48 protein-coding genes and 1 riboswitch (1 of these 49 running past the window's edge) are annotated in these 57,671 nt (G+C 37.6%); of the genes, 34 read left to right on the top strand and 14 right to left on the bottom strand.

The window, feature by feature from the left end:
- The 5 genes in view from BUB12_RS07895 to BUB12_RS07880 are tightly spaced (at most 60 nt apart) and all read left to right on the top strand, a layout consistent with a single transcriptional unit that may run on beyond the window.
- Positions 1 to 553, top strand: partial view of a protein kinase domain-containing protein gene (locus tag BUB12_RS07895; protein WP_072889794.1) — the end only. 707 nt of this gene lie to the left of the window's left edge; 553 of the gene's 1,260 nt are visible here — the last part of the coding sequence; its start codon lies off the left edge, out of view; it ends in the stop codon at positions 551 to 553.
- A complete protein-coding gene (locus BUB12_RS07890; RefSeq protein WP_072889792.1) occupies positions 546 to 1,361 on the top strand; it encodes a serine/threonine-protein kinase in 816 nt (271 codons plus the stop codon). Before BUB12_RS07895 ends, BUB12_RS07890 begins: the two co-directional genes overlap by 8 nt.
- Position 1,362: 1 nt before the next feature.
- A complete protein-coding gene (locus tag BUB12_RS17650; protein ID WP_159431558.1) occupies positions 1,363 to 1,500 on the top strand; it encodes a hypothetical protein in 138 nt (45 codons plus the stop codon).
- On the top strand, positions 1,497 to 4,613 hold the full coding sequence (locus BUB12_RS07885) for a DEAD/DEAH box helicase (RefSeq protein ID WP_072889790.1): 3,117 nt from the start codon (positions 1,497 to 1,499) through the stop codon (positions 4,611 to 4,613). Before BUB12_RS17650 ends, BUB12_RS07885 begins: the two co-directional genes overlap by 4 nt.
- A 60-nt stretch (positions 4,614 to 4,673) precedes the next feature.
- Positions 4,674 to 5,930, top strand: coding sequence for a hypothetical protein (locus BUB12_RS07880; RefSeq protein ID WP_072889788.1), 1,257 nt, complete (start codon positions 4,674 to 4,676; stop codon positions 5,928 to 5,930).
- A 150-nt stretch (positions 5,931 to 6,080) separates the two neighbouring features.
- Here the strand turns inward: BUB12_RS07880 and argH are convergent, their stop codons facing one another.
- A complete protein-coding gene (argH, locus tag BUB12_RS07875) occupies positions 6,081 to 7,481 on the bottom strand; it encodes an argininosuccinate lyase (RefSeq protein ID WP_072889786.1) in 1,401 nt (466 codons plus the stop codon).
- Between the two features lie 293 nt (positions 7,482 to 7,774).
- Between argH and BUB12_RS07870 the strand changes: the two genes are divergently transcribed.
- From BUB12_RS07870 to BUB12_RS17645, 17 genes are all read left to right on the top strand, one after another.
- The gene (locus BUB12_RS07870) at positions 7,775 to 8,941 is read left to right on the top strand and encodes an ROK family transcriptional regulator (protein WP_072889784.1); all 1,167 of its coding nucleotides are present in this window, start codon (positions 7,775 to 7,777) and stop codon (positions 8,939 to 8,941) included.
- Positions 8,942 to 8,995: 54 nt separating this feature from the next.
- On the top strand, positions 8,996 to 10,288 hold the full coding sequence (locus BUB12_RS07865; protein WP_072889783.1) for an extracellular solute-binding protein: 1,293 nt from the start codon (positions 8,996 to 8,998) through the stop codon (positions 10,286 to 10,288).
- A 64-nt stretch (positions 10,289 to 10,352) separates the two neighbouring features.
- The gene (locus tag BUB12_RS07860; RefSeq protein ID WP_084063271.1) at positions 10,353 to 11,312 is read left to right on the top strand and encodes a carbohydrate ABC transporter permease; all 960 of its coding nucleotides are present in this window, start codon (positions 10,353 to 10,355) and stop codon (positions 11,310 to 11,312) included.
- Positions 11,313 to 11,324: 12 nt separating this feature from the next.
- The gene (locus BUB12_RS07855; protein ID WP_072889781.1) at positions 11,325 to 12,134 is read left to right on the top strand and encodes a carbohydrate ABC transporter permease; all 810 of its coding nucleotides are present in this window, start codon (positions 11,325 to 11,327) and stop codon (positions 12,132 to 12,134) included.
- Between the two features lie 123 nt (positions 12,135 to 12,257).
- Positions 12,258 to 12,342: riboswitch (cyclic di-GMP riboswitch) on the top strand.
- Between the two features lie 383 nt (positions 12,343 to 12,725).
- Positions 12,726 to 14,321: a helix-turn-helix domain-containing protein gene (locus BUB12_RS07850; RefSeq protein WP_072889779.1), complete on the top strand. Its 1,596-nt coding sequence runs from the start codon at positions 12,726 to 12,728 to the stop codon at positions 14,319 to 14,321.
- Between the two features lie 94 nt (positions 14,322 to 14,415).
- Complete coding sequence (locus tag BUB12_RS07845) at positions 14,416 to 15,867, top strand: aldehyde dehydrogenase family protein (protein ID WP_072889777.1); 1,452 nt, start codon at positions 14,416 to 14,418, stop codon at positions 15,865 to 15,867.
- Between the two features lie 15 nt (positions 15,868 to 15,882).
- Positions 15,883 to 16,767, top strand: a complete 885-nt coding sequence (locus tag BUB12_RS07840) for an NAD(P)-dependent oxidoreductase (RefSeq protein ID WP_072889775.1) — start codon at positions 15,883 to 15,885, stop codon at positions 16,765 to 16,767.
- A gap of 52 nt (positions 16,768 to 16,819) precedes the next feature.
- On the top strand, positions 16,820 to 17,629 hold the full coding sequence (locus tag BUB12_RS07835) for a DUF3100 domain-containing protein (RefSeq protein WP_072889773.1): 810 nt from the start codon (positions 16,820 to 16,822) through the stop codon (positions 17,627 to 17,629).
- 15 nt (positions 17,630 to 17,644) lie between these two features.
- Positions 17,645 to 18,097, top strand: coding sequence for a hypothetical protein (locus BUB12_RS07830; RefSeq protein ID WP_072889771.1), 453 nt, complete (start codon positions 17,645 to 17,647; stop codon positions 18,095 to 18,097).
- Positions 18,098 to 18,461: 364 nt separating this feature from the next.
- Positions 18,462 to 19,769, top strand: a complete 1,308-nt coding sequence (locus BUB12_RS07825; RefSeq protein WP_072889770.1) for a TRAP transporter large permease — start codon at positions 18,462 to 18,464, stop codon at positions 19,767 to 19,769.
- 69 nt (positions 19,770 to 19,838) lie between these two features.
- Complete coding sequence (gene dctP, locus BUB12_RS07820; RefSeq protein WP_072889768.1) at positions 19,839 to 20,921, top strand: TRAP transporter substrate-binding protein DctP; 1,083 nt, start codon at positions 19,839 to 19,841, stop codon at positions 20,919 to 20,921.
- A gap of 26 nt (positions 20,922 to 20,947) precedes the next feature.
- Complete coding sequence (locus tag BUB12_RS07815; RefSeq protein ID WP_072889766.1) at positions 20,948 to 21,478, top strand: TRAP transporter small permease subunit; 531 nt, start codon at positions 20,948 to 20,950, stop codon at positions 21,476 to 21,478.
- Positions 21,479 to 22,340: 862 nt separating this feature from the next.
- Entirely contained in the window at positions 22,341 to 22,730 is a 390-nt protein-coding gene (locus tag BUB12_RS07810) for a HEPN domain-containing protein (protein ID WP_072889765.1), read from the top strand.
- A complete protein-coding gene (locus BUB12_RS07805) occupies positions 22,709 to 23,107 on the top strand; it encodes a hypothetical protein (protein WP_072889763.1) in 399 nt (132 codons plus the stop codon). The genes BUB12_RS07810 and BUB12_RS07805 overlap by 22 nt, the downstream gene beginning before the upstream one ends.
- A 494-nt stretch (positions 23,108 to 23,601) precedes the next feature.
- Positions 23,602 to 24,294 carry an ABC transporter ATP-binding protein gene (locus tag BUB12_RS07795; protein ID WP_072889759.1) on the top strand — a complete coding sequence of 231 codons (693 nt, stop codon included), beginning with the start codon at positions 23,602 to 23,604 and terminating at the stop codon, positions 24,292 to 24,294.
- Positions 24,291 to 27,557: an ABC transporter permease gene (locus BUB12_RS07790; RefSeq protein ID WP_072889757.1), complete on the top strand. Its 3,267-nt coding sequence runs from the start codon at positions 24,291 to 24,293 to the stop codon at positions 27,555 to 27,557. The genes BUB12_RS07795 and BUB12_RS07790 overlap by 4 nt, the downstream gene beginning before the upstream one ends.
- 183 nt (positions 27,558 to 27,740) lie before the next feature.
- Positions 27,741 to 27,896 carry a hypothetical protein gene (locus tag BUB12_RS17645; RefSeq protein ID WP_159431557.1) on the top strand — a complete coding sequence of 52 codons (156 nt, stop codon included), beginning with the start codon at positions 27,741 to 27,743 and terminating at the stop codon, positions 27,894 to 27,896.
- A 166-nt stretch (positions 27,897 to 28,062) separates the two neighbouring features.
- Here BUB12_RS17645 and BUB12_RS07785 read toward each other — a convergent pair whose 3' ends face one another.
- Positions 28,063 to 30,291, bottom strand: coding sequence for a cell wall-binding repeat-containing protein (locus tag BUB12_RS07785; RefSeq protein WP_072889755.1), 2,229 nt, complete (start codon positions 30,289 to 30,291; stop codon positions 28,063 to 28,065).
- Between the two features lie 16 nt (positions 30,292 to 30,307).
- Complete coding sequence (locus tag BUB12_RS07780) at positions 30,308 to 31,126, bottom strand: hypothetical protein (protein ID WP_072889753.1); 819 nt, start codon at positions 31,124 to 31,126, stop codon at positions 30,308 to 30,310.
- A gap of 183 nt (positions 31,127 to 31,309) precedes the next feature.
- Between BUB12_RS07780 and BUB12_RS07775 the strand changes: the two genes are divergently transcribed.
- The 9 genes from BUB12_RS07775 to BUB12_RS07740 all read left to right on the top strand — a co-directional run bounded on the left by BUB12_RS07775 (position 31,310) and on the right by BUB12_RS07740 (position 43,657).
- A complete protein-coding gene (locus BUB12_RS07775) occupies positions 31,310 to 32,059 on the top strand; it encodes a PIG-L deacetylase family protein (protein WP_072889751.1) in 750 nt (249 codons plus the stop codon).
- A 77-nt stretch (positions 32,060 to 32,136) separates the two neighbouring features.
- A complete protein-coding gene (locus BUB12_RS07770) occupies positions 32,137 to 33,252 on the top strand; it encodes an acyltransferase family protein (protein ID WP_072889749.1) in 1,116 nt (371 codons plus the stop codon).
- Positions 33,253 to 33,492: 240 nt separating this feature from the next.
- The gene (locus tag BUB12_RS07765; RefSeq protein WP_072889747.1) at positions 33,493 to 33,984 is read left to right on the top strand and encodes a hypothetical protein; all 492 of its coding nucleotides are present in this window, start codon (positions 33,493 to 33,495) and stop codon (positions 33,982 to 33,984) included.
- Positions 33,985 to 34,122: 138 nt separating this feature from the next.
- Positions 34,123 to 34,281 (top strand): hypothetical protein, encoded by a 159-nt coding sequence (locus tag BUB12_RS18000; RefSeq protein WP_234982613.1) that lies wholly within the window; start codon positions 34,123 to 34,125, stop codon positions 34,279 to 34,281.
- A gap of 21 nt (positions 34,282 to 34,302) precedes the next feature.
- Positions 34,303 to 37,653, top strand: a complete 3,351-nt coding sequence (locus BUB12_RS07760) for a tubulin-like doman-containing protein (RefSeq protein ID WP_072889745.1) — start codon at positions 34,303 to 34,305, stop codon at positions 37,651 to 37,653.
- A gap of 15 nt (positions 37,654 to 37,668) precedes the next feature.
- On the top strand, positions 37,669 to 38,163 hold the full coding sequence (locus BUB12_RS07755) for a hypothetical protein (RefSeq protein WP_072889743.1): 495 nt from the start codon (positions 37,669 to 37,671) through the stop codon (positions 38,161 to 38,163).
- 56 nt (positions 38,164 to 38,219) lie between these two features.
- Positions 38,220 to 39,815, top strand: a complete 1,596-nt coding sequence (locus tag BUB12_RS07750) for a hypothetical protein (protein WP_143155611.1) — start codon at positions 38,220 to 38,222, stop codon at positions 39,813 to 39,815.
- Positions 39,812 to 41,320 (top strand): hypothetical protein, encoded by a 1,509-nt coding sequence (locus tag BUB12_RS07745; RefSeq protein WP_072889740.1) that lies wholly within the window; start codon positions 39,812 to 39,814, stop codon positions 41,318 to 41,320. Before BUB12_RS07750 ends, BUB12_RS07745 begins: the two co-directional genes overlap by 4 nt.
- Positions 41,321 to 41,356: 36 nt before the next feature.
- Positions 41,357 to 43,657 carry a hypothetical protein gene (locus BUB12_RS07740; protein ID WP_072889738.1) on the top strand — a complete coding sequence of 767 codons (2,301 nt, stop codon included), beginning with the start codon at positions 41,357 to 41,359 and terminating at the stop codon, positions 43,655 to 43,657.
- Positions 43,658 to 44,001: 344 nt separating this feature from the next.
- On the opposite strand, the gene BUB12_RS07735 is transcribed toward BUB12_RS07740, so the two are convergent.
- From BUB12_RS07735 to BUB12_RS07700, 7 genes are all read right to left on the bottom strand, one after another.
- Positions 44,002 to 44,319, bottom strand: a complete 318-nt coding sequence (locus tag BUB12_RS07735; protein WP_072889736.1) for a DUF1904 family protein — start codon at positions 44,317 to 44,319, stop codon at positions 44,002 to 44,004.
- Positions 44,320 to 44,517: 198 nt separating this feature from the next.
- Entirely contained in the window at positions 44,518 to 45,384 is an 867-nt protein-coding gene (locus tag BUB12_RS07730) for an alpha/beta hydrolase (protein ID WP_072889734.1), read from the bottom strand.
- Between the two features lie 651 nt (positions 45,385 to 46,035).
- Complete coding sequence (locus BUB12_RS07720) at positions 46,036 to 47,586, bottom strand: polyamine aminopropyltransferase (protein ID WP_072889730.1); 1,551 nt, start codon at positions 47,584 to 47,586, stop codon at positions 46,036 to 46,038.
- A 132-nt stretch (positions 47,587 to 47,718) separates the two neighbouring features.
- The gene (locus BUB12_RS07715; protein ID WP_072889728.1) at positions 47,719 to 48,114 is read right to left on the bottom strand and encodes a DUF350 domain-containing protein; all 396 of its coding nucleotides are present in this window, start codon (positions 48,112 to 48,114) and stop codon (positions 47,719 to 47,721) included.
- A 12-nt stretch (positions 48,115 to 48,126) separates the two neighbouring features.
- Positions 48,127 to 48,726, bottom strand: a complete 600-nt coding sequence (locus BUB12_RS07710; RefSeq protein WP_084063270.1) for a DUF4247 domain-containing protein — start codon at positions 48,724 to 48,726, stop codon at positions 48,127 to 48,129.
- Between the two features lie 64 nt (positions 48,727 to 48,790).
- On the bottom strand, positions 48,791 to 49,459 hold the full coding sequence (locus BUB12_RS07705) for a PspA/IM30 family protein (protein WP_072889727.1): 669 nt from the start codon (positions 49,457 to 49,459) through the stop codon (positions 48,791 to 48,793).
- Between the two features lie 75 nt (positions 49,460 to 49,534).
- Entirely contained in the window at positions 49,535 to 50,047 is a 513-nt protein-coding gene (locus BUB12_RS07700) for a DUF4178 domain-containing protein (protein ID WP_072889725.1), read from the bottom strand.
- 237 nt (positions 50,048 to 50,284) lie between these two features.
- Here BUB12_RS07700 and speD point away from each other — a divergent pair, with 237 nt between their 5' ends.
- Both speD and BUB12_RS07690 read left to right on the top strand, forming a co-directional pair.
- On the top strand, positions 50,285 to 50,683 hold the full coding sequence (gene speD, locus BUB12_RS07695; protein WP_072889724.1) for an adenosylmethionine decarboxylase: 399 nt from the start codon (positions 50,285 to 50,287) through the stop codon (positions 50,681 to 50,683).
- Positions 50,684 to 50,767: 84 nt separating this feature from the next.
- On the top strand, positions 50,768 to 51,766 hold the full coding sequence (locus BUB12_RS07690; protein ID WP_072889722.1) for a DUF3895 domain-containing protein: 999 nt from the start codon (positions 50,768 to 50,770) through the stop codon (positions 51,764 to 51,766).
- A gap of 391 nt (positions 51,767 to 52,157) precedes the next feature.
- Here the strand turns inward: BUB12_RS07690 and BUB12_RS07680 are convergent, their stop codons facing one another.
- The 3 genes from BUB12_RS07680 to BUB12_RS07670 all read right to left on the bottom strand — a co-directional run bounded on the left by BUB12_RS07680 (position 52,158) and on the right by BUB12_RS07670 (position 55,336).
- The gene (locus BUB12_RS07680) at positions 52,158 to 53,342 is read right to left on the bottom strand and encodes a zinc metalloprotease (protein ID WP_072889719.1); all 1,185 of its coding nucleotides are present in this window, start codon (positions 53,340 to 53,342) and stop codon (positions 52,158 to 52,160) included.
- A gap of 162 nt (positions 53,343 to 53,504) precedes the next feature.
- Positions 53,505 to 54,656 carry an HD-GYP domain-containing protein gene (locus tag BUB12_RS07675; RefSeq protein WP_072889717.1) on the bottom strand — a complete coding sequence of 384 codons (1,152 nt, stop codon included), beginning with the start codon at positions 54,654 to 54,656 and terminating at the stop codon, positions 53,505 to 53,507.
- The gene (locus tag BUB12_RS07670; RefSeq protein ID WP_072889715.1) at positions 54,653 to 55,336 is read right to left on the bottom strand and encodes a GGDEF domain-containing protein; all 684 of its coding nucleotides are present in this window, start codon (positions 55,334 to 55,336) and stop codon (positions 54,653 to 54,655) included. Before BUB12_RS07670 ends, BUB12_RS07675 begins: the two co-directional genes overlap by 4 nt.
- A gap of 280 nt (positions 55,337 to 55,616) precedes the next feature.
- Here BUB12_RS07670 and adhP point away from each other — a divergent pair, with 280 nt between their 5' ends.
- The gene (adhP, locus tag BUB12_RS07665; protein WP_072889713.1) at positions 55,617 to 56,639 is read left to right on the top strand and encodes an alcohol dehydrogenase AdhP; all 1,023 of its coding nucleotides are present in this window, start codon (positions 55,617 to 55,619) and stop codon (positions 56,637 to 56,639) included.
- 38 nt (positions 56,640 to 56,677) lie between these two features.
- Here adhP and BUB12_RS07660 read toward each other — a convergent pair whose 3' ends face one another.
- On the bottom strand, positions 56,678 to 57,067 hold the full coding sequence (locus BUB12_RS07660) for a hypothetical protein (protein ID WP_072889711.1): 390 nt from the start codon (positions 57,065 to 57,067) through the stop codon (positions 56,678 to 56,680).
- Positions 57,068 to 57,671 lie beyond the last annotated feature (604 nt).

The raw sequence follows: 57,671 nt of genomic DNA, 5'->3' as shown, positions 1-57,671 counted from the left end.
ATGTTATGAATTGAGTGATTCAGATACTAATCTAGTGGATATTACGCTAAAAGATTTAACAATCGAAGAAAGGCTAGATATTGTTTATCAAATAGCTAGAGGTTTGTACGGGATTCATACAAATTATGAACCTGTCTACCACAGAGCGCTGACTCCTTCTAGCATCTATATTAAAAAATTAAGAAGTGGAAAACGCACCATAAGAATTGGCAATTTTGAATATGCCAAATTAGAAGACGTCAATGGAGTAACGATGGTATCCAAAGTATTTCGCCGTCACCATGATCCATTCCGTGCACCTGAACTGGAATATGGAATTGAGATTAATGATTGGGCAAAAGTAGATGTCTATTCATTTGGGATGATTATTCTATTTATCTTTAATATTAAAGGTGAAAATGCCTTTCACCATGTTAAGAAACTAAAAAAATTCCAACTATCCAATGACTTTGTTGATCTAGTAGACCGAATGGTAGACGAGTATTCAAACGCACGTCCAGATATGAAAGAAATTAAGCATCTTATTGGCAATGAGGTGATGACTCATGCGTAATCTATCCTATGAAGCAAAGCATTCCTATCGAATTATGAAAACAATCTATGAAACGGATGATGGAACTTCTGCATTTTATGAAGCATTTGATGACATCGAAAAAAGAAAAGTAGGGATTAAAGCTGTTGCCGTAGCACCAAAAGATTTACAAAAGGCAAAGAGTGAGGCACTAACTTTACATCGCTTTGCAACGATGTCCACGAGTATCCCAGCTCTGTACCATACGTATTATGATCAAAAACAGGAACGCTTTTATTTAATCATGCAGTTAATTGAACAAGGGCGTACGTTAGAACATATGCTACAGGGGACAATTCCAATACATCAATCGTTACAAATTTTAATCGATTTATGTGATGCTCTAATTCCGTTGCATCAGAAAAAATATCAACACCGTGATTTAAAACCAGCAAATATCATGGTCCAAAATCGTAATGTGTACTTGATTGACTTTAATTTAACAAGTAGCAAGCCATTTAAAGGTGAGGGAACAACATTTTATCGTTCCCCAGAACAGGATATCAATTCAAAAGGGGTTGGTCAGGATAAAACCGACATCTTTTCGATAGGTGTCATTTTTTATCAGATGGTAACCGGACACCTTCCAGTACGAGGACAAGAATATGTACCTGATCGAAGTGGGAAAAAATGGCGATTCTTTACGAAGCCTATTGAAAAAAATAAACGAGTGCCACAAGAAATTAGTGACTTAATCGAAAAATGCATGCAAATCAATCCAAATGATAGACCTGTTAACGCCAATGAACTAAAGCGGTTATTAATTCAGCTGAAAAGGAGAGTTAGGTAGGATGGACAAGCAAAAAATTAAATGGGATGAGTTCGATAGTGAATGGTTAAAGAAAGTGGATGAACAAGGGACGCATAAAGAACTTGTGACGAAGCTATCTGAACCTACTCCTTTTAGTGAAGGGGAGGCAGAAGATTGAGTTTAATCAAAAAGGAAAACCCAATTTATGTTTATGATGAAGAAGAGTCTTTTCAATTTAACAGTGCCATTCCGTTTATTTGCACAAACTCTTTCTTCTCCAAGTGTACCGATTTAGGGATCGAATCCGAGCAGTTTTTAAATCAACTTGTGAAGCAGAGAGTATTTTTGATTACATATGCACCGAACAATCGGAATTATTTTCATATCCTAACAGAGCAAGCGATTCTAGTCTGTGTCATTTCGGAGGATAATAATTTTACCATAACAGGTCTACAAGAAAAGACAGTTGGGAAACAAAATTATTTTATTAAAGCAGGTTTAAAAATCCGTGCCGAGCAAGGTAGTGTGCTATGGTCTGGTTCCAGTCGTGTGTGGAAGGATCAAGTGTCACCAAATGAGGCATCCAGTCATTTTAAAACGGTAAAAAGAGCATTCTTGCAAAAGTTAGATATCGTACAGGAACAAAATGGCATTCGTATTGACGAGGAAGAAGAATTCACCCCAATAAGTGATGAGTTTGAGGAATTGCTAGCTATGGCTGAAGCCTATGCAGTAGCTGAAGATGAGGTACAAAAGGCTCAAGCACAAACAGGACCACAAATTAGCTATTATGATTTTCAGGCAGCAGATGGTTATGAGCGTGTAGAAAAAGTTGCTTATGACTTTTTCGTAGCTGATATTGATCAAAATATGTATAAGAAAGGGTCCCGTGTCGTCATTCAGTTAGATGAGGGCCAAGAAATAACTGGGGTCATTACTGAATTACAGCTTGAGAAAGAGCCTCTCCAGATCACGGTATTATTTGATGAGCTATTCCAAGTGAATCAGATGCTGCCAGCTGGAGTTATTTCACTTGAATACAATTCCGTTCAGTTAGAAGTTCGAACGAATGTGATTGAGGACTTGAGAAACGGAAGTAGTCCAGCTAAATATTTAGATGATGTCATTGGTGAAGAAGATTTTGCAGGTTTTGAGAAAAAAGATTTAGCCCCACTTACGGAACGGTTATTAAACTCTAATCGCCCACCTAATGACAGTCAATTGGATGCAATAAAACGTGGGATTGAGACAGAAGATGCCTTGTTAGTCTTGGGTCCACCTGGCACTGGGAAAACCACGGTTATCCTGGAGTGGGTGAAACATTTTGTATTAGAAGAAGGAAAACGAGTATTGATTTCTAGTCAAAATAACAGGGCAGTGGATAATGTCCTGGAAAGATTGGCTGAGGAAAAGGACATTGACACCATTCGTGTTGGTAGTGAGGAGAAAATTCAATCCAATGTCCAACATTTGATGTATGAACAGCGAGCCTATGAATTACAACAAACCATTAATGAAGCCAATGATCATTATGCGTCAGAAACGGAGAGTGTGAAGCAAAAGGTCAAAGGATTTTTAGATCATCTAACGTCCCTTGAACCAGTAGCAGAGTCACTACAGCAAACACACCACCATTTGACGAAACAATATGAAAACCTCTACCAGACGTATGTAAAACCATTAGCTGGTTTAATGGAAAAAGATAAGCTAGAAAAACAGAAGATTACAACCCTTATCGAGAAGTATAAAGAGGCTAAAAAACAAGTAGTAGCTTTTAATGATTCACCGTGGTGGAAAAAATCCTACACATTCCCGTTGTGGTTGAATGCTAAACGGGTGATTAAAACGTTCCAATCGAAGCATGGAGAGTTAATCAATCGAAACAAACATACGGTGCAGGAATATAATCAACTTCAAGCAATTTCAGAAGATTTCCGAGAAGAAATGATTGCACCACATAAGCAAAAATGGATTGTCATGAGCAATAAATGGAAAGAAGCATTAGCTTCTATGGGAGAGTTAGCAACTGTTGACTTACAAGGAGAACCTGTTTATTTTTCCTTGCATGAGGTAAAACAGGAATCAGCTCAAAATGACATCCTACAAGTGAAGCAAGCGTGTGAGGCTTTTTATCAACAATTAGATGTAATTGATGGGGCGCTGAGTCGTTGGCGTGGATTTTTGGAAGAAAAGAAAAATTATGCACTATCAAAAGTATTGCTGGAGTCAGTTGATTTAGTCGGGGCAACATGCATCGGGATTAATAGTCAACAACGTTTTCAAGACTTGGATTTTGATGTCACGATTATTGATGAAGCTGGACAAATTCAGATTCAAAATGCAATTGTTCCAATTAGTCGTTCGAAAAAGGTCATCATGCTAGGAGATCACCTGCAAATTCCTCCAATTGCTGACCAAGACGTGATGGCACGTTGTGAAGAAGGGGCAGTTGAAACAGAGTTATTGAAGAAGAGTTTCTTTGAGTATTTATATAATAGATTCCCGGAAAAAAATAAAATCTTATTGGATACCCAATATCGAATGCCAGCTGAAATTGCTGAACTGTTATCGGAATGGTTTTATGATGGGGAATATCAATCGTTTAAAGGTAAAAAAGGGATGGAAACGCCATTTCCGAACTTGTTTAATAAACCATTTGCCATTATGGATACGGGGAAAGAACGAGCACGCGGGGAAACGAAGCAGCCTGGTGAGGGATATTTTAATCGACTTGAGGCAAAGGTTGTCGTTGATCTAATTGGAAAAATAGTTAGAGAGGCTAATCCAGCAGATCTACAGCAAGAAAATAAAGTATCGATACAGGATGTTGGAGTCATTACACCATATAAGCTACAGGTGAAACAGATTCGTGAAGAGCTATTAGCCGCTTATCCTCATTTAACGAAGGAACAGGTAACTGCCCTTGTTGCATCCCTTGATAGTTTTCAAGGTCAAGAGAGAAAGGTAATCATCTATAGCTGCACTAGAAGTAATCGTAAAAAACCACATCAAGAGCGAATCGGATTTTTAAAAGAATTGCGTCGCCTAAATGTGGCCCTATCCCGCTGTCAGGAGCAGTTAGTATTTGTGGGCGATATTCCGTTTCTGTCCACATGTGAGTATGTGATGACAGACGAATATGGAGAAACTCTTGTAGATGAGGAAGGAAACCCGATGCAGGGAACGAGCGAAAAAGAATTCTCCGACTTTATCAAGCTAATGGTTGAGTACGTGGAGAGAGGAAAAGCTGACATGGTGCCTGTCACTTCCCGGGTTTTGTCGAATGCCTAGTAGTACAGTATTTTTCCACCTACCTATCCGTAGACATTAATGAGTGAGGAGGCCGAAAGTATGGCAGATAAAAAACAGGGGAAACGATCCCCTTTTCACTATAATCAATTCATGATTGATGATTTTTATAAGATGTATCCTGAATTTTATCGGGCTGGTCGTTTGGAATTTTGTTCGTGTGTCTATTATCCGATTGCAGATTTGGAACTGGAGTTATTGGAATCAAGTAGCGAAGAATTTGAAACTATCGAGCACGCGATTTTAGAACTAATATATGGTGGAATTAAGACTCAAGGGCAGATAAGTAAAATGATGGGATTACCTGAGAAGTATGTTAAGAAAATCATTGATGTACTTGAAAGCTATGGCCATTTATTGGACATGCAGCTAACCGACCTAGGAGAAAAATCTGTTCTTGAAGGGGTAAAATATACGAGGTATTCAACCCGTCAAAAGGTTCAAGCAGATCCTTTATTTGGTGCATTACTAACGAAAGAGCTTGTCCAACCCAAGGGGATGCTTTCTAGTTCTAATGATACGCGTGGAAGTGTTCCATTGATTCAGCCAGACCCTTATGTGGAACAGCAGTTACTAGATAATTTACGTAAAGATATCACGCCTTATCGAAAAGGTAAGAAGAAGGTTTTCCATGTTAATGTGATCCAAATCGAAGAAGTTATTTCTAAAAAAATGAAGTATGCTTACGGATTTTTACTGCAATTTGAATTTTTAGATGAGCCGATTGTCGTACTGCGTGGGAAAAAAGAAGAGCGAACCGAACGAGTACAGGATGCTTTTTACTGGAAACCAATGGCCATCACGAAAGAAACCGAACGATTTTTAGGGTTGGGAGAACATGACATGGTGGTTGCTTCCGATGAACGTTTTTCACCGTTTGTTCAAATAAAGAACGATATTATGAAACAACTAGCATTTTTCCGAGAGAAGAAGTATGATTTTCCAATAAAAGTAGAGTCAATGCTACAAAATGATTGGGGAATCGATCCGAATCAAGTGAAGTATAAGGTTAGTGGAAGTGAGGTACGGTTATTGATTGAGCCTCATATGTTTGAAAAAGATGACATGGATTTGCAATGGTTTAAATCGCTCTCTTACTACGATGTGGGAGGAGAGTCCAAACCATACGTACGATTCTCAGCAAATCATATTTATCCAGGGCTTGTATGTTATGCGGAAACGAAAAATCCTGCCTTCAAAAAATTAATCGCAAACTACCAGAAAACAGTAACAAAAGAAGAAGACGTACCAGCATTTATACAAGCGTACCAGAGGGAATTAGCGGAGTTAGTAGGGTAGAATTGGTGCCTGTCACTTCCCGGATTTTGTCGAATGACTCCCACAATAAAAAAGTCCAACATCTTCAACTGAAGATGTTGGACTTATAAATGTATCCAACTAGGATAATTAACTAACCCTAATTTCATGCTACTTAATTGCTAAAAACAATCATGACTTCCTGCGTTCAATCATTCCTCTTACAACCTCTGGATTGGTACCACCAGTAACTTTCCGTCTTTCCACAAACTGTCGTGGATCAACAATGGCTTCCCAGTCTTCCTCTTTCAATTCGACTTCTTCTAACCATTCATTAATCGTAGCAACAGGTAATTCATACAACTCTTTTTCTAATTGCGTTGCCTTTTTAGCAATAATACTAGCTTGATGATGTGCTTTTCTAAAGGACACTCCATAATCTCGTGCAAGCACATCGGCTAATTCGGTAATAGTTATCATATTCAGACGGGCTTGCTCGTAAGCACGTTCCTTATTAAAGTCCATCGTTATAATAACGGCTCTGATTAAACGTAATACGCGAAGTGCCTTTTTAAAGCCTGCATATAAATGAGGTTGTAAGTCATCCTCAGTGTCGTTAATATCTCCAAATGGTGTGTTGTGAATAATATGGATGACAGCTAATCCCTCAGCTGCCGCACTACTAGCCAGTGCACGGGAATGTTCAATAGAAACAGGATTTCGCTTTTGTGGCATGATGCTACTAATCTGTACGTATGCATCTGATACTTTAATAAGTCCAACTTCTTTGGATGCCATTCGTAAAAATTCCTGAATCCATCTCCCCATATTCGTCATTACACTGACAAGCGCTTGAGCAGCTTCAATTAGGTAGTCCCCAGTGCCGATTGCGTCATAGGAATTTTCTACTAAACTATCAAACTCAAGAAGTTCGGCGACACGTTCGCGGTTGATAGGAAATCCAGAAGTTGTGATCGCCGCAGCTCCCATTGGAGATTGATTGACCGTCAGATAGGCCTGTTCTAATCTCGCAATATCTCTCTTTAAATTATCGTGTATCGCAACCAAATAATGACCAAAGGTTGTTGGTTGTGCAGGTTGTGTATGGGTATGAGCAGGCATCACAGTCTCAACATGTAACTCTGCTTGAACAAGGATCGAATCTGCTAATGCTTTTGCGTCTTCAATCATTTGCTTTAAGTAATCTCGCAACACAATCCGATACATCGCTTCTCCCATATCATTTCTACTTTTCGCAATATGCATTTTTCCAGCTAGCTCATCACCAATTCGCTTTCCAATTTCTGATTCCACAAGAAAAAATAAATCCTCATATTCTGTTGAATAATTAAAATCATGACGATCTAGACTCTCTACTTGTTCCACACCTTCGAGGATTTTTTTCCCCTCATCATTTGTTAAAATACCTTGTTCGGTAAGCATGGTCGTGTGTGCTTTATGTACTTTAAACATCGCATCGAATAAATGCTCTTTTTGGTCATCAAAAACTGGCTTTAATAATTCATTTACATAGGTTTTTCCAGGAAAGGATAAACCATCAATGGATTGAAATTGATCTTTACTATTTATCATAAATAGCACCTCTTTACTTATAGTTTAGTAGTTTGTAAAGTTAACTTACTAATTCTAAATATTACATACATTTTAAATGAAGGGACTTGTGTTGTAAAGTTAAATATGTCATATTATTTATAGAATATAAGTTTAATATGTTATACAAAATATAATTATATTATGTTATTGAAAGCGTTGACAGTTTGGAATTTTCGTAGTATTATGTTTTCGAGTTGATAAGTTAACTTTACTAACTCGTCTTAAATCCTTACAGAAGGGAGTGGGCAAACATTACTATCCGCAACATCCAAGTGGATTCCCGTTCATTAAGGTATGTAAATAAAAAGAAGGTTTTACACTACATACAAAACAATCAGGGGCAATCTCGTTCGGATATATCAAAAGCATTACAAATTAGCAAACCTACAATTTCAACAATCGTCGATGAGTTGCTTGAGGAAAAATGGATACGAGAAAAGGAAAGCGAGAATGCCAGCTCTGTCGGGGGCAGAAAACCATTTCATATTTATTTTAATCAAAATGCCTACTACCTCATTGGTGTGGATATTGGTGGAACAAGCGTAGAACTCGCTATTATGAATCTTGCTGGTGACATCAAACAAAAAGCTAGTTTTTCCACACAAACGAATGTTGATCATCTTATCGAAGCAATTGTAAATGAAACGAAGCGTTTAATAGAAAACAGCAAATTAAGTAGTGATGAAATATTTGGGATGGGAGTTGGCGTCCCAGGAATCACAGACGTTGAAAAAGGGATAGTGATTGATGCCCCAAGCATTCGCTGGAAAAACGTATCGTTAAAAGCACAGCTAGAAGAACATCTTCCATTTCCAGTTTATATCGATAATGACGTAAATGTTGCCGTACTGGGAGAACAATGGAAAGGTCATGGAACAACCAGTAAAAATATTCTTATGATTACTCTTGGAACTGGTATTGGATGTGGGATTATTTTAAATGGATCCCTTTACCGAGGTTCTTCTTTTGCAGCTGGAGAGATTGGGTATATGGTGACCGATAAAAAGAGTGCCGAAGCGAATTATGTACATAGTTTTGATGGATATGGTTTTCTAGATAGCCATGTTGGGGGTCCTGCAATCTCAAGGGAAATGCAAACTAAACTGGATGCATCAGGTAAAGACACGAGTTGGACAGCAAAAAAGGTGTTTCAAGAAGCAATTTCTGGGGATGAAACAGCCATTGAAACGGTCAATGAATCCTTATCCCATCTTGCATTTGCACTTATAAATGTAATCTCTATTATTAATCCTGAAAAAATCATTTTAGGTGGAGGAATCTCTAAATCGATTCACTATTTCTTACCTAATCTTCGTTCTATTATTAAAAGACATATTCCCATTCATTCCGACATTGTCTTAACATCCTTAGAGAATGTTTCGCTAATTGGCGCGGGATATCTATTACTGAAAGAATATGATTCTATTTTGAAAGAATAATTGTCTAATAGGCAATTTTTCTATAAAAAATTAAAAAATCTAGGGGGTTTTTACATGTTAAAGAAGTGGCATTTAGCTTTATTCAGTGTTTTATTAATTGCTTTACTTGCAGCATGTGGTGATGATGAATCAAGTGATAATAACTCTGATTCTGATGGTGACATCACGATTAAGTATTGGCAATATGAGTTTGCTTCAAAGGTTAACTTAATGGATGAGTTAATAGAAGAATTTGAAGAAGCGAACCCTGGAATTAAAGTAGAACAAACAACTTTCCCATATGATAACTACAATGAGCAAGTTGCAGCACAAGTACCAGCTGGGAAAGGCCCAGATGTAATTAACTTATTCTATGGATGGGTTCCTTCTTATGTGGATGCAGGATATTTACAACCTTTACCACAAGAAGATTTCCCTCATGATCAAATTGAGGATGAGTTCTTCCCATTAGTTGAAGCAACTAAAATGGATGGGGAGTATTGGACAATTCCAACAGCAGTAAGAACAGCGGCATTATTCTACAATAAAGATCTTTTTGAAGAAGCTGGATTAGATCCAAACAGTCCTCCTGAAACTTGGGATGAATTAGCTGACTATGCGGTTCAATTAACGAAGAAAAATGGCGATCGTATTGAGCAATCTGGTTTAGCATGGGAGCCTGCACAGCAAGGTCACCATTGGTTAAGAGATGGGTTAACATTACAAGCTGGTGGTCAAGTATTAAGTGATGACCGTAAAAACGTCTTGTGGGGAGATTCTGATGCTGGACTTGAAGCATTTGAATATTGGTTAAGCTTCCCAACGGATTTAGGAACTTCTGAACAAGGTTTCTATACAGATGATGTAACAGCATTTGTTACAGAAAAAGCTGCCATGAACATCGATGGTTCTTTCCGTATTGGTACACTTCAAAATGATGCACCTGACTTGAACTATGCGGTAGCACCAATGCCTGGTAAAGACCAAAAATCAACAAACGCATCTTTCTGGACAAATGGTATTACGAAAGATGTAGAAGGTGAAAAACTAGAAGCTTCTGTTAAATTTTTGAATTTCTTAACTAGTGAAGACGTAATGGAAAGATGGTTAGATGCAACTGGAGAACTACCTGCAAAAGAAGCAGTTGCAATGCAAGATAAATATGTTGCTGATGAAATTTACGGAGCGTTTATCAATTCCTTACCGTTTGCAAATGCACACTTCTTTGTGGATGAAACAAAAGAACGTGACCTTGTTATCGATGCAGCAAATAAAGTATTACTAGAAGGCATGGATAAAGAGGAAGCATTTAATGAATTAGTAGAAAAAACACAAGCGCTTTATGATGATTATTGGAGCGATAAGTAAGTTGTTTTTCATGGGGATCAAAGGATATAAACCTTTGGTCCCCATCAATTAAAGGAGGTGCATCATGACTAATAAGACTTCGACATCCAACAAGCAAACAAAAGAACAAAAGGTATCTTTGTTTCAAAAGATTAGAGGAAATCATAAGCATCAACAGTATCTTTTTGTGTATATCTGTCTCTTGCTTCCGATAATATTTTTTCTAGGAATACGGATTTTACCTACATTGTTTACATTTAATGTAGGTTTTAGAGACTGGAACCTTTTATCGTCAGGACCACATCCATTTGTTGGTCTCGAGAATTACGTTGCCCTTATAAAAGATGAGGTTTTTATTAAATCAGTCGTAAATACAATTGTTTACATCGTATTCGGTGTATTTGGCCAACTGCTGTTCGGGATAATTGTTGCCCTATTATTACATAAAATTAATCGATTTGTTGGCTTTTTTAGAGTTATATATTTTATTCCATATGTAACAAGTATCGTAGCAATCAGTTGGGTATTCCAATGGATTCTAATGGGGAATGGGGTAATCAATGACTTACTGATAAATCTTGGTTTGCCACCACAACCTTTCTTAAATTCACCAGATCAAGCCATTTACGTGATTATTGGTGCTATGATTTGGCAAGCAATTGGTTTTCAAATGGTCTTATTCTTAGCTGGATTAGAGAACATACCACAAATGCTATATGAAGCAGCAGATATTGATGGTGCAACTCCTTGGCAAAAATTTTGGCATGTAACGGTGCCGTTATTAAACCCAACGATCGTTTTCTCAGCAGTTATTGGAACCATTAACTTTATTCAGGTTTCCTTTACTCAGGTTATGAATATGAGTGTCGATGGGAGTGGGGGACCACTTAATTCAACCATAACGGTGGTTGTCTATATCTATCAACTTGCTTTCCGTCAATTTGACCTTGGATTAGCTTCGGCTGCTACGGTATTGCTGTTCTTATTTATCTTGGCACTTACGCTTTTCCAAATGAAAGTATTGACAAGAAAGTTCGATTATTAAGGAGGTTGGGAAATGAAAAGTGGAAAAATAGTAACTTACCTATTATTAATACTTGGTTCCGTCATCATGTTGTTTCCGTTCATTTGGATGGTATCCACCTCTTTAAAACCACCGATGGATATATTCACATTGAATATCATTCCTGAAAATTTGACCTTTGATAACTTTATAAGGGTGTTTGAGGAAAGTCTCTTTTTAAAATGGTTTTTAAATAGTATTTTAGTTGCTCTAATTACTACGATTAGTGTCCTGTTTTTTGACACATTAGTTGGGTACATCATCGCTAAGTTTTCCTTTGTTGGTCGGTCTATCCTATTTATTTTAATTTTAAGTACGCTGATGGTACCAACAGAGATGTTAATTATCCCTTGGTACATGATGAGTTCTGACCTTGGATGGACGGATAGCTATTGGGGCATCTTATTCCCAGGATTGATGACTGGATTTGGTGTTTTCTTAATGAAACAGTACATGGAACAAATCCCGGACGACTTATTAAATGCAGCTAGAATCGATGGAATGAACGAGTTTTCAATCTTTTTCAAGATAGCTGTACCACAAGTCTGGCCTGCTATGTCTGCCCTAGGAATATTCACTTTCTTAAGTAACTGGAATGCGTTCTTATGGCCATTGATTGTTATTGAATCACCTGAACTACGAACATTACCAGTCGGGTTATCCTTCTTCTCCTCAGGGGAAGCCGAATCCCAATGGCACCTAATTATGACAGGAGCAACGATATCAGTAATCCCATTGATCATCGTGTTTATCTTCTTGCAGCGTCATATTATTAAAGGAATAACATTAACAGGAATGAAATAATTGGTGCCTGTCACTTCCCGGATTTTGTCGAATGGTAGAACTAATTCGTGTTTTTAGGTATAGAGACTCATTGACATTATTGAATTATGATAGAAAATGGTAATATAGAATAAATAAAAAAATCGTACGAAAGGGCAAATTCACTGAAAGGTGAAGACGCAAAACTTTAGGGGCTAATGTTGAAAAACGATGCCAGCCAGTTACCGAATACATCCTCCGTACGATTTAAAAATGGAGGTTTTTTGCTTTGAAATGGCTACATAAATTATTATTCTCTTATTATCGTACAATACAGCAAGACTGTATTGATGAACAGTATAGGGTAAGCCTACAAAAACGAATGTACTACCATGGGTCTAAGTTTTAGGAACCATAATAAAATTGCTAGCTACGGGATTATTTACCGTAGCTTTTTTGATAGATAAGAAATTTCTAGAGGTGTTAGTTCCGAGCAACTGTGATAAACGAACAAAAATTTGAAACTACTTTGTCTTTGTATCTAGTAATCTCATGTACAGGAAGACTTCATTCGTTGCCAGCCTTAAAGCAGCTGCTTTTCAGAATTTCTTGTCCTTATAAGAGGTGATAATAATGATGCAAAAGATAATAGAGATTAATAAAATGCTAACTCAGTCATTAGATTTAGAACAGGTATTGCGTAACATGATAGTTGCTGCCAAGGATCTAATTGAAGTGGCCGACACTTTAATCATATACTTGCATGATGACTCTACGAATACCTTGTATTTTGCAGAAGGTGAAGGAGTAGATAAAGAGATAATGAAAAATATTTCCTTTTCACCTGGGGAATCCATTGCTGGAAAGGTGTTTAAAGATCGAACGTCTAAGTTATTTCAAACAGAAGATGAGATAGATGCTTTTATGGAAAATATGGAAGAAGAAAATTTTCAAAACTACTTTGATGGTGTCTACCAGAGAAAAATAAAGAGTGTTTTTTGTGTTCCTATCCTTAATAAAGACCAATGTTACGGTGTGCTTGTTGTCGATAATTTTAAAGAAGATGGTGTATTTAATACGAATGATCTTCAATTGATTGATTGGGTCGCTGACCTAAGTGCTATTGCTATTGATAATGCAAGTGTCTACCAACGATTGAAACTAAGGAATGATCAGTTATCTCAATCGTTCATGATTCACAATCAATTCTATCACCTAATTATGGAAGGAGATGGAATTGAAAAGATCCTTTTATTACTAAACCGAATGACGAATTCAACCATCCAATTTACAGATTATGTCCATTCAGAAACAAATGTCTATCCAATTCAACGAGGGAGAGAAACATTAGGTTATTTTATTTTGGAAAAGCCGTTTGATGAGTATAAACCGTTGGATAAGATTGCAATCGAACATGCTAGTATGACAGTGGCCCTTGAATTAATGAAGGAGAGCGCTTTGTATGAGAAAGAACTCCATTTTCGAGAAGAAGTATTTAATCAAATAATAGAGGGAATCACAGAAGAAGAATTAGAAAGAATGATGCGGTACTATAACTGGGAACACAACCGGAAGATAAAGTGTGTCATCATGGAAAGAAGGGCTGGTTTCTTATGGGGAACCAATCGTCTGACGGACAAGGAAAGGTTTGTTCGTAAGGTAGAGGAAATTATTAACGGGATAACTGGTTCGCCAGCCTTTGTTCTAACTCGTATGCGACAATTGATTGTAATTATCCCGAACGGCACTGAAGAAGAATTTCAATATTTAATTGATAGAATTCAAACAAGTCTTGCCCATGTCAAAGGTTTAGTAGTGGGAATCGGAAGAGATACATCACCCTACAATTTATCGCTTTCTTACCAGGAAGCTAAACGTTCCATTGATTATGCAAAATCAAATCCAAATCGCTCTGTAGTGGAGTATCAGAAACTTGGTTTAGAACGAATCTTATATGAAGTCGATCCATCCATAGCTAATCGGTATATTGAAGACAAATTAAATAAACTTCTCGTTTTAGATACAAATATGGTCGATACGTTAAAACAATACATTGAACTCAACAAGAGTCATAAAGAAACAGCTCAGGCATTGCATATTCATCCAAATACATTATACTACCGTCTAAGAAAAGTAGAAGAAGTACTAATGATTGATTTAAATAATGAAAAGGATTGGCTTGATTTAGTTATCGCTATTCAATTATATGTGGCAAGCTACAAAAACTAAGGTAACTTTTTGTGGCTTGCCACATTTTATTAATAAATTTCAACTATTATAATAACTATTAATCATAGAATCTATTACAAAAGGAGGAGCAAACATGACACAAACATATTTTAATTATATTAATGGGGAATGGGTGCCTTCAAAATCAGGCGAAACGTACCCTAGCATTAATCCTGCCAATACAAATGAAGTACTTGGATATTTTCAAAAGTCCAATGAGGATGATGTCGATTTAGCTGTATCTGTTTCTGAAAGCGTTTTCAGTAATTGGGCAAATACTGCTGCACCAAAAAGAGGGGATGTTCTTTTTCGTCTGATTAACTTATTAGAAGAAAATCGAGAAGATCTGGCTAAAACCATTACAAAAGAAGTAGGTAAATCTTTTCGTGAGGCAAATGGTGAGGTTCAGAAAACAATTGATGCGATGAAGCAATTTAGTGGAGAAGCAACGCGATTAAATGGAGAAACTATTCCATCATATAATTCTAATATCGTCGGTTATACGGTAAGGGAACCATTGGGGGTTGTTGGAGTTGTTGCGCCATATAATTTTCCACTAGGAATTGGTATTTGGAAGATTGCTCCTGCTTTAATGGCAGGAAACACGGTAGTTTTTAAACCTGCAAGTAATACATCATTAATTAGCGTGAAAATCATTGAATTATTTGAAAAGGCTGGAGTACCAGCAGGTGTCCTAAATATGGTAACGGGTCCTGGTGGTGTCGTTGGTGGAGCGATAGGTAACCATCCAAAGATTAAAGCTGTTTCATTTACTGGCTCAACAGATGTTGGTGTTGTTCTTGGCCAAGCAGTTACACAACGTGGTGGCAAAATGCAAGCAGAGATGGGTGGAAAGAATCCTGCCATTATCTTAGAAGATGCCGATATTGATATGGCAGTTGATAGTATAGTCACGAGTGGATTTTTAGATAATGGACAACGTTGCACGGGCACGAGTCGACTAATTGTTTTAAGAAGTGTTGCTGATGAGGTGAAAGAAAAGCTTGTGAAGCGAGCGAAGGAATTAGTGATTGGAGATGGATTCGGAGAGAATGTGGATAATGGTGCAGTTATTGATGAGCACCAACTGAATAAGTATCTTCATTATGTCGATGTTACTTTAAATGAAGGTGGGAAATTAGAATACGGTGGAAAACGATTGATGGATAATGGGCTCGACAAAGGGTATTTTGTATTACCAACGGTGTTTAGTGGAATCACGAAGGACATGGCTATTTTCCGAGATGAAATATTTGGCCCAGTCATAGCTGTAATAGAAGTGGACACTTATGAAGAGGCGCTGGAAATAGCGAATGACAATGAATTTGGATTATCTTCTACAATTTATACGAATGACTTGAAGAAAGCATTTGATTTTGTAAGAAAAATTGAGTCAGGGGTCACTCACGTAAATATGCCTTCTACTTATTTTGAAAATCAGTATCCTTTTGGTGGGAAGAAAGCATCGAGCATTGGACCACGAGAACAAGGTTCAACCGCATTAGATTTTTGGACGGATTATAAAACGGTGTATATCAATCCGTAAGTGGAGGTGTTAGACGTGGAGACAGTAGGTGTTATTGGTTGTGGATTAATGGGGAAAGGGATCGTAAAAAATCTATTACTTCACAACTATGAAGTGTATGTAAATGATATTAATGAAACGGCAGTCAATGAATTGGTTGCTATTGGGGCTAAAAAAAGCGAAACAATAGAAGAGATGGTTTTAAGTATCGATACGTTAATTCTCTCGTTGCCATCACCTCCATTAATTAGGGACCTTGTAATCGAGAAGGTACTACCAGTGATGAAAACTGGTGGCACTATTCTTGATATGAGTACGAATGATGTAGAGATGACTAGGGACTTACAGAAACAAGCAAGCTCAAAAGGAATTGAATTTTTCGATTGCCCGTTAAGTGGTGGTCCAGCAGGGGCAGAAGCGGGTACTTTGACTGTGATGGTGGGTGGAAATGAAGAAGCATTCCCATCCATTCTTCCTATATTAGAAGCTGTCGGAGAAACGATTGAATATGTAGGACAAAGCGGTGCTGGCCAGACAGTGAAGTTATGCCATAACATGGTTGTCGGTGGTGTGATTGGTTTATTAAGTGAAGCACTATTAGCAGGAGAGAAGTCCGGAGTCGATAAACAGACGATGGAAAAGATTTTCCAAAAAGGTTCTGCCCAAACAAAGGTAATGGACGTGTTCGGGTCGAATATAATTAATAATCAATTTGATGATGTGAAATTCTCATTATCAAATTTGACGAAAGATATGCTCTTATACCGCAGTTTAGCAGAAGGAAACCAAACACCAACATTGGCTAGCCAGTCTTTTTATCAGCTTTTTCAAATTGCACTTAATCAGGGAAAGGGTTCTGCTGATTCAACTGCAGTATACGAATTATTTACTGAAATTTCTGGAAAGGGGGTTGGTGCTTAGCTGGCGTTACAAAATTTTATTTTTAAATATATAGAATAATGGAGGGATAACGATGAGTACAGAAATGGTTTATGGGTTATGGAAAGACTGGCGTCTGCATGTCGTTGTATTATTAATTGTTGTCTTAACAGAGGCTATCGGTACATTCCAGTTTACGGTTGGACCAGGTGTAATTATGTTGTTACCGATGTTATACGCATTAATCATAGGTCTTATTTTATTTTTCACTCCAGTTGTTAAGGAAAAACAATCAAAAAATGCAGAGCCAATCATTGTTTTAGGAGTATCCTTATTATTAGCGAAAATTGGGGTTATTATTGGGCCATCCTTACCAGATATTATTGAGGCTGGACCAGCATTATTATTACAGGAATTAGGTAACTTAGGAACTATTTTGATTGCTTTACCTATTGCTGTAATGCTTGGATTAAAGCGTGAATCCATTGGGATGACGCACTCAGTTGCACGTGAGCCGAATGTTGGACTGATCATGGATAAATACGGGATTAGTTCACCTGAAGGTCGCGGAGTAATGGCAGTATATATTTTTGGTACCGTATTTGGTGCAGTGTTTATGGGACTAATATCAGGATTTTTAGCAACAATAACTCCTCTCAGTCCATTGTCATTTGCCATGGCATCTGGGGTTGGTAGTGGAAGTATGATGGCCGCAGCAAGTGGATCACTAGTTGCTGCATTCCCTGCTCTAGAAAATCAGATTGTAGCCTTTGCTGGTGCTAGTAATTTACTGTCATTATCAACAGGTCTATATGTCAGTATTTTCATAGCCTTGCCACTGACAGAGAAGTTCTATGGAGTATTAACACGTAGAAAAAATAATAATGGAAAGAAAGCAGCATAAGGGAGGAGGAGAACCATGCTAAAAAATATTCAAGAATGGACATTCATATTGGTAATTTTCGGATTTACTGCAATCATTGGAAACTGGGCGGGATATGATATTCTCCCCCTTGATGCTATACCAGGAATGATTGTATTGATACTAGTTTGTTTAGCTGGTTTTATTTTAAATCAGCTTATTCCGATTAATTTCCCGAGTATAGCTTATATAGCTATTATTGGGGTTATCGTCTCCATGCCTTGGACACCAGGTTCAGAATATGTAGTGGAATGGACTTCTAAAGTGGAACTATTAGCACTTGCAACTCCAATTCTTGCCTATGCTGGTATCGCGATAGGGCGTTCTTGGACAGATTTTACAAAGTTAGGTTGGAAAACAATCGTTGTCGCATGTCTCGTACTGTTAGGTACATTCATCGGATCCGCATTAATTGCAGAAGTTGTATTACGAATTCAAGGTATTATTTAATTAAGTGAATAGATGAAAAAGAAAAAGGAATTACCCTCTCTGTTTAAAGGGGAATTCCTTTTTTTATGCTGAATTAACAACATACTGACACTGAAAAGTTATGTCATTATACGAAAAATAAACATTCTGACAATTTTTGTAAATGACCTAATTCCCCCTAATCCCCTCTAGTAAATCGTTATAATCAGATGTTTTTTAACCAGAGAGTGAATTTATTATGTAATTTTAAAGTTTTATCCGTTTTTTTGTCGTAATATCGCCTAAAATCTAAATTGAGTAATTATTTTAACTAATGTAGAATTGTTAGGGTACTTGGTCACTTAACAGCTTTGTACAAACAGAATTAGAATGGAGAGGATAGAGATTGAGTGTTGAACTAATCGCCTTACTAATGTTCGGATGTCTCTTTCTAGCATTATTTTTAGGATTACCTGTTGCTCTAGGTTTGGGTGGGACTGCTGTCCTGTTTGCATACATATTTACTCCCAATACATTATTGGCTGCACCAAGCGCCTTTTTCTCGACACCATGGCAACATATTTTAGTTACTGTTCCGTTATTCCTATTTATGGGGAACCTCATTCGTTTTTCAGGGATAGCAGAAGCCGCCTATGATGCGGCATATAAATTGGCAGGGCATTTACCAGGTGGTTTAGCTGTTGCTACTGTCCAAGTTTGTACCATCTTTGCTGCTATCACAGGAATTACTCCTCCAGCTACAATTACGATGGGGCAAATAGCCTACCCTTCTATGATGAAGTATAACTATCATCGTGGAATTGCGATTGGATCAATCGGGGCAGGCGGAGCGTTAGGAGCCCTCATTCCTCCAAGTGTTCCATTTATTTTCTACGGATTATTAGCAAATGAATCAATAGGGGCTTTATTTTTGGGTGGAATCATCCCAGGATTAATGCTTGCTATTATGTATTCCATATACATAATCATTCGTTGTAAAGTTCAGCCAGAGATGGGACCAGCGTTACCAAAGGATGAGCGATTTTCCGTTGGTGAAAAAATAACGGCTATTGTTAAAGTTTGGCCATTTATGGTACTAGTTTTCTTAGTCTTAGGTGTGATTTGGCTTGGAGTCGCAACACCAACAGAAGCTGCTGCATTTGGTGCCGGTGGTGCATTACTGATTAATCTAATCTATCGTAAGCTTACCTGGGATATATTAAAAGATTCGTTAGTTTTCACAGTTAAGCTCACTGGGATGGGACTATGGATTTTAATCGGTGCAAACCTATTTGTAAACGTTTTTAGTGCTGTTGGTGCGCAAGATGTTATTACGTCCTTAGTCACTTCTATGCCAGGTGGTAAATGGGGCGTCTTGTTTATGATGATGTTAATCATTATGGTACTAGGAATGGTGATGGATGACTGGGCAATCATTATGCTCGTTACCCCACTATTTGTTCCAATCTTAAACATTATGGATATTAGTACACTTTGGTTTGGTGTTCTATTTATTGTAAATATCCAAATTGCTTACTTAACACCTCCATTTGGCTTTGTGCTCTTTTGGATCAAAAGTATACTGCCAAAGAATGTTTCGATGGGGGATGTGTATAAATCAGTTACACCATTCATATTGATACAAATTTTAGCTTTAATTCTAATCATACTCTTCCCAGAATTAGCAACCTGGCTGCCAAGTACGATGAAATAGGTGGAAGACGATTAGAATGATCGTTTTGAGAAACATATTTTTAAAGGATTTTAAGGAGGAAAATAATACATGAAGAAGTATTCGATACTTTCATTAATGGGATTACTTATCTTGTCGATTGCCTTAGTTGGTTGTCAGTCAAGTGAAAACAATGATTCTAGTTCTAGTTCAGGGGATGATAATTATGGTCCACCTGGAGAAGTTACAAAATGGGTGATGCAACCTGCTTTCGATTCATCGGATGCTGGTTGGGATAATGGTGTTGTTCCTTGGATTGAAGATGTAGAAGAAGCAACAGAAGGAACCGTTGAAATTGAATTATTACCTGCTGGTTCTGTGACAAGTGGAGATGAAGCATTTGGAGCAGCTGTAGCAGGAATGACAGATGTTTATGCTGGATGGGCGTCCGTTTATGGAGGAAATATGCCTGAGGGAATGTTAGCCTTTGGAATGTCTATGGGAGCTGATACCTCGGAAGAAGCTTGGGAAGCGATGTGGGGCGATGATTATCGTATCGGTGATCTTGTTCAGGAAGCAGCTCATGAACTTGGAATTCATTGGGCAGGTTGGACGAATCAAGGGCCAAATGCCGCATTTACGAATTTTGAAATCAACCAGCTGGAAGACTATGAAGGACGTAAAATGAGAGCCGGTGGACCACAAGCAATTTTCTTAGAAGCAATGGGCGGTGTTCCAGTTTCTCTTCCAGGTGGAGAAATCTACATGTCTATTGATCTAGGTACAATTGAAGGAACGTTCTGGGATACTGGTGGTATTGATGATATGAAATTCCAAGAAGTCGTGGATTATGCAATTCTACCAGGTTGGACACCAGCACAACATCAGGAAATTTTCGTGAACTTGGATTCATGGAATGCACTAAACGAATGGCAACAAGACCAAATTGAAGGTATTTTTGAATCGAACTATTTCAAAACAAGTGATATGCACACCGATAATGTGGAAGAAGCATTGGAAATATTCGAAGCAGCTGGTGGAGAAATTATAACGCTAAGTGATGAAGAAGTTGCGAGAATGCGTGAAAAAGCAATTGAAGATGTCTGGCCAAAAATTGGCGAGCAAAGTGAATTGAATGCTGAAGGTGTGGAAATCTGGAAGCAATTCCTACAAGATAAAGGGAAGATTGAGTAGATAGTTAGAAAGTGAGGCATCGTACTATGATGAAGGCTTGGAACAAGGTAGAAAACTTTATCGATTCTCTTAGTGAATGGTTAGGGAAAATCGGTTGGGTAATTATCTTTTATGTGATGGCCTTTGGTCTATTTGACGTTATTATGAGGTACTTTTTCGACTCACCTTCACTGTGGATTTCCACAACGATTCAGTATGCTATGGTTCTTTTAGCCTGTGTATCTGGAGCGTATGCGTTAAATAGTGGTTCCTTTGTTAAACTGGATATTTTCTATGAAAAATTTCCACCAAAAGTGAAGGCAATCGTTGATATCCTCACATTTTCATTAACATTTCTATATTTATATGTATTGATTACGAAGGGAATTGAAGCAGCACAGGCATCATTCATGCTAAAACAGGAAACGCCAACAGCAGTGCCAATCCCACTGTACCATCTGAAGGCGATCATACCTTTTGCAGCATTTTGTGTCTTGCTGGTAGCGATTAAGAAACTCGTAATCGACGTACGAATTGTGCTAGGTTATCATCAAGTTGATAAAGTAGAAAATAATTAATAATAAAGCCAACCTCTGCTGTGTAGTGGAGGTTGGTTTTTTTGTGGAGGAGGACTCGCTCCAAGGGGGTGTAAACTCGCTCACCGCGGGTGTGGAATCGCTCCACAAGGTTGTAAACTCGCTCGCGGCGGAGTAGAATTCGCTCCACCAGGGTGTAAACTTGCTCGCGGCGGAGTAGAATTCGCTCCACAAGGTTGTATTCTTGCTCGCGGCGGAGTAGAATTCGCTCCACCAGGGTGTAAACTTGCTCGCCACGGGTGTGGAATCGCTCCCCAGGGGTGAAACTCGCTCGCCGTGGGTGTGGAATCGCTCCCCCAGGTTGAAACTCGCTCGCCCCGGTGTAGAATTCGCTCCACCAGGTTGAAAGTCGCTCGCCGTGGGTGTAGAATTCGCTCCCCAGGTTGAAACTCGCTCGCCCCGGTGTAGAATTCGCTCCCCCAGGTTGAAAGTCGCTCGCCCCGGTGTAGAAATCGCTCCCCCAGGTTGAAAGTCGCTCGCCCCGGTATGGAATCGCTCCACCAGGTTGAAACTCGCTCGCACTGGTGTAGAAATCGCTCCATGGAGCAGAAAACTTGTTTCTTGATGATTATTTAACTTTCCTATATTTTTATTTTGAATGGGCTTTTTAAAAGTAAAATTGAATTTTCATAATTACAAATGTAATAATATTATTATTTTGTAATTGTTAATGGTTTCAAAATTGATTAATTCCACTGATAGCGTTTTTTGACATATAATTTCCTTTTTATTATCTTATACCTAATCCCTCTTGACATCATCTTTATGGAAACCTCATTATTACTTCAAATTAATTTTCACATATGATTAACAACTTGATAAATACAATAGAAAGGAGAATAATATGAATAGAAGGGACTTACAAAAACTTGCTGAAATTCGATTAAAGGAAGCTACGATTCTATTTGAGGCAAAATGTTATGCAGGAGCTTATTACTTGGCTGGTTATGTGATTGAATGCGCACTAAAAGCATGGATTGCTAAAAATACGAAGAAATATGATTTTCCAGATAAAACAATTGTTAATCAAATCTACACACATAATGTAGAGAAACTAATTGGGGTAATTGGTGCGAGGGTTCCAAAAGAATTTGAAATTAACTGGACAGTTATTCGAGATTGGTCTGAAAAGGATCGTTATGAAGAGCATACAATGGAGGAAGCAAAAGATATGCTTAAGGCGATCAATGATCCAAATGAGGGGGTATTGAGATGGATAAAAGAACATTGGTAGAGAAAGATTTTAGAGAAGGAGCATTGCTAGTAAAAGAATTAGATAATGCAAACTTCCCTGTACATGCAGCACTATGGTTATACGATCTAGACCGAGAGTGTTGGCGGCTGATCATTGCCTCAAAATCTTATGATCACACTGGTCCTGCTAAAGCATATCGAAGTATAAATGATGTACTGATGGAGTTAAGGCAAAATAATCAGGATTATAACATTGATTTAAGTAACATTGTATTTGTACGTACAAATGATCGATTAATTGAAATACTAAGCACAACGATTCATACGGGACCAGATAAGGTGGCAGGAATAAGATTTTCAAGGAATGCAATTGAAAATTACTATATTGAAGATGCGTATATTTATAGAATCGCATAGACTTGTATATCATAGAATTAATACAATTCGGATTTGTAGATAACTCCCTGGATGAATAGTTAACTTAATTAACAATATTCCACCTTTCTATATAAGTCGGTTGTTCCACGCTCCACGAGATCTCGAATGTGCTCGTTTTGTAGTAGTATTTGCTCCTCAAGTCTGTGTAGTCGCTCATTATAGGAAAGAATACGCTCCCCACCAAGGAAAACTCGCTCGCCTCGCTGCAGAATACGCTCCCCACCAAGGAAAACTCGCTCGCCCCACATCAAAATACGCTCCCCACCAAGATAAACTCGCTCGCCCCGCTACAAAATACGCTCCCCACCAAGATAAATCGCTCCCCCTCACTACACGATTCGCTCCAACAACAATCACTTATCTCCACCCAACGCCCCCTAACACACCCTCTCATCTTCTGTTATAATTTCAGTATATTTACAAAATTATTTTTTTTATACAATAGACCTATACAAATTAAGAGGTGGGGTTAAATGGTTACTAATATACATTGCAAAGAGTTAGGAAAGTCTTATAAAGGTAACGGCGTCGTTACGCATGCAGTTCAAAATATAAATATTAACTTTACCAAGGGTGAGTTTTCGGCGATAATTGGGCCTTCTGGTTCTGGGAAGTCTACTTTATTAAGTTTAATAGGGACACTGGATCAACCGACATCGGGTAGCATTTTATATGATGGAGAAGACATCATGACGAAAAGTAAAAAGAAGGTTGCTGATTTTCGCTTTGAAGAGATTGGGTTTATTTTTCAGCAGTTTCATTTGTTGCCTACATTGACAGCTTTAGAAAATGTTCTCACCCCATTATTTGCACGTAACGTTTCCTACAACAAACAAGAGCGTGCAAAAGAAGTGTTAGAGCAGGTGGGACTTGCCGATAAATTGAATTCTCTCCCGTCCCAATTATCTGGTGGGCAACAACAGCGTGTTGCAATCGCGCGTGCTATTGTACATAAACCGAGTTGGTTATTAGCCGATGAGCCAACTGGAAATCTAGATACGGAAACGGGGGAACTTATTTTTGATTTACTTCAACAATTAAATACCCAAGAAGGTTGTGGAATTTTATTTGTGACGCATGACCCGAAGCTTGCCCAAAAAGCAAATCGAATCGTTTCCATGAAGGATGGAGTTATTCTTTCAGAAACTGGTGGTGAACGAGTGTGATTCGATTTATTTGGCAAAATTGGTGGAGGAGAAAAGAGCGGTTTATTTTACTTTTAGTCGGTGCATTAATTGTAAGTCTTGGATTGACTTATTTAATCGGAGTCTCGGATACAAATAAGGGAACGGTTGTGGACCATTTACAACAGCGGTGGTCTGCTTCTTATGACATCGTGGTGAGGCCAGAAGGTTCCCGGAGTGTTACCGAGGAGAAAAAATTACTGGAGCCGAATTACTTGAGTGGGCTTCAAGGTGGAATTAGTGTTGATCAATACGAAAAAATTAAAGATATTCCCGGAGTAGAGGTCGCTGCACCAATTGCGATGATTGGGTATGCAGGGTATGAGATTGATTTTGAAAATCTAGAGTTTGATGAAGAAGGCATCTACCGGCAAACATATGAAGAAACGCTCGATCTTGGAATTGATAAAAAAACTTCCAACAATACAACCTATTTTGCTGTGGGTGATTGGGATCTTATTAAAGAAAATCTGTCCGAAGAAGGTTATGGGTCAGGGGTTGGTCCACCACAAGAAAAATTATCTATTTTTTCTTATGCATTGTTAGCTGGGATTGACCCTGAACAAGAAGCGAAATTAGTGGGCTTGGATGGAGCGGTTGTTGACTTAGGGGAAAGCCGTTATTTTAGCGATCGTGACACAGTGAATCGTGTTGGTGATATTATGAATGAAATATATTCAACGGATTTCCCTGTGCTTGTTAGTAATCATGCGTACGTTGATAAAAGTTATCAGTTTTCGATTGAACGATTGGACATCGACTTTAATCGTGAAAATGCCAATGACACGTTGGTGACGATAAAAGAAAATGGAAAAGAAGCTTATTTAGATACGATGGATGGTGTCGGAGAAAAACAGCATTATACTTTTTCCAGTGAAGAGGCGTTCCGGCTATTTGTAAATAGTGTAGCTGGTGCTGATATGGAAACAGGGGAAATGTTTGAGGAAGACCATCTTGACCGAGACGCAGCACCATGGATTGTGGATCGGCCGAGTCCGTTACAATATAAAGCTGTGAAAAGTCCTTTTTCAGAACGTTGGCCATTTGCCTATCAAGTGGAAACATTTCAAAATGACCCACAAACAAAGCCAGCATTTGTCGGAAATGAGTCTTTTCGTGAACCAATTTCGTTTGGAAAAAACTCAGATGATTGGCCTCGGATTATCCCAAAATGGATTGGATTTTATGACCCTAGTAAACTAGATATTTCGAAAGACCCGACGACTGAATTACCAATGGAAACGTATCGCCCGGCTACAGCAGAATTTGTGATTGATGCTGATGGTGAGCCAGTTAATCCAGCGAAAACATTAAAGCCAACAGACAATCCTTATGATTTTTTAACGAATCCACCTGGAATGTTAACGACCATTGAAGCAGCAGAGCAGATTCTCGGGGATGAACCGATTTCCTCGATTCGTGTGAAGGTTAAAGGGGTCATGGATTTAAGTGAGGAAAGCCAAGAAACGTTAGAGTGGGTGGCAAATGAAATCGAAAAGGAGACGGGCTTAATTACCGATATTACGTTAGGCTCCTCACCACAACTGACATTATCGTATGTACCTTCGATTAATGATGAGGAGGCATTAGGTTGGTTTCAACAACCATGGGTAAATATTGGATCGGCGATTTCCATTTTTCGTGAAGCTAAAATTGGATTTACGGGTGTAGTTTTTAGTGTGATTGCTGTTGCCATTGTGTACGTTTGGGCAACAGGCCTTGTTTCCATGTTAGCTAGAAGAAAAGAGTTTGCCGTTTTACTTTCGATTGGTTGGAGGCCAGGTCAATTAAGTAAAATGTTGCTTTATGAAGCGATGATTTTAGGAGCGTTCGTTGCCTTATTATCATGGACTATGCTCAGTTTTGTCTATGTATCTACTGGAGGAACCATTGATTTAGCACGATTCTTTTTAACTGGATTTTTTGGATTTGCGATTTATGTGTTAGGAGCCATTATCCCTGCAGGCTTGATTCAAAAAATTGAACCATATGAAGCAATGAGAACCGGAGAAATTTCAAAATCTAGTAAAAGAATCTTGAAAACTAAAGGATTAGTCTCGATGGCATTTAACCATTTTATTGGGAAGTGGAGGCGGAGCATTCTTTCTGTTGTATCCATTGCACTGCCGACCGGGTTGCTTGGAATTTTCCTTTACATTTCATTACGACTAAAAGGAATTATGTATACAACGTGGCTTGGTCAGTATGTCGCACTGGAAGTTGGGCCGGTTCAATATGCAGCGATTATAGTTGCCTTAGTGATTGCAATATTAACGACTGCTGAAATTATGTGGCAAAACATAACTGAACGCCAGGAAGAAATTGCCTTATTAAAATCAATCGGTTGGAAAAATCATGTGGTTCGATGGCTTATCTTGTTAGAAGGAGTGTTCAGTGGAATTTTTGCAGCTGTCATCGGTGTGGCATTAGCATTTGTCATGATGGTGGTGCTTTATGGGCAATTGCCAACTGAAGATATTTTATTTGTGTTAGCAACGGGGTTAATCCCTATTATTATAGGAACAATCGGAGCCATTTTCCCAGCTGAAAAAGCAGTTCGTATCCAGCCAATTGAAGGAATGGGTGGGAGCTATTCCAATCGGAAATTATCAGAAAAACGTCTGAAGTGGGCAGTTGTTGCTGGTGCTGTTCTGTTGACTGGCGTGTTCACGTATTCAATGGTTCAAATCGCACCTACGATTAAGGAAGCCGAACAATTGAAAGAGGCAGCAGAAGGGGCGTTTAGCCCTACCGATGGAGATATTGTCGATGATGGGGGAGATGACCGAGTAATAGAGGAAGCTCCTGAGGATGAAGAGACCGAAGAGGAGAGACTACAGAAAGAGTACAATAAATACGGTGGAAATGTTACCTATCTTGGTGAAGAATATTTCGTCAAGGACACATTTACCCTTCAAGTAAATGAAACAGAAAGCATCATGACAGAAATTGATGAAGGCATGAAGGTTGTGGCGTTGGAAATTCTGTATGAAAATCTTAGTGATGTGTTAGTCGATATTCGTTCACGAGCCAATTTTGAATTATATACTGAGGAAGGAATCCATATATATGAAAAAATGACGATTCTAGAAGAAGCAAATCTAGAACGAAATCGGAACTTGGCAAGAGGAGGAAGAATAAAAGCAGTACTCGAATTTGTTGTGGAGGAAGAATTGGAGCCAAAAGAATTCATCTTCCGAGTAAGCAACCAAATAACGAGTGGCCTCTTGATCAAATGGGAGTAGGACTGTGGGTGCCTGAGTGCGGGTGCCTGTCACTTCCCGGTTTATGTCGAACTTTCGACGGGTGCCTGTCACCTTCCGAATTTTGTCGAAAGGGGATTGTTATTTAGAAAAATATATACTATAATTATCTAGGTAATTTTACCTAAAGTTTTATACTTTACATCTGAGAGAGGAAAGAACACCATGAACAAAAAAGTATTGATTGCCTTATTCTCTAAAACAACTATTTTATTGGCTTTTGTATTACTTTTTGCATTTAATTCTACTAATAACAATGAGATTTTAAGCAATGAATCCACTGAAGTTGTTGTAGAACAATTGGATTCCATTGAAGAATAGATAATGAAACAGAAAAAGTGCTATCGCTCCCGGGCAATAGCACTTTTTTTATACAAACTAGACCACCAAATCCACCTTAATGTAATAAAAACAATAATGTTTCCTCAATAGTAAAAATAGGTGTGAAACTCATAAATATGATTGTAAGTTCCACACCACACCATTACTACTTAATCATTTTAAATAAATTCATTCTAGTACTGTCAGAAATTACTCCATAGCCACCAAGAATAACTACGTTTGGTGTTGCTGTGAGGTCGTTTTGTAAAAAGTTTTTAACTGCTGAAGGAAGGGTACCATTGTTTATTAAAATAATGGGAGCTCCACTCTTGGCTGCAAGTGGGGAACCTGGCAATGCATCAATATAACTGGCGCCACTTGCAAAATATAAGTCTGAAAAGTTTAGCTCATCACTATAATGTCTTGCTATCGCAACACTTGTTTCATAACGATTGCTCCCTTTTACACGTACAACCTGAACTCCCATTTTTTCTAGTTCTGCTTCCACGTTTCCAGATACGGCCCCTTCTCCTCCGATTATGGTGACTTGCGTAATATTATGTTGTTCAATAATATTCCTAACCTCGTCGGGAATGGAGGTTGGTCGTGTTAGGATAATTGGTGTTTGACTTAACCCAGCATATGGTGCAATAGATAAGGCGTCTGGACTTTCTATTCCAGTTGTTAAAATCAATTCATTATTAATTCCAACTTCATCTGCTATACGTACAGCAGTATCATACCTACTATTGCCTGAAATACGTTCAATTTCATAACCTTTATCTTGGAGTTGTTTTTTTACAGCATCTGATATCGCGCTCTCACCACCGAGAAGATAAATAATTTCTGGTGCTAATCGATCAATTTCTGATTTTACATTTTCCGGAAGCTTTGATGATTCTGTTAATAACAATGGGGAATTTAGTTTTCGTGCCAAGACACTACCTGTCAAGGCATCAATTGGTACATCACCCCGACCTATAACTACAGATTGTGCTTCTCCTTCCCATCCAGAATTCGAAATTAGTGAACTTGTTTCATACCGGTTTTTTCCATACAACTCTTTTAGTTCAAACTTACTTATATAGCTTCCTGAGACATAACCACTTGTACCATCTTGTAGCTCGACAGGATACCAGCTATGATTATCTACTGATACCGATTGCCCAGATACTTTTGTAATGGTGTTAGATGCTAGTGTTTGTACAATTTCTGCCGATAACGAAGCGTTTGACCTCAAACGTACGTCAGAACCTTTTATTATTCCTAACGTACCAGAACCAATTCGTTTCATTTGTTCTTTATTATTAGTGGTGCCATTTAATGCAGATAAATAATAATCCCAAGTATCAGGTGTTTCATGATATAAAGCCCATGATCCCGTTCCTTTTATTCCATATTTACTTGGGATACTTAATTTAGCACTGATGGATGGTTCGTTTTCAAACCAAATGACATAATCTCCTTCTGTTAAATTTGTACTTCCTACAAATGCATTCTGTCCTTTTGGTATGTTGAATGTTGCATAAGAAGATTGGGTGTTTTTGTCAAAATGTATACTTCCATTAAATTGATTAACTAAAGGTTCCACTCTTGTGCTAGAAAGTCCCTTACCAGTTATATTCTGTCCCTCTAAATTTGGCCCATCTAATTTCCACATCCGGCCATAAAACGGTAATCCTGCTATTATTCGATCCTTTGGAACACCTTGATTAATTGCGTATTGTACAGATCTTTCAAAAAAGGATAGGCTTGATACTGGTCCAATTGGACTTTCTGGTGATTCCCAACTCTCATCATACGCCATAATGATTAGGTGATCAGCATATTTTGCCAATGCATTATAGTCATAAAAGCCATGCCATCCCAATTTCCAACCATTCGGATTAGCAGCAACTGCTACAGAAACCTCTTTATCACTTGGGATATACTTTCTTAATAGTCGAATAAGATCAGTGTGCTCATCCCTATATGCATGATCAATACCTTCAATATCGACATTAACCCCATCTAAATTATATTTATCTATGGCATTAGCAATATCTCTCGCTAACTTATCACGGTTCTCTAAACCATTAATACCTGCATTTTTATCCCAATGATTTGCCAAAAAAGGAACTACTTTAATACCACGCTTTTGCATCTCTAAGATAAATGACGTCTGTAGTCGCCAAGTTATATCTAATTCCCCTTCTTTGGAAATATCAAAGTAATTTGGAGAAACCATGTTTAGACTTCCTTTGGTCTTCTCTACTTGGTCAACATAAGTATTTAAAGCCCCAAAATATAAATAGGACATGTTATAAAAACTAGACTGAGAATTTGTTGGGGTACTATGTTGCAATGCCAATGGCAATGCTAACATACATAGAAGTATTATCCTATTCCATCTCATTCGCTAGCCTCCTATTCTATAAATTATTAAATTTTGCACTAAATAGGTAACCATTTTCTATTGGGGAAACTTCATAATACAATTCGTAATATGTAAATGAAACGGCCTCTACGTTACTTAAATCAGCATCAGGGCCAATCCCAATCTGACTGAAAAATGTATCTACATCATGTATTTCTATAGTAGGATGTAAAATATTTATGACCTGTTGCCAACCTGACAACATCTGAAAAACATCATTTTTATTGTCGATGAAACTAATGATTTCGAGTTTCTGGATGTACTTATCGTTAACATATACATTCAAATTGATTTTGTTTGTCAATCGAGCTTCATAGGTTCCCTCTTTATCCGAAACTTTTGCTAACTTTTCAATATAAAGTTCCGAAAATTGTTCCTCGGTTATTGCATTCCATCTTTCTTTGAAATTTTGAAAGGGAAGTTCAGTTGAAATAGTAGTATCTTCCTGTTCTTGTGAGGAAGGTGTTGTTATTTGTTCTTGTTCTGTTTCATTAGGAACATGTTCTTCTTCAAGTGCTTTTGCTTCTGGTATTGTCTGTTGTAAAGAATTATGATCATTTGGTACTTGTGTATCAACTTGTCCACTGTTTTCCAAAGGTGATTCTTCTGTTAATAATGGAGAATCCTCTGTTTGGTTTTCTTTAATTGGTAATTGTTGTTCGTTATTTCCTTCGTCCTGTACTTCAGTTGAAAGGTTTAAATAGGGATTACGGTTACTTGGTTGAGTATTTTCATCTTGCTCACCTTTCGTACAGGCAGAAATAACCATAAAGATCAAGGTAAGAGAAATAATAGCTTTAATAAAATTAGGCACAAGGCATCCATCCCATCATTTTGAAACTATAATCTTTTTTATCATTTGAATTGGGCATTTTAAGATACAAAGCAATTATTTCCAGTTAATTTGCTTAAGTATAGGCCTATTGTCCTTAATGAAATATTCAACTATCTACGGTATAATATTGTAGAAAAAATGGGATGAAAATAAGGGGTTTCTATGAGAAAGTTTATTTTTTTAATTTCAACAGTAATTGTAATTTGCTGTACAGTAATCATTTTTTCGTTACTTGACACGAATTCGACTGCTGTACATATTTATTATTCGCCACATCCAGATGATGAGACATTATCAATGGGAGCTAGTATAGTTGAGGAATTGGATAATGGACATGATGTTCAGATAGTTCTCCTTACTCAAGGTGCTGCTTCCAGTGCTATTAATAAAATTAATAAAGATTTAGAAGCGAACGGAAAGGATTTATTATCTGTTGAGGATTTCGTAGATGCTCGATTAGCAGAATTCCAATTAGCAGTATCTAAACTAGGAGTTCCAGAAGAAAATATACATATATTTGATTATCCCGACGGTGGACTTGAATTGCAAAATATAAAAGAATTAATGAAGGAATTCGAGGAAATGTATAAAGATGCATACCACCATGCATTTAGTTATCATGACCCTCATCCAGACCATCGAACAACTGGAGAGGCATTGCTGGATTTAGAAGAAAATGGACAGGTAACCCATGCAAAGTATTTTGTTCCACGATATGTTGATTTAGAACATATCGGACAATTAACTTCTGTGAATCCAGAGTACACTAAAGTCGTTCAAGAAGCATTACATGCATACGGTCGATGGGATACTGAAAATGGATACTATTCGGTAGGGTTTTACTCAGTGCCTGATGCGTTTAATCAGATGTTACAGGATACTAGAAATAGATTTCATGATTCTAATGAATAATTGAAAATATCTTGTATGTGAGGGTAACAACTCTCAAAAGTGAAAATTCACTATATGGAGTTAGAAAGGATATATTAATGGTTAATAATAATACCAAAAAGAAAAACAAACGAATTCTTTCGGTAGATATTACTCGAGGTTTATTAGTTGCCTCAGCAGTGTTTTTAAGTAATATCCCTTCTGGAGGGTATGAATGGGCTAGACATGCTCAGTGGTACGGTCTGACAGTAATAGATTTAATTTTCCCTGGTTTTCTAACGTTATTTGGAGTAGGAATAGCATTAGCGTATCGTGATAGAATTAAATGGAAAAAAGTTATACGAAGAACGATCATCTTAATTGTAATTGGATTATTATATAATGGAATTGTTAACTGGAGTTTAGATGTCACTACCTGGCGGTTAACTGGTGTCCTTCAGTTATATGCTGTTGTAGGATTAGTCGTAGTACTTTTGATTTGGATAAACCGTTCTTGGTTATATGCAATCGTTATTAGTGTTACTATTTTGTTTACATATGCTGCATTACTCTATACAACCAGTTCTTCTTGTACTGGAGGATTATTAACACCAGATTGCTTTCCGTTGTTCAAAATAGATACTTTGATTTTTGGTGAGACTCATCTCTATGGACAAGGGGATAGGGGATTTGACCCTGAGGGGATTTTTACGATGCTTAGTGCAACTGCTAATGTAATGTTTGGGTTTGCTGCTGGACGTTTGATTCTGGATAAACGAGACAAAGGAGTAACAAAATCACTCTTTTTCCTAGCTGTTGGTATTTCTTGTTTAGTTCCTATTTTATTGTATTTTGCACCGATCGGAAAGAGGATTTGGACACCATCGTTTGCAGCAACTAGTGCTGCGTTTACAATCTTTTTATTAGCAATCTTCTATGCAATCATTGATCGGAAGGCACAGCAAGAATTACCAAAGTTCCCTGGTCTATATGTAATAGAGGCATTTGGTAAAAATAGCTTACTAATCTATTTTGGTAAGGATGTTGTTACATCATTATCAAGAAATATTATGGTTCCTACTGAAAATGGGAGTATTTCTATACGTAATTTTATTGTTCAATTATTCTCAGAAGTAGTTGCCTATCCTAAATTATTATACGCCGTATTCTTATTAACCTGTTGGACAATCATAGCATATATGTTACATAGAAAGAAAATATATATTAAAGCATAAAGGATTAGTATACTTTTAATTCTGTAGGGATTTCAATGGCATGATCTCATACTACTTAGTAAATACTCCCTTCGCAGCGTAGAATAGAAGAAGGTTTAAATATTTTAAGTGGCAGTCCTGCTAACCAACTACGAAGGAATGCACTTTAAAGTATATATTGTGTAGAAAACTGAAGTTATTAAAATCCAGGCTATTACTAATAACCCCATGGGAGTATCATTCTCCAATGGGGTTATTTATTTGGGATTCTTGATAATATTATCCTTAGAGCTTGAAAATCCAGATTGGGAGTCTACCATTGACCAATTAGAAAATGAGGACGCCATTCGGATTACACCGATTATTAATGGAGAAGAAATAAGTGAAGAAGAGCTTACAGAAGTTTATGACAGTATACAATGGAAGGTAGACAAAAACGTAAACTTTAGAATGGAACAAGATGGGAATTCGATTCTTTTATTTCCAGAATACCACCACTTTATGTGGTTTACTTCTACAGGAGAAATAGGACTACATCTGGAAATGGAAGGGAAATACCCGAATGAGTTTGCAGAGATAGATTTCCAAGTGATGATTCATGATCTACCATTTTGGAAAAAGTGGGGACCACCTCTCTTAATTATTTTACTTGTCCTATTAGCACTTATTTATATTATTGAGGTAATCAAAAACCCACGATTTAAAAAGGGCTCTTATATATCGGTTGATAAAAGAATGATTCAATCTGGATAAGAAATCTCACTTAGAGCAAAACCGTTAACGAGAAAGTTAAAAGGAAATAAATTCAAAACCTTATTCCCACGGTCTCCAGAGAAGAAATTAATCGATCAAACGCTATTTATTGCTGGCCGTAATGACCGTTATATTTATTTGGCAAAAGAATCACAGAGGCCAGAGATGTATGTTAATGGAGAAAGACTGGGAGAAGATAGTGGAAAAAGAGATATAGAACTAATGCATCAAAATGAAATTAAAATTGTTAATGAAGTTATTTATGAAGTAACGGTATTACAATATCACCGAAATTAAACGAAGAGGGGAGAATCACGCATGAGTGAACAAGCGCCGACGATATTAATTGGTCTAGGAGGGATTGGTAGTCAAATAGCAAATAAAGTATATGGTGAAATCCCGGAAGAAAATAGAGGGAATGTAGCCATTCACGCTTTTGACACCGATGTAAACAGTATTAAGAAATTGGAGCATATTGGCAAACATGTTACCCAAACGAGTACACGTCGTTCCGTTGGACAGTATTTACATCAGTATCCATCTTTATCAAAGTGGTTCCCGGACCATCCAGAGTTATTGAAAAAGACAATGACACAAGGAGCAGGACAGGTTAGGGCTGTTTCAAGGCTTGCTTTTATGTCTGCAATTGCTGAAGGAAAACTAAATCAAGTGATGGAAGATATTGAAGGGATTTTTCCAGTAAATAGTGGGAAATATGAGCAGGGAGTTCGTGTAATTATCATTACTACCCTTGCTGGTGGGACTGGTTCAGGGATATTCCTTCAGGTTGCTTTATATTTACGTAAATTATTACAAGAACGATTTGGAGAAAGGGTTCTTGTTCGTGGGGCATTCATGCTGCCTGATGTGTTAACACGTACAAGTGCGTTAGATCCAACCGAATGGGATTCTGTACGTGCTAATGGATATGCATGTTTGAAAGAACTTGAAGCAATTACCCAAAGCATTCAAAACAAAGGGAATGATGGGGTAACGATTAATCTAGAGTATCGTCCAAATCAAGTCGATATTAACAATCGTGTCGACCATGCTGTTACAGAAAAACCGTATGATTTTGGATTTTTATATGATTATGAGAATACACGTGGACAACACTTAGACCGAGTTTCTGACTACATTGATCAAATGTCTAGAAGTATTTACTTACAATTATTTAGTCCAATTTCGGATAAACATTTTTCTCAAGAAGATAATCAAATTAAACAATTAATCGATTCGGAAGGAAAAGGTATATATTGTGGATCGGGTGTTACGACTTTAACCTATCCATTCGAAGAGATTTTGGAATATTTGGCTTTAAATTGGTCGGTGTTAGGACTTGATCAAAACTGGCTTAAACTAGATGAATTATTTGATGAAGAAAAACAACAATACGATGAAGACCTTCGTAATGGGATCCAACGTGAGAAGATTAATAAAGGGAAGAGCTATATTAACCATATGAAACAGCTCGGAAGTGAACGATTTAAAGATGCTGATCCGTTCTTCCGGGAAATGATTAATCAAGTTTATGAACGATTGGAAGATAATAAACACGGAAAGTTAAAGTCAATTAAGTTTATCGAAGCAATCGAAGAACATATTGAACATACGTTAAATAACGATGAAGAACTTCGGTTGAATAGTAGTCTTTCTATGGTTGACGATGAACTAATTTCATCCAAAGAGTCAGCAATTGGAGAGATATCCGATACAGAAAGTCGATTACGTTATTACAAAGAACTAATTGAGAAGAAGGTATATGAATATCGAACGATGATTACGCACCAAGTAATCTTCCAAGACCATGATGCGACAAACAAAGCAAAAGGAAATAGCTTTAGTTTAAATACATGGATCTTAAAAGAAGATGGCCCTCTTCATCCGGTAAGTACTAGGTTCTTTTTATACGATGTTTTTGAACAAATTACCAATAGGCTAGGAAAGCTACGTACCGATAATAGTGAGTTGAAGAAGAAAATCGATAGTTATGTTAATAAGTACGATGACAGTGAAACAGAAGAATTTGAAACAGCAGAAATGCGAATGAATAAAGCCTTGGAGCAAGGATTTATTGGGAGTTTATTAAATAATCAATTTAAATCATTCGTTAAAGACTATAAGATTAATTCCAATCAACAGCTACAAAGTTTAAATCGCTATAAGAAGAATTTGCTTTTAGAACTTGTATACCAATCTATTCTAGAAGATTTACAAAGTCTAATCGATATTTACGAAAAGTTCTTTGAAAACTTAAAAGACACAAAAGTAAGCTTAGCAAATTCGATCAATCAAAAAGCGAAGCAGTTCGAGCATACGGCCGATCCAACGAAAGAATACGTTCTAGCAACGAAAGAGTTACAAGATAAGTTATGGGAACGTGTTCGTAATGCAGAGACAGATGATCTTCTTCCTGATGATGTATCGCAGCAAATCTATGTTAATTTATATGATGAATTTTATAAAAAGGAAAAAAGCCGATTTGAAACCGAACAACAAGCAATGGATGTGGAGGAATTTTATCGCAACCATGTCCTTGACCACTGTTTCAATAAACTAAAATATGATCCTGTCGTTAATTTAGATTATGATGTGATTTCTGCCTTAAGAAAAGAAGCAGAATTGCTTAACGTTGATCCAGACGCACATATCCAAGAGAGAATTAAGGCAATGGATAACTTAGCACTTCCATTTATTCCTAATATGAATGACCGCCGCGAATTGAAGTTCTGGGGTATTCATGATGATAGTAGTAGACAGTTGTCAGAGGTAGAAGCAACCGAATTATTTGAAGAAGATGCCATTGTTGATCAAGCATTCTCGAAGTATGAGGTCACTTGTTATCGTGCCCATTATGGTCTAGAAGCTCATCATTTTAATAAGTTTTCAAATGGAGAGAAATCTTCAAGACATACGAAGTTTCCAGGCGCGTATTACGAAGCTTACTATAAAACAATTAAAAAGCTTAATCGAAATGAACCAGCAGTGACACCGCATTTAGATAAAAATTGGCATTTACCAATATATATGCCAGATATTAACCCAAGTCATAAGGAATTGGATAATCAAAAAGTGAATCGGGCTTTTCTACTCGGGTTAATCTATGACTGGTTCCAAGTCGTAAAAGATGAAGGACGATATGTGTTTTTATATAGAGAAGATGGGCATGACCGAATTATTCTAAAAGGTGGTAGCCCTGTTGGACATCAACTAAATCTTTTACGGACAGCATTACAGTATAATCCTGCCATTTATGATGGAATTATTCAGTTAGCAGATAAAGAACTTGAAAGAGGAAGAAAGCACTTTACAGAAATTGAAAAACATGGATTTATCAAAGGTGCAGTCCAACTTCCAGATTTAAAGATGGAATCAGTTAAAAATATAATGGATGCGATTATCCACTTTGAATATGAGAGAACTGGGGATGCTCAATTAGAAAAGCAAGCTCAAGAGTTGAGAGTACAACTGATTGCGGAAATCAAAGACTATTTTAACATCATGTATGGGACTCAAAAGGTAAGTGCTAAAAAAGAAGCCGCCCAATTACTACAAAAATTATGGGAAGAATCAACCGCGAAAGATAATTTAGACCCGGATTCGCCACAATATCGTCGATGGGAAAACACAATAAGAGATGAGTTGAAAAACTTAAAAGTCCATTTATAAAGGGTGAATTTTTCCGTGCATACCATTGTTGTACATTTAGAGAAAAAACTACATGACTGGTACCTTATAGAGCCTTTCTTCTATAAGGGCCAGTCGATTGGTGTATTGTCATTTTTAGAGATGCCACTTAGTCAGGTAGGTGTACCTAATTATCAAAAATTACAAGAAACTCTTAATGACTATTTATATCGGAATGGAATTGACGATTGGCAACTTGTATTTATTTTAAGTACACAAAAACAACACGTACATAAATTTCGTTTAAATAGTTATCTGTACTATATCCAAAAAGATATATTAAAACCGCTAAAACAGAAACGCCTATACCCTGATCAAACCTCATTACTCTATTTGGATTCATTACAAAACAAGGAGCATGAACAAGTAGAAGACTATTATCATCAGTTGGATACACAAGGATTTTTAAATAGTGGAGGAGGATTTCCACATCACAATATGTTTATAGAGCCTGGGGTGAAGCGGTTAATTTATCACAAGCAGGTATTTTAGATAACCCAAAAGAAGAATTTCTATCCAGCTTACATAAGAAGCATGCTGCAGTAAAGATGCGTTTTGAGCAACTGATGGCCAAAAAGTACCAACAAGGAAAAGAGTTTACCAATACAACTGCTGAAGCAATTAATCATGTGATTCCAAAAAATGTGCTAAAAACCATCGAAAACAGCTTTGGTACAGAGTTAGAACGATGGATATCACCTCCACTTGACAATGAACTTGCAAGCTTTTTGCCGTCTCAGTTACTGAAGGATATTTTGAAAAATAAAATAGCCATCCCTGCGTTACTTACTGATTTTCGTTTGATTCGGGTTCCATTTCGGGTCTCTTCGGTTCATGACCGACAGGAAGATATGATTCGTCTAGCACTTTTTATTCATGTGGCTTCTGTTGATCCTAACTTAATCAGACAAGCACCTATAGGGAAAGCATTCAAATTAGAGATGGATATTGATCTGGAACAGTTACAAAAAGTATTGCAGAATCATCATCAAAGCCTGAAAATTGCTAGTCAAAAAATTGAAAGTCACTTATTAGATACAATGGTTTCTAATGTTCATCCTTTTAGTGAAATTCAAGTAGATTCGATCGATATTAAATCGAATGAAGAATTTAATGCACAGGTTCCGGATTGGAATTATCAAAATGTAACGAACTATAAACAGAATTGGAATTTATATACCGAGCATATTGAATCAGAGATAAAGGCAAGAGAAAGAACATTATTTACTAGTGTGTATGATGAAGTTGCTAAACTTTCTATCTCTAAGCGACAAGATCTCGAGGAGAAGGAGTATGGAGAAGAGAAAGTACCATTACATACGTATATGAAAGATTTAGAATCTAAAATTAATCATACCCAACAGGAAATTTCGCATATCTCCCCAAATCACAACCATGTACAGGCAGATTGGCGTGAGTTTGCGGACAAGAAAACAAAAAAATTATTTCACCAATTTAAGTTCTTTCCAACGAACCAAATGGTGATTATCATGTATGTATTTATATGGGCCAGCTTACTGTTTCCGTATTTTAAATCCATTCCACATGGAACGATTGAAATTCTATCGACGCGTTTCTGGATGTCTTACTTAATGGTGCCATTGATTCTTGTTATATTAAGTCTAGTAGTTGGCGCTTACGTCCGGAGAAAGTTAAGAACTCCTATCACAGATGTGCTAGCAGAAGTTGATCGAAAAGCAAAAGACTATGCAAATATCTTGAAAGAGATGCCAGGAAAGTATGAGCATTACTTAAAACAACTATATCGCTTATTTCAAATTAGAAAGCAATATAACCTTATATTAGAAGAATCACGACAAAGACAACAAAAAAATGTTCTTGCCAGATATCATCAAGCCCAGCTAGAAAAATATGTAATGAATGTTGACCAATTGCAAAAGAAATTAAGGTATTCAAGCTATACTGCTGATTATGACAAGTGTGTACGGTTTGTTGACAAATCCTTTTATTCCAACCGTACAGTAGCTCAAAATGAGATTTATTCTCCGTTAAGTAGTTTGTTTGATGTAGAGAAGAGAAATTTAATAGTTGAGATAAGAGGTGCTAAAGTATCTACAACTCTAGATATCTTTCCACTAATTACCTCAATAAAACTTCAATTAGATAAGGTGTATAACGTATGAACTCATTTTATTTTGCCCTCATCCAAATTCTTTTAATTCTTACGATCGTAGGACTTTTGAAACTAGCAAACTATAAAAAGCAGGAACGCTACAAACAATCTTGGGTCCTGTATTTGGCTGTGGCCATTACAGCAGGAGTATTGTTATTGGACCAATACTTGATTACGTACTTCTATGAATGGTTGGCAGTATATTTTCCACAATTGATTGATTACTTACTCGTATTCTTTAATTATGCGATATTGGTAGTTTTCTTAACGCTCAAAATGCTTGGAAAGTGGTTCGGTCGTATAAGAAACTTTTTGTTAAGAATTTTTGGTTTCAAAAGTAATGGGATATGGATGAAATTAGTTAAACCCATCTTTCGCTTATTACCTATGAAACTACAACAAAAATTAGCTAAAAGAGATCCCAAATCAGTGGCGTTCGTCTATCAAAGAACGGCATCTGGGATCGTTCTGAAACCGGAATGGTCTTTTGCGTATTATTTAACGTTATTTACGAGTCTAGTACCATTTGGTTTTTTCCTTTTTTATGTGTTGAATGCAGTTTATCACTGGATATCACCAGTTAACTGGGGCTTGCCAGAGTACCCAATCTTATCATTTATTCTATTAATTGAAATTGCTTGGTTCTTTGGAGGGCGCTGGCCAGAAGTGAAAGAGGGTTCTATCTCAGGGGAAGATGCTCATACGAAAAAAGTTGCCCAATACGAAAATCTATATGAAGAGTATAAACGTCAATTCGACAAACGTATTTTAACTTCAGACGCCATCGTCACTGATATTCACGGAGACTACAAAGAATTTTCGGTTCTCCCTTATCGACAACTAGGTAGGGAACTTGATGAAAATAGTGAATTAGTAAGCTATTTATGTGAGCGGCTGAATAAACGAGAGAAAATAGTTCGTGATGAATATATTCAAATCGTTTCGAATCTACTAGATGAGGAACATCTATTAATTGAAAATCCAAATTACGATGACCTTTCTCCCTTTTTATTTACGGGGATTCACCAATTATTAATAAAGGGTAAGAAAATGATGGTGATCGCTAATGATGATACAGAATTAGCTGCCATTCAACAGTGGTTTAAAACAGGTTTTAAAGAAGAGGCAGAAGGCTTTCAATATATTTGGCAAATTGAAACGCTAGAAAATGCGATGGAACGAAATATCAATGCAGATATTTTAGTTGTAACACCCGCACAGTTATTACTTCCATCCTTTTTTCAGTATTTCAAGAACAATGTTGATTTGACGGAATACGAGGTTGTTTTAATTCCAGAGGCTTCTAAAATTTTATCGAAATACGATACGATTCTACATGCTTTTATTTGGAAATTGCAAGATCATCTAAATAAGATGCCACAACAAATCATACTATCAAAATGGTATGAAGCACTTGGGGAAGAAGTACGTGATGTCCTTCGCATTAAACCGAAGAATATTTCGATAAGCCTGGATAAATCTCCTAATCTCTTTTATATGGTATGGAAAAAGTAAGGAGAAGAGTGGCTTCAATCCACGATTCTACCAAAAATGTCGCATCGACGGTTAAATGAAGAAGCAGTAATCGCATTACCTGCAATTAAACACGGTATTGGCAAAATCCACTTAGGAGAACAGCATACTCGTGCAACACTTGATAGCCTTAAGGATCTCATCGACAGTAGGAAAAACTTACTAGAGTATGGATTAACCCCTGTAGCTATTGATTCGATTCGAAATAACGTTCAGTTTAATGTATCTTCACTGTTGTTAAAAAGAGATGAACATAGTTACACCATCATCTTTGATGAAGAGCACAATTTTATTAATTCGTTGGCAGAATGGTGGTCTAATGGAGTAAAGAACACCTTTGTTCACATCGTATCGCCGCCATACCTACTACGCGATTATATGGCGCATCACCGAGAGTTTTTCTTAGAAAATGTAGAAAAAATTTCTCCATTTGTTCCAGAGTTGTCAAGAACGACATGGAGTATGACTTACTTATTAATTGAACGATTATGTAACGGTGTAATGAAACAGGAAGAGCTTATTTCTAATTTGCAAAAGGTACGCAACAAACCATTGTCAAAAGAACCAATTATTGAGCAGTTAAATCAATTCTTAAGACAAGTACTGAAAACAGAGCAGGATTTTAAGCCTTTTATAGAAATTGTGGAAGAAGAGTCATTCACCGTAAAGAAATTTGATTTCAACAAGACGATCTACTATAAATTGTCACGCGACTTTTACCAAGAGTTGATACCAAATTGGTTTGAGTTTTTTGAATTAAAAACGAGTACGAATGAAGTAATCGACGAAATCATTGCTGGCAATATTTATCAAAATTACTTACCTGGACAGTTACATGCATTTAACGGCAATCTATATCGAATTGAAGACATCAACCGTTACACTAAAACAATCGATTTAGTTTATGAAGCACAAACTGAGAAATATCAGTATCATCAAAATCGTTCGTTTGCCGTGAAAGGTCCATTAGATGAGGAAGCAAAGTATGCCACAGAGCAACTCATGATTGATCAAAATGAAGTTATGATTCAGTTGTATCAATGTGAAGTGGAGGCCTCGACCAATGGATACTTCCAATTTGACCATGGAATCGATTTGGCAGATGAAAAGTTAAGATATACCAAGTTGTCCTATCAGGATAAAGAAATTTATGATCGAAACTATCCGAACGGAAATGTTTTGGAATTCAAATGGAAGATCAAGAATGATTCGGCTATAAATGTAGAGCAAGTGTCGGTAACTTTAGTTTATTTGCTAAACGAAATCTTTGTTTCATTATTCCCACATGGATATCAGTACCTTGCAGCTACGACTTCGGTTCCAGAGAACTATTTTCCCGAAGAACAGGCATTTTATAGAAACTTGAAAAGATATTTACCAAAAGTCAAAGATGTTCCAGAAGATGAAGAGAATATGATTACGATTTATATTTTTGAAGATACCCCACTTCAGATGGGAATGTTAGAACGGATAAAAGATAAGTGGCTCCACCTATTTGAAATTATGGAAGATTATATGTACTGGTTGTCCTATGAATCAGAGCAGGAACCAAAACAGTGCTTCGCTTATATGGGTGGAGATTCCATGCCGGAAGTGTTCCAGTTTGAAGAGACCATGGAAGCGATTCGTAGCTTGTTGCCAGAGAACCGCCTGCATACACAACGGCAATTAGCAACAGAAAACCAACAGGAAACAGAGCAAGGTGAAAAAAGACAATGTGATTTCTGTAAAAATTATTTTGCAGCCACCGAATTTATTCAACTGGATGATGAGCGCGAAAGATGTTCGGTATGTCACCAGACAGCGATCGATCGCGTAGAAGATCTTACACCACTTTACGAAGAAGTTCGTACTTTCTTTACGAATACTTTACAGGTTGAAGTGAGACAGAATATTCATATCAAGATGATAAATGCGAAGGAGATTCAAGCATTAAGTGGACAGAAGTTTGTCCCTACAGAGGAATATGATGCCCGTATTGTTGGTACAGCCATTAGATCTGGAGAACGAGCAGAAATTTACATTGAGAATGGAGCACCTCGTTTACAAACATTAGCGACTTTAGCGCATGAACTAACACATATTTGGCAATTTGACCAACTGAATCTTGATGTTTTGACGTTGGCAGATTTAGAAGGCCATGCTTCATGGGTTGAAGTATATTTTATGGAATCAATTGGAGCTTATAAAGAAGCGGAGATATTAAATCATGAATTACTTCATAGAGATGATGTCTATGGGGAAGGGTATCGAAAAGTATTGCAGCAATTAGAAGGCTACTCTCACGGTGCAACGCCATTTGATTTTTATGAACGATAAGTAAGATTGTGAAACCTAAACAAGCCCTTGAGGAGGTTGGGCTTGTTTGGGGTTATAAGGGTATGGATTTATTTTCTACCTTGTGGATGAGATTTAGTAATTAAAGTAATTACATTTTCGATTCACCAATAAGAGTGACTAAGAGGTGAGTAACAAAGCAGTTATAAAGGTATAGAAACGAAGTATTTATGAATGGGGTAGCTATTACTATATTTTTGGGGAAATTTCATGTTGGAAAGGCAACTTCATTTGGACTGGGGCAATATTAACCCTTTATTATGAGTGAGTATTACGTCAAAAGGAATCGATAATGGAAGTAAATAAATGAAAATACATGAAGATTACTAATTCACTATAGGTAAACCTTGTTTATAATAAAGTTTCTCTTCTATTACCACAAAATATATATGGGGATTATGAAATTCAGTGTCATGGAAAAGATTATTTAAATCACTCGCAATACTATCATAAGTTTCTATTGGACGTTGAAACATCGCAATTTCTATTATCGGAGGATTAATTGTAATCGATATGTCTGGAGCATTGTAGATTTTTACTTTTGTTGCTTTTATATTCGCTCTATCTGTTATAATGCTAATTATTTGATTAGACTTATTTTGGAGTGTTTCTTGATTAAAACCATAGAACTTAATGAAAGGCATGTTTATCCTCCTTTTATACCATTGCAAATTAATAAATTCTATGAATTATGTTTAAAGTTGAGAACTTGATTTAAATAAAATTAAGCAGCAGAATTAGGATTGGTATTTGAAATGGAATATTCTAGATAAACATTTACTTTTACATCTGAAAAAAGTGCTATCACTCCTTTAAGGGCAATAGCACTTTTTTTATACAAACTAGACCACAAAACTCACTTCAGAGTTTTTTAATAAAAACCTCTCTAACTCATCCCACGCAAAATTCTGATTCCAATGTACGTAATGTCCACCTTTAAGCGGTTGGAAGGTAATGGGGAGGTTATGTTTGTGTAATTTCTCTACTTGACGTTTCGTATTTATGTATTCTTTTTCATTCAATCCTTCAAATGTGCCGTAAACTAAATAAGTCGGAACGGTCACTTTCTTCAATAGGTTGGGGAGGTTCAGCTTATAGTAGCCGAACAGCAAATTAAGTGCCTCCACGGAAAAATCAGCTCGGTTCTCAAACGCCAATCGAACATAATCATCTTCCTCAATAGAAGCCTGCTTACAAAATTGCTTGCGGATCTCGTCATTGTCGACTTTTTGTTCGCCGTCTTGTGTAAAGAGTGGCGCCAACTTATTTAAAAATGACTTCCCAAAAAGATTAACTAGCATGTTGAGAAGTGGGAAAAAATAAGCAAATGCGCCAAATTCTGATTTTGGAACTCTAGGAAAAGGTTTGTGGCCTTGATCTAGTAATACAAGTTTATTCACTTTATCAGGATAATGGACAGCAAAATTCAACAGTATTGCTCCGCCAAGGGAATGGCCAATTAAATTCGCTTTTTCAATATGTTGCTCATCCAAGTAATCTTTTACCCAGTTCGCTAGTTTTATAGATGAAACCTTTGTTTCTATCCCTTTGCTTTTACCAAACCCCGGCAAATCAATCATATGTGTTTCAAATCTGTCGCTAAGATGCTCTGCTATTTTAAATCCTTCATTGCCAGAAAAACCAGCAGCAGGTAAAAATAGAATGGGATCACCTTGACCGAATTTTTCTACATAATAATCTTGTGTCATCCTTTCACCTCTCTTTATATATTGCCATATGTACTCCCCATTAAGGTGAATGTGCTCGTTCAGGCTCCACACAGAGGTCGATTCGCTCGTCCCAGGTGAGAAGTCGCTCCCCGTTGAGCTGAACTCGCTCGCCCTGGGACAGAAGTTGCTCCCCGTTGAGGTGAACTCGCTCCGGTCCAGAAGTTGCTCCCCACAATGGAAAATTCGCTCGCTCCCGGCCAGAATTCGCTCCCCACCAAGTTGAACTCGCTCGCTCCGGTCCAGAAGTTGCTCCCCACCAAGGTGAACTCGCTCGCCCCCGTCCAGAATTTGCTCCCCACAAAAAGTAATCTCGCTCGCCCCGAGCCAGAATTCGCTCCCCACAAAAGGAAATTCGCTCGCCCTGGTCCAGAATTCGCTCTCCACCAAGCAGAACTCGCTCGACCTGAGCCAAAAGTCGCTCCCCACAATGGAAAACTCGCTCGCCCCCGTCCAGAATTTGCTCCTCACCAAGCAGAACTCGCTCGCCCCCGTCCAGAATTTGCTCCCCACCAAGTAAAACTCGCACGCCCTGGGACAGAAGTTGCTCCACAGTAAGGTGAACTCGCTCGCCCCCGGTCAGAATTCGCTCCCCACCAAGGAAAACTCGCTCCACCCAACCACATCCACCATCTAATAATTCTCCCAAGACCTCTCATAAATCTGTATCAAATGCGGGTCAATTAATGTATTAGGCTTTAATTCTATCAAATCTCCGTTTGCCCGATAGATATCCTCATTCTCATCTTTCCCAAATACAGTCAGGGCAGGGAGTATGTCAGATGAAAGAAACCTAGTAGTAACAGGAATTTCAATATTCTCTAATTCAATTGTTTCACGGCTTGCCATAACAAATCCCCAGTTGCCAAAGCTAGGAACATCGACATGCAAATTTTCTACATGTAACCCTGTAGATGCTACTGTCTCGGATATCGTCCAATAGACTTCTCTAGCAAAGACAGGGCTTGTTGCCTGAATCATAGCGGCACCCCCAGGATTAAGGTGATTCCTAACCAATGAATAAAACTCTCGTGTATACAATTTATTTAAACTTTCATTGTTTGGATCGGGGAGGTCAATGATGATTACATCAAACCATTCATCCGTGTCCTCTAAAAACTGAAAGGCGTCTTCATGCACAACCTCCACTTTTTCATCCATTAATGCTCCATCATTTACCTCAAGCAACAGTGGCTCGGTGTTCGCTAATTCCACAACAGCTGGATCCAAATCTACTAGAGTGACAGACTCAACGTCATCATATTTCAACACTTCTTTTGCTGCGATTCCATCACCTCCACCAAGGATGAGGACATTCAGTCGGCTTTCTGCAACGCTCATCGTTGGGTGGATGAGGACTTCGTGATAGCGGTGCTCATCAATGGTGCTGAACTGCAATTGTCCATCTAAGAAAAGACGGACATCCTCTTGGTCCTTCGTGATGGTAATTCGCTGGTAACTGCTTTCCTCCATGTGAATAATGGGATCCTGGTAGAGCTTTTGTTCAAAACTGAATGCCATTGCTTCACCAAAAAATAATCCGATCAATAGCACCACTCCGATTCCTAGTCCAATCATAGCATGTACCATAAAATTTCGAATTTCTCTGCGAAACAGCCATAGAACGATTAACGCAACAGTTAAATTAATGCAACCAACTAAAAATGCTGTTTTTACCATACCGAAATAAGGGCGCAGCAAGAACACAAACAGCAACCCACCAATTAATCCTCCAGCATAATCGGAAAATAAAACGCGTGCCGTGCTTTTATTTAATGCAACACCAATATCATTTGCTTTCCGAATTAAAATCGGTAGTTCCACACCGGTTAAGGCCCCAACAAGTAAGGTAATAAAATATAAGTAAAAGGCATCTGTACCAGCAGGGGCAAATGCGGTGATTCCAAACATCGTGAAACTAGAAAAGCCACCAATCACGGCAACACCAAACTCAATCCAGACAAACGTGATGATGAGGTTTTTCATAACTTTTTCACTTAAACTGGCACCGATGCCCATCCCTGTTAAGAAGAGCGAAATCGTCAATGTGTACTGTTTGACACCGTCACCTAATATGTAAGAACCTAATGCACCGAACAAGACCTCAAAAATTATCCCACAAATCGATACAATCCCGGATGACCAATAAATAATATTACTTTTTCTCACTGCTGCTTCATTCACTGTTCTTCACTCTCTTCTATGCCAATAACGAACGGCCAAGCGAGTGCCTGGCCGTTAAAGTTAAAATTACAATTCGTTCGCGATACGTTGACTCTCCAGCATCTGCGACTAACTAGCGTTCGGAGCTTTTTCTTATGTAATCGAGGCCCCAATGACAAATGCCAATCCAATTGAAACTCCCATGCTCATAATACCAACAGCAATATTATTTTTCGCTAATTGCTCTTCAACTGAAAACGAACGTGTAAACAGGTCAAAGAACCAGTAAGTAATCATTTGCAAGACGACACCGAATACTCCCCAAATGATCGTTTCATATATGACATTACTGTTATATACGGCAAAGGATAGAATGATACAAATTCCAATTATTTTTCCAATAATGGATAACGCTACAGCTTGGTTGCCTTTTTTGACTTCTTCCATATCCTTATAAGAACGTGTTACATTTTCAAAGATGAATAAACCGATTAATACAATAACGATGGAAATAAAAAAATAAACTAACGTCGAGATATATGGTTCCATTTTATCACTCCTTTATTTACCTGTTCCAGGGCCACCACCGCGAAATGATCCAAATCCACGGCTAGGTTTATTTAAACTTCCCATTCCTGAGTAACTTCCACCTTGGCGCTTGCTCCAATCCCTCGTATCTAACATATCGTCTAAAATTCGAAAGGCAAAGTATGTGCTTAAAAAGTTAGGTGAATAATTGCGTCTGACAAATTCATCACTTGCCACTTCGATAAGTAGAACATTAGGATCTGCTTCACTTTCTCTTAATGTTATAAAATCATCTGGATAAATTAAAATTTGCTGGTTATCTTTTACGTCACTGATTTCTTCCGGTTGGACGGTATCTGACAGGAGAGAACTGAGTTCAGTAAGTCCAAAACGTGTCGTTCCATAAACCTCTGCATTACTGCTATCTCCTTCAATCTTCAGTACTTCAGGAAAGTTTGCCTCAATAATATCGTCCATTTCATAATTCCCTGCCTGTTTAATAGCGTTAGTAATTGCATCTTTTGAAGGTTCGGTTGGAATATCTTCTGCTGTGATGGACTCTCCTCCTGACGAACAAGCAGATAGTAGAATTAGAAGGGAAAACAGCCCTATTATACTTATTCGATTCCTCACAAATTAATCCCTCCTTTTGAAAGAGAAGGAGCAGCAAAAGATTAAAGTGCTGCTCCGAAGTCTCTTACTCTTTACCCATTTTTTCTTTTAATGCGGCTAGTTCATCATCCACACTATTCTTTTCTAAGTCTTCAAATTCATCATCTAATGTACGGCTTGCTTGGGACAGGTCCTCACTAGTTTCAGCCTCTGCCTCAAATTGCATGACTTTTTCTTCCATGCGTTCAAATCCACGTTTGGAATCATCGTTACCAATAGAGGACATAGTGCGATTGATTTTTGTACGAGTTTTTGCTGATTCAGCACGCGCTTTTAAAGAATCTTTTTTCAGTTTCATTTCTTGGTATTCTTTTTTCATTTCATCTAGTTTTGTACGTAAAATGTCTGCATCGTTTTTCGCTCTTTCCCAAGACTCATTTAACGATTCAGCAGTTGCTTCATGTTCCTTTTTATCCTGTAAAGCACGGCGAGCTAATTCATCATTGCCAGCTTGAATCGCTTGTTCTGCTTGGCTTTGTCGTTTGGCTACCATAGCATTTGCATCATCAGCTTTACGCTTTAGCATTTTTTCGTTGGCGATTTGTTTAGCAACAGCACTTTCAACCTCACGAATATCCTCAGCCATATCGCGCATAAATTGATCCAGCATTTTCACCGGATCTTCTGCTTTATCCAGCATTGAATTTAATTCAGAACTGACAACGGTTTTTACTCTTTTGAAAAATTTAAACATGTATTTTCCTCCTTATATTTTACATTCTGCAAGGTTCTTTTTGAAAAAACAGAGTGGCTCTCTGCGCTTTTCTTTCTACCTAGATCCTGCAGTAATTTTGAATTCATAAGCTTCGACGGGGTGGCCAATGCTTGCTTCTATTTCAGAACCCCATGATTCCAGACTAATTGATGTCGTTTCATTTGTATCTGTATAGTCTGCATAATTCGTTTCAGAGCCGGTTAACTTGGAGCTTCTTCCTTCTCCAATAACTCTTGCAGTTCCCTGCTCCTGTAAGTAGTAGGTTTTATTTTCGTAGGTGAGTTCTTTTGGATAGGGTTTCGTGACAGGGAGTTGAATTTTTCGATAGACGCCAAGTTCTAACTCGTCATCCATTTCAGCCGATAACCAAATGGTATCATGGCCTTCCAACAATTGGTATCCATACCATTCATAATTCCCATCCCGATACGTAATTTTTCCAACTACTTCATAGTCTACGAGGTCATAGGTAACAATGTCCCCGACTTTAATCGATAGTACAGTTCTTTCCTTCGGTGCCGGTTCCCTATTCTTATTTTTGGAAAAAATATTAGAAAATAGCCCCACAGCTTCACCTCTTTATTCGGTTTTAAATGGTTACACGATGTAATACGATTAATTATCTAAAAGGTTTCAAAAAAATTCGTGCATTGCAAAAAATATATGGACAGTTTATACTCCACTATATATATGTTTTATAGAAGAGAATATTTACTAAAAAGTACAGGCGTCCGGTGCTAAACATCTTTGCAACCTGTACTAAAGGCTTAGCTATTTACTGAGTATTAAAGGGGACTTATGAACATGGAAGTAATGGGGAGACAAATTATTGCAGAACTCTGGGACTGTAATGAAGCAATTTTAAATGATATTAACTTAATAGAAAAAATCTTTGTAGAAGCAGCACTGAAAGCGGGTGCCGAAATTCGAGAAGTAGTTTTTCACCAATTTGCACCTCAGGGAATAAGTGGTGTCGTCATTATCGCTGAATCCCATTTAACGATCCACAGTTTTCCTGAACATGGGTACGCTAGCATTGATGTGTACACTTGTGGCAATAAGGTAGACCCATTAATTGCTGTTGACCACATTGCTAAATCTCTCGATGCTAAAACTAACGAAGTTTTAGAGATTCCAAGAGGAAGAGGGCCGATTAAACCAAAGACTCCAATGAGTGAGCTTCCCGAAAAAGCAGAAAGATAGATTATACAAAAATTCAATTCATTCAACTAGACTAATGCACACATGGGCATTGGTTTTTTTATTTTAAAAGGAGGAGGGAAAGGAATGGAATATTTAAAACAAGCGGAAAGAGATGTTATTTTAAAAAGTTTGTCTTTAAAGCAACGCACTTTTTTAGAGGAATTGATGAAAAGGGGAAAGCGTACCGAATTTGCAAATGTCATGGCAAAGGAAAAAGCTGCCACTACTACTGCAGATGATCACGCTGCCTTTGAGTGGGAGTTTGTCGATTATATTGACGCAGGTCCTGAATGGCGTAGAGCGGAACCAAAGCTATTATGCGAGTGTGGAAGACCTTTGAGGTATCAATATATCGTGCAAAACCGAAGTACTGGGGATGTAAAGAAGTTTGGAATTGTTCATTTCGAGGAGCATGTTGGTCTGCCACCACATCTAGCCTTGGAAATTAAAAAGGGATTAGAAAAAATTGACTACGAAATGGATGAAATACTAATAAAAGTTGATGAAGAATGGACGTTGGCAACAGTAGGGATAGCTGATCTACCTTCAGAAATTGATGTTCCAAATGATATTCAGCAACAATTAGATTTAGAATTGCCTCTATTGGATAGGCAAGTGAGGCGATTGAGAGACCTTCTTGCTGAATGGCGAGAGAAGAGATATAAAGAAGAATTAGCTGAAAAACGTGAGGCAGAGAAGAAGAAGGTAGGACAGAGTGAAAGGTTTCAAGTTAACAAAAGAAAATTTGATTTACAGGGTAGTGAAAATGGGAATCTATCCATAACGAATAAGGAAAAAAACGCTGTGTTTCAATATATAAAAGAGAGAGGGGAGTCTGAGTTTTGGGCAAGTGAAGTATGTGAACATTTAATCATCAACCACGGAATGACGTCTGCCAAATATTCAAGTGGGGCATATCAAATCTTTGGTGATGTTTGCATTGTGTTAAAAGAAGTGGAGCAACAAGGTGCCATTGAATTTATACAGAAAGACGACGTTAATGATCGGTTATATAAAGTGGTAGATTCTATCGGGATTACAAATGAAATTGATGATGATAGTAGCCAGTTGAGCTTGTTTTAGAGGGATGGTGTAGGGGGGCGATTTGGTTCTATGCTCGTCTTTTTGGGGAGCGTGCACCGTAGAGGGAGTGTACGCTCGGCCTTGGGTAGAGCACGCTCGTCCACAAGGGGAATTCGCTCCCAAAAGTTGAAAATGTGCTCACCCTCCAGGTCAACTCGCTCCCAAACGGTGAAAATGTGATCACCCCAGGGAAGAACACGCTCCATGTAACGATGACTACGCTCGTCCCCAGGTTCAACTCGCTCCCCAAAGTTGAAAATGTGCTCGCCCTCTAGGTCAACTCGCTCCCCAAAGTTGAAAATGTGCTCGCCCTCCAGGTCAACTCGCTCCCCAAAGTTGAAAATGTGCTCACCCCACAGGTAAAACTCACACCCATAATCCAACCATACCACTACTTTCCCCGATTCCTACGCCCAACCCAAATGAACAATCCTACCATCAATACAGTTTGGAAGAGGAAGGCGATGCCATCCCAAAAGTATGGGTTTGTCATTGGATGTTCGATTACGTGGTTGATACTTCTCGTGAATGCATACACTGTCTGAGGCAGGAAGTAAATGACAAACAATCCAAAAGTTAATACAACCCCACATACATAAAACACGCTATAATAGCGAATTACTTTCTCATCATCCTCATTTTCCTCCAAAGCCGAATGTGCAGTTATTTTCCTAATTGGATTCCAACTTTTTAATACTTCTTTCCCACGCTCCATGAGGTTATAACAGCTGGTAACATTTTCCACGACGTAATATAAATCGGTTTTCATGTAGAAACAACATTGATAAATGAATTTAATGACAAGGTCAAATACGATAATGCCTAGCAATCCACCAACTAATGGGTGCACATTCCCATAAATAAGAATTAGTGAAAAGGCTATAAAAAGAATGACTTGTTCAAAAGCTAATCCTGCAAAATAAAGCTGATTGCGTTGTTTGGAATCAAGCTTCCATGCTGGTGTTAAATCCGTTTCAAACACGATAAAAAATAAACGACGTCCAATATCTAATTTGGCAGGTAGACCATGTGCTCGAATCGCCAAAACATGTCCAAATTCATGAATCAAAATTAACAGTAGCGAAATGACCATAAATACAATTATATTAACCATCATGGAATCAAACACAAATATATCCTTATAACTCGGGAGGAGAGAAGGGTTCCATAGAATGAAAAGGATATTTCCAAAGAATAGTAGAAAATAAATACGACTGGTGATTTTGTTAAAGAAGAACCGTCCCCACTTTTCAGGGATCCATTGCATTCCTGCTGGCATTTGGTTTGACTTTTTATGTGTGATTTCTTCGCCGTCTACGGTTTGTACTAGGCCGAAATCGATGAGTTGCTTAGCAAATGGGATTAATTCAACGTCTTCGTTAGGGTAAGCTTCTTTTAGAACATGTTCAATTTCCCCTAATGTTTCGCCTGTCTTCATTCTTTCAATCGCATCAATACAAACCTTAGGCATTTCAAAAAATTCTCCTGATTGAGTATCTTCCACTATATAGTTTTTCTTATCTTGACGGATTTGTAAGGGGGTTAAAGAAAGTGTTGACTGAGATGTTAACTTCATCTAGTATCATTCCTCTCTAAAAATAATAGGATGCTAGAATTTACTCCTAGCATCCCACCATGCTTTTTAAATTAACGATGCCATAAGCACCACCAGCAAGTTACAGTAATCTTTTTTAGTTTACGGATTTTCATAACGTATGACACCCCCCTTCAAAGCTATCTAGTTATTCTTCTGGTGATAGTCCTTCCAAACTGGGAACACCTTTTTAAATGTTTCTACCAAATCAGGGTCAAATTGTGTACCTTTTCCATCTACGATCCGTTTATACGCTTCGTCCAATGATAAAGCAGAACGATAGGATCTGGATGAAGTCATGGCATCAAAGGCATCTGCAACAGCAGTAACACGTGCCAAATATGGAATCTCTTCTCCTTTAAGTCCGTCTGGATAGCCCTTTCCATCCCAGCGTTCATGGTGATGGGAGATGATATCAATGTGCTCTGAAATTCCTTCCACATCCTGAACTGCTTTTGCTCCAACGGTTGGATGTTGTTTAATTAAATCAAATTCTTCATCTGTTAATTTTCCTGGTTTTGCTAAAATCGCATCCGGAATATTGATTTTCCCAATATCATGTAAAAGGCAAGTGTAATAAAAATTCGTCAGTTCATTACTTTTAAACTTACCTGTTTCAATAGCTAAACTCATTGCATAATCAGCGACACGTTCACTATGCCCACGTGTATATGGGTCTTTCAGTTCTAATGTAGCAATAATTCCCTTAACGATTCCCTCTAACTGTCTATTGTATGATTCTTTCACGGATTTTACGTAACTGAGGAAACGATATAAAAGTATAGAAGATAGTAGGGATATTACGAACACAAGTAATATAGGTAATATTACGATTGAATCTTGAAGTGCTAATCCTACCAGCACGAACTTTATAGTAGTTCCTAAGAATACTAAGAAAAAGAATCTTTTATTAATAAATAATGGGGAAAATAAAAGAATTACAAGTTCAATGATATTTCCATTGGCATAGCTGACATCACTTCCCCAATAGACCCAAATGTCATTGATTAAATTCAAACTGGTGAATACGATAAAGTAAATATATTTTATCGGTTCCGGCCTTTGTTTTTTCATTAACCGAATCGCTAAAGGCAGAAGACCAAGCATAATGATATAGATAAAAATATTTAATCCAGCTCTAGGTTGATTAATTTCTAATTGCCAAGGACCCATAGGGATAATGTAATAATAAGTAATATCATAGGTAAGATAAAGTATATAAAATAACCATAAAAACCATTTGGTTGCAAGTTTTTCTTCGGAAAGCAGTGAATCAGATAATATTTTCCTTTTCATCTATAATCCCCTTTGTCTAAAATATCTTCTTGTTGTAGTAGTTCATTGTTATGTTGTTTGTTTTTAGCTTTGGATTCATACATTTTTTCATCTGAAAAAGTAATTAATGTATCCAATGATTCACCATCTTCAGGATATATAGCTATTCCAATTGAGAGTTGAATGGTTATGTTCTTCTCTAGAATTGTTCCATTTAAACTATCTTGTAGTCTATTTTTCATACCAATAGCATCTGCACGATTCATGTTTTGACAGATTAATAGAAATTCATCGCCACCCCATCTAATGATACGGTCTGTTTTTCTAATCTTCGTTTGTAATAGTTGGGAAACTTTATAAAGAATAGCATCTCCAGCTTGATGACCATACGTATCATTAATTGTTTTAAATTGATCAATATCTATGGTTAATAAAGCAATGGAGGTATTTTTTCGCTTTGCTTGTGAGAGCATTTTTGGAATGAAAATGTATCCATACCTGCGATTAAATACTTTTGTTAACGAGTCATGATAAGAAAGAAAATGGTACTTATCGTAGAAACCACCGATAAACCATGATAAAGCGACGAAAATAAGGCTAAAAACAATTGCAAGAGGCTCTATGTTATCAGCAATGATGAAATTGGTAACTGTAGTTGTTGTAATTAATATCAGTATAGTAATTCTTCCAGTGTAACCCATTCTTCACCTCTGAACTTCAAATATTAATATTATAATAGGTAACTTAATTAAAGTAAAATGTCAGAAAATAAAAACAACAATTAAATTTTTAGGAAGTTTCTTAGTTGAACTAAAGGACTATGCAGTGAACTTTAATTATTACTTAGCTTTTTCATAATAATCATATAACGTGAAGTGTTTCACATAAAATTTGTTATTATTGACTGTAATTATTGTTTGATATATAATTTATTTGTGAATATATTCACAAACATCTTATGCCTTTTAGGGGGAATTTTTAATGAAAGCAGCAGTGGTTAGTGCAGAAAATAAAGGTAAAGTGGATATTAAAGAAGTAGAATTACCAAAATTAGCTTCCGGTCAAGCTCTTGTTGATGTTGAATATTGCGGTGTTTGCCACACTGATTTACATGTGGCAAAAGGGGACTTTGGTGAAGTGCCAGGGCGTATCCCAGGCCATGAAGGGATCGGAATTGTTAAAGAGATTGCTCCTGACGTTTCAAGCTTAAAAGTTGGTGATCGTGTGAGTATTGCGTGGTTCTACCAAGGGTGTGGAACATGTGAATATTGTTTAACTGGACGAGAAACATTTTGCCGTGACGTGAAAAATGCCGGCTTTACTGTAGATGGTGCAATGGCTGAACAGTGCATTGTAGAAGCAGACTATGCTGTGAAAGTACCTGAAGGATTAGATCCAGCCCAAGCAAGTAGTATCACATGTGCAGGTGTTACTTGTTATAAAGCAATAAAAGTTTCTAATATTAAACCAGGACAATGGATTGCGATCTATGGCTGTGGTGGATTAGGAAACCTAGCTATTCAATATGCGAAAAACGTATTTAATGCAAAAGTAATTGCGATTGATATAAATGATGATAAATTAGATTTAGCAAAAGAAATTGGTGCAGACCTTGTAGTTAACCCACTTAATGTTGATGATGCTGGTGAATGGATCCAGGAAAAAGTTGGAGGAGCACACGCTGCCGTTGTAACAGCTGTATCCAAAGTAGCATTCAATCAAGCAGTGAACTCTGTTCGTGCGACTTCTAAAGTTGTTGCTGTTGGACTTCCACCAGAAACAATGGACCTGGAGATTGTAAAAACAGTATTAGATGGAATTGAAATTGTAGGATCTTTAGTTGGTACAAGAAAAGATCTAGAAGAAGCTTTCCAATTTGGTGCAGAAGGAAAAGTTGTTCCAATCGTTGAGACAAGATGTTTACATGAAGTTAATGACATCTTTGAAGAAATGGAACAAGGAAAAATCCAAGGACGCATGGTTATTGATATGAATAAAAAATAAATGGGAACAAGGCTAGGAGGGGATACGACTTCCTAGCCTTAATTTTTAGTTGAACAACCTTGGCTACACGCTCCATCATGAGGACATTTAATCATTTCGCATGTAGAGCAAATCTCCATTGTCAGTTGATCTAACGAACGATTGCATTTCCAACAATGAGGTTTCTGATTGATTGTAAAAATATGTTCTAAAGGTAACTGATTCAAATCATTTGTCCCAAACCGACGATAAACGACATATAGAGCCTTTTTGGTATTGTATGGATTCACAAATTCACTTTGCCAATATTCAATTCGTGCTTTCACCAAACGAGCTTCTTTAGTTGCTATTAATTCTGCATTTATATCTTTATAAATGATATGTTCTTCTTTAGCATAAACCTCCAACCCTTTTTCCAGAGCATTTTCATCAACGGTATGTAATTCCAATTTAAATACCTCCCCTTATTCTATATATGTATATTCAATAAAGGTACAAGGTATGATTAAGGAGATTACGCTCTTTGGAGTTGGAGTGTCGTGCTCGCCCTGGAGTGGAATTCGCTCCCCAAGCAGTAGAACTCGCTCGCCCCAAGTAAAAATCGCTCCCCAAGTAGTAAAACTCGCTCGCCACCGGTAAATTCGCTCCCCAAGCAGTGAAACTCGCTCGCCCCAGGTGAAAGTTGCTCCCCAAGCAGTAAAACTCGCTCGCCCCCGGGTGAAAGTCGCTCCCCAAGTAGTAAAACTCGCTCGCCCCAGGTAGAATTCGCTCCCCTTGCAGTAAAACTCGCTCGCCCCGGGTAAGATTCGCTCCCCAAGTAGTAAAACTCGCTCGCCCCAGGTGAAAGTTGCTCCCCAAGCAGTAAAACTCGCTCGCCCCCGGGTGAAAGTCGCTCCCCAAGCAGTAAAACTCGCTCGCCCCCTGGTAGAAGTTGCTCCCCAAGCAGTGAAACTCGCTCACCCCCATTTAAAGCTCAGTCCAAAATCCCACTCAATTAAGAGCCCCCATACAAAGATTCGACAATAAATGTTAAAATAGTTCTAAAGTCATTAT

Source organism: Ornithinibacillus halophilus (assembly GCF_900129485.1).
Classification (GTDB): Bacteria; Bacillota; Bacilli; order Bacillales; family Amphibacillaceae; genus Ornithinibacillus; species Ornithinibacillus halophilus.
Note: the sequence above shows the minus strand (reverse complement) of the source record. Positions and strands in the feature narration are given on the sequence as shown.

Bases quoted from the DNA above. Each gene is read 5' to 3' on its own strand.
- BUB12_RS07670 (WP_072889715.1), bottom strand. From the start codon at position 55,336: ATGGGTTACACTGGAAGAATTACTATACTGATATTAATTACAACAACT.
- BUB12_RS07805 (WP_072889763.1), top strand. From the start codon at position 22,709: ATGGATAAAAGAACATTGGTAGAGAAAGATTTTAGAGAAGGAGCATTG.
- BUB12_RS07715 (WP_072889728.1), bottom strand. From the start codon at position 48,114: ATGGAACCATATATCTCGACGTTAGTTTATTTTTTTATTTCCATCGTT.
- BUB12_RS07865 (WP_072889783.1), top strand. From the start codon at position 8,996: ATGTTAAAGAAGTGGCATTTAGCTTTATTCAGTGTTTTATTAATTGCT.
- BUB12_RS07880 (WP_072889788.1), top strand. From the start codon at position 4,674: ATGGCAGATAAAAAACAGGGGAAACGATCCCCTTTTCACTATAATCAA.
- BUB12_RS07705 (WP_072889727.1), bottom strand. From the start codon at position 49,459: ATGTTTAAATTTTTCAAAAGAGTAAAAACCGTTGTCAGTTCTGAATTA.
- adhP (WP_072889713.1), top strand. From the start codon at position 55,617: ATGAAAGCAGCAGTGGTTAGTGCAGAAAATAAAGGTAAAGTGGATATT.
- BUB12_RS17650 (WP_159431558.1), top strand. From the start codon at position 1,363: ATGGACAAGCAAAAAATTAAATGGGATGAGTTCGATAGTGAATGGTTA.
- BUB12_RS07830 (WP_072889771.1), top strand. From the start codon at position 17,645: ATGCTAAAAAATATTCAAGAATGGACATTCATATTGGTAATTTTCGGA.
- BUB12_RS07735 (WP_072889736.1), bottom strand. From the start codon at position 44,319: ATGCCTTTCATTAAGTTCTATGGTTTTAATCAAGAAACACTCCAAAAT.
- BUB12_RS07690 (WP_072889722.1), top strand. From the start codon at position 50,768: ATGGAATATTTAAAACAAGCGGAAAGAGATGTTATTTTAAAAAGTTTG.
- speD (WP_072889724.1), top strand. From the start codon at position 50,285: ATGGAAGTAATGGGGAGACAAATTATTGCAGAACTCTGGGACTGTAAT.
- BUB12_RS07815 (WP_072889766.1), top strand. From the start codon at position 20,948: ATGATGAAGGCTTGGAACAAGGTAGAAAACTTTATCGATTCTCTTAGT.
- BUB12_RS07785 (WP_072889755.1), bottom strand. From the start codon at position 30,291: ATGAGATGGAATAGGATAATACTTCTATGTATGTTAGCATTGCCATTG.
- BUB12_RS07890 (WP_072889792.1), top strand. From the start codon at position 546: ATGCGTAATCTATCCTATGAAGCAAAGCATTCCTATCGAATTATGAAA.
- BUB12_RS07855 (WP_072889781.1), top strand. From the start codon at position 11,325: ATGAAAAGTGGAAAAATAGTAACTTACCTATTATTAATACTTGGTTCC.
- BUB12_RS07740 (WP_072889738.1), top strand. From the start codon at position 41,357: ATGTCGCATCGACGGTTAAATGAAGAAGCAGTAATCGCATTACCTGCA.
- BUB12_RS07835 (WP_072889773.1), top strand. From the start codon at position 16,820: ATGAGTACAGAAATGGTTTATGGGTTATGGAAAGACTGGCGTCTGCAT.
- BUB12_RS07795 (WP_072889759.1), top strand. From the start codon at position 23,602: ATGGTTACTAATATACATTGCAAAGAGTTAGGAAAGTCTTATAAAGGT.
- BUB12_RS07770 (WP_072889749.1), top strand. From the start codon at position 32,137: ATGGTTAATAATAATACCAAAAAGAAAAACAAACGAATTCTTTCGGTA.
- BUB12_RS07760 (WP_072889745.1), top strand. From the start codon at position 34,303: ATGAGTGAACAAGCGCCGACGATATTAATTGGTCTAGGAGGGATTGGT.
- BUB12_RS07750 (WP_143155611.1), top strand. From the start codon at position 38,220: ATGCGTTTTGAGCAACTGATGGCCAAAAAGTACCAACAAGGAAAAGAG.
- BUB12_RS07675 (WP_072889717.1), bottom strand. From the start codon at position 54,656: ATGAAAAGGAAAATATTATCTGATTCACTGCTTTCCGAAGAAAAACTT.
- dctP (WP_072889768.1), top strand. From the start codon at position 19,839: ATGAAGAAGTATTCGATACTTTCATTAATGGGATTACTTATCTTGTCG.
- BUB12_RS07850 (WP_072889779.1), top strand. From the start codon at position 12,726: ATGATGCAAAAGATAATAGAGATTAATAAAATGCTAACTCAGTCATTA.
- argH (WP_072889786.1), bottom strand. From the start codon at position 7,481: ATGATAAATAGTAAAGATCAATTTCAATCCATTGATGGTTTATCCTTT.
- BUB12_RS07845 (WP_072889777.1), top strand. From the start codon at position 14,416: ATGACACAAACATATTTTAATTATATTAATGGGGAATGGGTGCCTTCA.
- BUB12_RS07745 (WP_072889740.1), top strand. From the start codon at position 39,812: ATGAACTCATTTTATTTTGCCCTCATCCAAATTCTTTTAATTCTTACG.
- BUB12_RS07860 (WP_084063271.1), top strand. From the start codon at position 10,353: ATGACTAATAAGACTTCGACATCCAACAAGCAAACAAAAGAACAAAAG.
- BUB12_RS07680 (WP_072889719.1), bottom strand. From the start codon at position 53,342: ATGAAGTTAACATCTCAGTCAACACTTTCTTTAACCCCCTTACAAATC.
- BUB12_RS07775 (WP_072889751.1), top strand. From the start codon at position 31,310: ATGAGAAAGTTTATTTTTTTAATTTCAACAGTAATTGTAATTTGCTGT.
- BUB12_RS07810 (WP_072889765.1), top strand. From the start codon at position 22,341: ATGAATAGAAGGGACTTACAAAAACTTGCTGAAATTCGATTAAAGGAA.
- BUB12_RS17645 (WP_159431557.1), top strand. From the start codon at position 27,741: ATGAACAAAAAAGTATTGATTGCCTTATTCTCTAAAACAACTATTTTA.
- BUB12_RS07730 (WP_072889734.1), bottom strand. From the start codon at position 45,384: ATGACACAAGATTATTATGTAGAAAAATTCGGTCAAGGTGATCCCATT.